Raw genomic sequence first — 52,840 nt, forward strand, 5'->3', positions numbered from 1 at the left:
GAAGCCGGCTGCACGACGCCGGCTGGCGGCCGCGCTGGACCAACGAGGAGGTCCTGGCGGAGCTGCTGGAGGAGGTCGCCGGGCGGCACACGGTGGCCGGCCGTCGGCTGGGCCGCAAGGACGCGACCGCGGCGGGCGCGGCCGGTGCGACGGTGGCCCTGCTCGGCGCGGCCGCGGTCGTACGTCGGGCACGAAAGGCCCGGCGCAGGATCTGACACCGGGTCCGTGCCGGGCTCGTGTCGGACCTGCTCCAGACCTCACTCCGGACCTGTGCCGGAGCTGCTCCCAGCACGGGTGCGGAGCAGGTCCGGCACGGATCCGTGCTGAACCCGCGCGCCGGTGAGCCTGCGGTCCGGGTGGCCGGGCGGCGAGGGTGGTGTGCGGGCGGCGTGGGGTAGCGGGCCGAGCCTCCGCACCGGACGCGGTCGGGCGCGGCGATCGACCGGACCCCCGACCGTGGTGAAGAACGCGGGCCCTGCCGTAGAGCCGGGGCGCACGGGTCCGGCTGCGGAGCCGAGCCCGTCGGCCGGGTGGAGACGGTGCTGTGAATCCGAGGCTGTCGGTCGGGCAGGGGTCGGGGTCGTGGTGCTGAGCGTGTCGGCTGGGCGGAGGCCGGGTTGTGGTGTCGAGCGTGTCGGCCGGGCCGAGACGGGGCTGTGAAACCGAGGCTGTCGGCTGGGCAGGGGGCGGGGTTGTGGTGCCGAGCGGGTCGGCCGGGTGGAGACGGGCTCTCGTGCCGAGCCTCGTCGGGCGGGCCCGGACTGACCGCGGAACCGGGGCCTGCCCGCCGCGCCGGGGAGACCGGTCCCGTCGGCTGATGGTCGGGGCGAGGCGGGGGAAGGTGAGGACCTCACGTCCGTCAGGGGCTGGGGGCGAGGCGTCGCCGGGGCGCGGGTGTTCTGGAGGAGGCTCCAAGCGGTACGCGCGCGTGCCGGGTGAAAGCCGTATTCCACGGTGTCGGCGGGGTACGGCACGATGGAGTCATGGCACCTACCTATGACCACCCCGGTGAGCGGGCCGCGCAGGATCCGATCCGGCTGCTCGCGATCCGTGACGAACCGCTCTCCCTGGACGAGGTCTTCAAGGCCGTGGGGGACGACGCCGCCGGGGGGACCGCGTTGTTCGTGGGGACCGTGCGCAATCACGACGGAGGCGCCGACGTCGACGAGCTCGGGTACTCGTGTCATCCCAGTGCCGAGGCGGAGATGCGCCGGGTCGCGGAGAAGGTGGCCGCCGCCTATCCGGTGCGGGCGCTGGCCGCCGTTCACCGGGTGGGTGACCTGCGGGTCGGGGACCTGGCGGTGATTGTCGCCGTGTCGTGCCCGCACCGGGGCGAGGCCTTCGAGGCCTGCCGCAGGCTCATCGACGACCTCAAGCACGAGGTGCCGATCTGGAAGCACCAGAGGTTCTCCGACGGCTCACAGGAGTGGGTCGGCGCCTGCTGAGACCGGCCCGGTTCCCCGGTGCCGAGGACTGACCGACTTCTCACCTGCCGTCCGGTTGCGTAACCGGGGCCCTGCCGTGAGCGTTAAGAGTGCGGATGGTTAATCTGCTGATCAGTCAGTTGCGGTCGCTCATGGGGTTGGGAGGTCGACATGGCGGCGCTTGTCTGGTTGCTGATTCCGTTGATGGCAGCGATCGGTGCCAGTCTGTGGGGAAGTTGGGCCGGGCGGAATCGCAAGGCCGCGGGAGACGGTGTCGAGCTCGCCGGGTACACACGCTTCCGTGAGGCCATGGAGCGGACCGACGTCCGGGAGAAGTCGCACTCCGACGCGGCGTGAGACGCACGGTCCGGCCCCCGTGCCCGTGCGTCCCGCCCGGGTGCGCGGCGGACGGAGTCCGGGGTCCCGCCCGCCCCCGGAACCGCGCCGAACGCCCTGGACCACCGCCGGGAAGTGGGCATTCGCGCATTTTGGGCGGGCTCCGGCCCCACCACGTACGGACGGCCCCGACGGTGCGCTTACAGCACCGTCCCGTACTGTCGTTCCATGCCACGCCGCACCGCGACGATGCTCGCTGCCACTCTGATCCTGATCGCGCTCCTGTGCGCGGGAGTGTTCATCAAAGTGCCGTACTCGGAGATGTCACCGGGTCCCACGGTGAACACGCTGGGTGACCACGACGGCGAGCCGGTGCTGCAGATCTCCGGCCGCAAGACGTACCCGACGACCGGGAACCTGAACATGACCACGGTCCGGGTCACCAGCGCCGACTACAACATGAACCTCGTCGAGGCCGTGTACGGATGGCTCGCGCACGACAGCAAGATCGTGCCGCACGACACGCTCTACCCGGACGGCAAGACCGAGCAGCAGTCGACGCAGGAGAACGCCGAGGAGTTCAGCCAGTCCCAGGAGAGCGCCAAGGTGTCCGCCCTGAAGGAGCTGGGCATCCCGGTGAAGTCCTGGGTGATCGTCTCCACCGTCGTCAAGGGTTCCCCGTCCGAAGGACGACTGCACGCCGGTGACGTCATCAAGGCCGTCGACGGTACGGCCGTGAAGGCGCCGGACGACGTCGCGAAGCTGGTCACCAAGCACAAGCCCGGCGAGAAGGTCGTCTTCAGGGTCGTGCCCGCCAAGGAGCAGGCCGACGCCGTGAAGGAGCACAAGACGGCGACCGCGACCAAGGACGTGACGATAACCACGGCCAAGTCCGACGACAGCGGCACCGACCGTGCCATCGTCGGTATCTCGGCCGGGACCGACCACACGTTCCCGTTCACCATCGACATCAAGCTCGCGGACGTCGGCGGCCCCAGCGCGGGCCTGATGTTCTCGCTCGGCATCGTGGACAAGCTCACCCCGGGGAACCTCACCGGAGGCAAGTTCGTGGCCGGCACCGGCACGATCGACGACAACGGCAAGGTCGGCCCGATCGGCGGCATCGACATGAAGACCGTCGGCGCGCGCAACAAGGGCGCCCAGTACTTCCTGACGCCCAAGGACAACTGCGCCGCCGCCGCCAAGGACACCCCCGGCGGGCTCACGCTCGTCAAGGTCAACACCATCGACGACGCGATGAAGGCCCTCAAGGACATCAGCGCGGGCCGGACCTCCGACCTGCCGAAGTGCACCACCAAGGGCTGACAGACACCGCTCGTCCGTTGCCGGGGGCGCCCCGCGAACCACGGGGCGCCCCGGCAACGTCCGCGCGCGGATCAGTCCGCGAAGGTCGCCGACAGCGCCTCCGCGAGGCCCGGCACCAGGCCCGCCCCCGTGAGCACCTCCGTCGCCGCGTCCTTCTCACGCAGCCGCAGCGCCGAGTCGCGGGTGCCGTCGCGCAGGACACCGACCGTCATGCGCACCTCCTGGCGGTCCGGGTGCGCGGCGACCCACTGGGTGAGCTTCTTGCCGCTGAGACCCTCCGGGACCGACGCCTCCGCGGACGGCGGCAGCATCAGCCGCTCCACGGTGAGCGCGCAGCCGACGACGGCGTCGGGCCAGGCGATGGTGCCGAGGAACTCGTCCAGCGGCTTGCCGGCAGGGATCTCGTCCTGCTCGATGGGGGTGAGACCGATGGTCTCCTGCTCGTTCTCCAGGCCGAGCTGAGCGGCGAGGCCGGGTTCCTGAGCCCGCAGCCGTGCGGTGTCTACGAGGGCGAAGAGGCGGGCGGGCTGGTCCCAGCCGAGGCCGGAGGCGTACTCGTCGATCTCGAGTACGGCCCGGGTGAGTGGGCTCGCTGCCATGGGAGTGTTGGACATGGTCACAATCCTGCCTCGTTCGTGACCGGAATCGGGAACCGAGTAAAGCGTGAGTAAGTTGCATAGATGAGGCTCCTCGATCACGGAGCCTTACGGACGGCCCACCGACATGGGGGCCTGACGGATCGACAGCGACTTCGAGGTGCGCACCTTGGCTTTCCAGATGCCGGACCGCGGCGGAGGCCCGACGGGGCCACGGATCACAGTGGGCCGGCCGTCCCGGCGTGTCCGGACCCTGCTCATGACCCTGGGCGTACTGGCCGTGCTGGCCATGGCTTTCGTCATGTTCGCGGGGTTCTGGACGGAATGGCTCTGGTACCGCTCGGTTCAGTACTCGTCGGTCTTCACCACCACACTGTGGACCAAGATCGGGCTCTTCTTCGTCTTCGGTCTGCTGATGGCGGCCGCGGTGGGCTTCAACATCTGGCTGGCGCACCGGCTGCGCCCGCCACTGAGCGCCATGTCGATGGAGCAGCAGAGCCTCGACAGGTACCGCATGGGCATCGCGCCCTACAAGCGGTGGCTGTTGCTCGCGGTCACCTCCCTGGTGGGGCTGATCGCCGGCGCGTCCGCCTCGGGCCAGTGGCGCACGTGGCTGATGTGGGTGAACGGAGTGCCCTTCCACCAGACGGACCCCCAGTTCCACCTCGACGTCTCCTTCTACGCCTTCGACCTGCCCTGGTACCGCTTCCTGCTCGGCTTCGGCTTCGCCGCGGCCGTGCTGTCGCTGATCGCCGCCGCGCTCACGCACTACCTGTACGGCGGCCTGCGGGTCACCAGCCCGGGAGCGCGTGCCACGGCCGCCGCCACCGGGCATCTCTCGGTGCTCCTCGGCGTGTTCGTCGCGCTGAAGGCGGTCGCCTACTGGCTCGACCGGTACGGACTCGCGGTGAAGTCCAGTGACTTCAAGGCGACCGGCAACTGGACGGGCCTGAGGTACGTCGACGCGAACGCCTATCTGCCCGCCAAGACGATCCTGTTCTGCATCGCCGTCATCTGCGCGCTGCTCTTCTTCGCGACGCTGTGGCGGCGCACCTGGCAGCTGCCCGTGATCGGCTTCGGCCTGATGGTGCTCTCGGCGATCCTCATCGGCGGGCTGTACCCGGCGATCGTCCAGAAGTTCCAGGTCGAGCCCAACGAGCAGGCCAAGGAAGCTCCGTACGTCGAGAAGAACCTCAAGGCGACCCGCGAGGCGTACGGGATCGCCGGCACCGATGTGCAGGACTACCCGGGAGCGAGCGACACCAAGGACAAGTCCAAGCTCCGTGACGACGCCGACACCGTCGCGAGCGTCCGGCTGATGGACCCGAACGTCGTGTCGCCGACCTTCCAGCAGCTCCAGCAGGTGCGGAACTACTACGGCTTCCCGTCGAACCTGGACGTCGACCGGTACAGCAAGAACGGCAAGGAACAGGACACGGTCCTCGGTCTGCGCGAGCTGAACCTCGCGGGCATCCCGAAGAACAACTGGATCAACGACCACTTCCGGTACACGCACGGATACGGCGTCGTCGCGGCCAAGGGCACCACGGCCGACAGCGAGGGCCGCCCGGTCTTCACCGAGTACAACCTGCCGTCCACGGGCGACCTGGGCGCGTACCAGCAGCAGATCTACTACGGCGAGAAGACCACCCAGTACTCGATCGTCGGCGGTCCCCAGAAGGAGATCGACTACTCCGACGACAGCGGCGAGAGGACCACCAGCTACAAGGGCAAGAGCGGGGTCAGCCTCGCCAGTCCGGTCAACCGGGCCGCGTACGCGGTGGCGTTCGGCGAGCCGCAGATCCTCTACTCGGGTGCGATCGGTGAGGGTTCGCGGATTCTCTACAACCGCACGCCCAAGGAGCGGGTCGAGGCGGTGGCCCCCTGGCTGACCATCGACGGTGACGCCTATCCGGCGGTCGTCGACGGGAAGATCCAGTGGATCGTCGACGCGTACACCACCACCAACGGCTATCCGTACGCCTCGCGCACCACGCTCGGCGACACCACGGCGGACTCGCTGACCGCGGCCAACAACCAGCGCGCGGTGGTGGCCCAGCAGAACCAGGTCAACTACATCCGCAACTCGGTGAAGGCGACCGTCGACGCGTACACCGGCGCGGTCAAGCTCTATCAGTGGGACACCGAGGACCCGGTCCTGAAGACCTGGATGAAGGCCTTCCCGGACACGGTGCAGACGAAGAAGTCGATCTCGCCGGAGCTGATGGCTCATCTGCGGTATCCGCAGGACCTGTTCAAGGTCCAGCGCGAACTGCTCACCCGCTATCACGTGAAGGACGCCCAGACGTTCCTGAGCGGCAGCGAGGTGTGGCAGGTCCCGGACGACCCGACCAACAACTCGGGCAGCGCGGTGCCGCCGTACTACCTGAGCATGAAGCTGCCGGGGGACACGTCGCAGGCGTTCTCGCTGACGACGACGATGACACCGAACGGCCGTGACAACCTGAGCGCCTTCGTCTCGGTCAACGCCGAGGCGGGGACACCCGGTTACGGCAAGATCAGCATCCTGAAACTGCCGACCGGCAGAACGGTCGACGGACCCAAGCGGGTGCAGAGCCAGTTCAACTCCGAGCCGTCCATCGCCGAGTCCATCAGACTCCTCAGAGGCGGCGACTCGGAGGTCGAGTACGGCAACCTGCTCACCGTGCCCCTCGACGGCGGACTGCTCTACGTGGAACCGGTCTACGTCCGCGGCGGCGACCTCAAGTACCCGCTGCTGCGCAAGGTGTTGGTGACCTACGGAGGCAGCACCGCGTTCGAGGACACGCTGGGCCAGGCGCTCAACAAGGTCTTCGGGGCGGAGAGTTCGACCGTGCCGCCGGACCAGAGCACCACGAACCCGCCCACGTCGAGCAACCCGACGGTCCAGGCCTCGCTCGGTGACGCGCAGAAGGCCTTCGACCAGGGTCAGGAAGCCCTCAAGAAGGGCGACTGGAAGGCGTACGGCGACGCGCAGAAGAACCTTGAGGACGCGCTGAAGCGGGCCGAGGAGGCGCAGGCCAAGGCGGACAAGGCCGGCGGCAGTCCCGGCGCCGGCAAGACAGCCGACAAGGGCGCCGGCAAGACCGCCAGTCCCGGCGCGACTCCCAGCAGCAGCCCGAGCAGCAGCCCGACCAGCGAAAAGAGCCCCGGAAGCGGCTGATCAGGAGCCCACCCCGCGCCGTGGTACGGTTGCAACACAACGGCGCGGGGTGGAGCAGCTCGGTAGCTCGCTGGGCTCATAACCCAGAGGTCGCAGGTTCAAATCCTGTCCCCGCTACTGAAGTCGAAGGCCCGGATCCAGTTCATGGATCCGGGCCTTCGACGTGTGTGACGCCACGCCGGGGTGTACCCGTTGACCTGGCGACTCGTGTGAAGTGCCGCGACATGCGAGGGCAGTTGGGCGATCTGTGTTTGACTTGTCTCTCTGTGGGCATGTCGACAAAACGCTGAAGTGACCTAACTGGCTGCGGTATACCAGGTGTACCCAGTTTGCAGGTGGTGCGACGATGGACGTTATGGGGGACAAGGCAACTCTGTTGGATACAGGGCGGTTTGCGCAGCCTGCCGACTTTGAGCAGCCTGCGGATCTCACGCAGCCTTCCGACCGGGACGAAACCGGCGAGGCTGCCGAGGAGGCGCGCCAGTGGTCGGCCGCCGAAGCCGGCGACGTCGAGGCGATGAGCGTCCTCGGAGCCATGCTGCTGCGCCGCGGTGATCTCGACGCGGCCGAGCCCCAGTTGCGCGCGGCCACCTCGGCCGGTGACCGCGCGGCCGCCAACAATCTGGGTGTCCTCCTGTACCAGCGCGGATACGCCGACGAGGCCGCCGGATGGTGGCGGATCGCCGCCGTCGCCGGCAGCGCGGCCGCCGCTCACGCCCTCGGCCGTCACCACCGCGAGCGCGGCGACGAGCCCGCCGCGGAGTACTGGCTGCGCCAGTCCGCCGAGCAGGGGCACGCCCTGGGTGCGTACGCCCTCGCCGATCTGCTGGAGCACCGCAGCGACGTGGGCGCCGAACAGTGGATGCGGGCCGCGGCGGAGCGAGGGCACCGGGAGGCCGCGTACCGGCTGGCGCGCACGCTCGACCGCAAGGCCCTGGACTCGGGCGAGGCCGTGGGCGACAACGGTGTCATCGGCGCCGCCGGGCAGGCCGCCGAGCAGTGGTACCGGCAGGCCGCCGCGCGCGGGCACCGCCGGGCCGCGCTGCATCTCGGGGCGATCCTGGAGAAACGGGGCGATCTCAAGGAGGCCGGGCGCTGGTATCTGACGTCCGCCAAGGACGGGGAGGCGCGCGCGGCGTGCGCCCTCGGCTTCCTGCTGCGCGACGCCGGGGACCCCGAGAGCGCCGCCGTCTGGTGGCTGCGCGCCGCACAGGACGGGGACGGGAACGCCGCCAACGCGCTGGGCGCGCTGCACGCCGAGCGCGGTGAGACGCAGACCGCCGAGCGGTGGTACCGGGCCGCGATGGACGCGGGTGATGTGAACGGCGCGTACAACCTCGGACTGCTCTGCGCCGAGCAGGGGCGCACCGCGCAGGCCGAGCAGTGGTACCGCAGGGCCGCCTATGCCGGTCACCGCGAGGCCGCGAACGCCCTGGCGATCCTGCTGCTCCAGGTCGGCGACGCAGCCGGAGCCGAGCCGTGGTTCTCCAAGGCCGCGGAGGCAGGGAGCGTGGACGCCGCGTTCAACCTCGGCATCCTGCACGCCGGGCGCGCCACCGACAGCGAGGACGCCGCCGCGCTGCGGTGGTACGAGCGGGCGGCCGCCGCCGGACACACGGAGGCGGCGCTCCAGGTGGGCATCGCACGGCTGCGGGAGGGCGACGAGCCGGCCGCCGAGCGGCATCTGCGGTGCGCCGCGGGAGGGGGCAGCGCCGAGGCCGCCTACCGGCTCGCCGCCGTGCTCGACGCCCGGCGGCCACCGGCGCCCGCGCACGAACTCGGGGAGCCCGCGCAGGAGAAGAGCGAGTGCGAGGAGTGGTACGAGCGGGCGGCGTCCCAGGGGCACCGGCGCGCGCAGGTGCGGGTCGGGATGCTGGCCGCGGCGCGGGGTGACGTGGTGGAGGCGGCGCGCTGGTACCGCGAGGCCGCCGAGGCCGGGTCGCGCAACGGCGCGTTCAATCTCGGGCTGCTGCTGGCCCGCGAGGGGAGCGAGCCGGAGGCGGCGCTGTGGTGGACCCGCGCGGCCGACGCGGGACACGGGCGGGCGGCGCTTCGGCTGGCGCTCGTGTACGCGCGGCGCGGGGAGCTGGCGGAGGGGCAGCGGTGGGCCGACCGGGCGGTGTCGCTGGGACCGGCGGAGGTCTCCGAACGGGCGGCGCGGCTGCGGGACGCTTTGCGGGAGGAACTGTCCGCGTGAGGTACACCCCGGCCGGGCCCGGAGTGTACCTCACGCGGACCCGGCCCGGACCCTCCCTGCCGTGGGCCCGGCCTCGGGCCGGGTGGGCCGGGGTCTGGAGCTGCTTCGGTCCGGGCGGGCCGGGTCCTGTCTCCCCCGGCGAACGGCACTGGTCGACCGGGGGCGAAGAGCGGCCGCAGGAGCGCTAGATCAAGGGATTTGCGCTGGCCACGGAGTTGACGTACTGTTCAGTTCATCGACGCGGGGTGGAGCAGCTCGGTAGCTCGCTGGGCTCATAACCCAGAGGTCGCAGGTTCAAATCCTGTCCCCGCTACTGAAGTCCGAGGGCCGGAATCCGAAAGGGTTCCGGCCCTCGGTGCGTTCCCCGGCCGACCGGCGAGCAGGTGACTGCGGACCCGTCGGCCGGGGAGTGCGAAGAGCCCCGGCGCGTCTCGCGTGCCGGGGCTCTCGGGTGCGTGCGGGTGTGTCCTGCTACGCCTGTACGGCCGCGCAGTTCGGGCAGACGCCCCGGTACGTCACCTCGACGTCCGAGACCGTGAAGCCGAAGCGCTCCGAGTCGGGAAGGTCGGTGAGCGGGTCGCCGAGCGGGTGGACGTCGCGGATCGCGCCGCACCGGGCGCAGACCAGGTGGTGGTGCGGACGGTGCGCGTTCGGGTCGTACCGCTTGGCGCGCTTGTCCGTGGCGACTTCCAGCACCTCGCCGAGCGAGACGAGCTCACCCAGCGTGTTGTAGACGGTCGCCCGGGAGATCTCGGGCAGCTTGGCCACGGCCCGGGCGTGCACCTCGTCGGCCGTCAGATGGACGTGGTCGCCGTCGAGGACCTCGGCCACGACACGTCGCTGCGCGGTCATCCGCCATCCACGTCCGCGCAGTCGTTCCAACAGGTCACTCATACAGGTCAGCGTAACAGCCGGTGAACCAGATCCCGAATGGGTGTGACTTTAGAAGTCGACTCGACTTAGATCATGTCTATCGTGTGCCGTGCGCGGGGAGTGCGACACCGGAAGGTCTGTTGTGGGCGGTGGGTGGTGGGCCGGAACCCCCGGGGGCGCACCGGGGGTTCCGGCCCGCTCGTGCGGTCAGGCCGGTACGTGCTGCCGGACGGGCGCCCAGCGGCGGATGATGTCGCGGACCGAGACGATGCCGACCGGGCCGCTGCCGTCGAGCACGATCAGGTGCCGGAAGCCGCCGTGCGACATCGCGGACGCGGCCTCCTCCAAGGTCCAGGTGGGCGCCGCGAAGACGACGTCGGTGGTGGTGTGGGTGCCGGCGGTCTCTGAGTCCGGGTTCTGGCCGAGGGCCAGGGAGTTGAGGATGTCGCGCTCGGTGAGGATGCCGAGGCCGGAGGAGTCCTCGTCGAGGACCACCGCCGCGCCGACGTGCCGCGCGGACATCAGACGGGCCGCCTGTCGGAGGGTGTGTGCCGGGCCGATGGTGAGGACCACCGTGCTCATGGCGTCGCGGACGAGCATGGGCTGGAGCCACCTCCTTGGTGAGCCGCGGCCTCCCCGGCTCCCGAGCGGAGCGCAAAGAGAAGCGGTTCACAAGTTCACAAGTGGGGGAGCTCTCAGAGTCGCAGTTAAAGAGAGGGTCAACAAGGGGGCGCGTGCGGTGAGTTCGGGGGCGCCCGGGGGTTGCTCAGCAGCCCCGGGCCGACCGGGGCTGCTCAGGAACCATGCTCAGTAACGCTGGTTGAGGTAGCCCAGCATCTCGTCGTGGAGGAGGCCGTTCGACGCGGCCGCGTTGCCGCTGTGCGGGCCGGGGCGCCCGTCGAGGCCGGTGAAGGAGCCGCCCGCCTCGGTCACGATGATCGCGTTCGCCGCCATGTCCCAGAGCGACAGCTCGGGTTCGGCGCAGATGTCCACCGAGCCCTCGGCGACCATCATGTACGGCCAGAAGTCGCCGTAACCGCGGGTGCGCCAGACCGCCTTCGTGAGGTCGAGGAAACCGTCCAGGCGGCCCTGGTCCTCCCAGCCGGACAGCGACGAGTACGCGAAGGACGCGTCGGCCATCCGCGGGACGCTGGAGACGCGCAGGCGGGTCGCGGAGGACAGGCTGCGGCCGCTGAAGGCGCCGTGGCCCTTCGCCGCCCACCAGCGACGGCCGAGCGCGGGGGCGGACACGACGCCGACGACCGGCTGGTAGCCGCCCTCGCCCACCTCCATCAGGGAGATCAGCGTGGCCCACACCGGCACACCGCGGACGTAGTTCTTGGTGCCGTCGATCGGGTCGACGACCCAGCGGCGCGGGCCCGTTCCCTCGATGCCGTACTCCTCGCCGAGGATCGCGTCGCGCGGCCTGGCCCGCTGGAGGTGGCCGCGGATGAGTTCCTCGGCGGCCTTGTCCGCCTCGCTCACCGGTGTCATGTCCGGCTTGGTCTCGACCTTCAGGTCGAGCGCCTTGAACCGGTCCATCGTCGCGGCGTCGGCGGCGTCCGCCAGGACATGGGCGAGGCGCAGGTCATCGCGATAGTCGGGCATGGGTGAACCGTATCTGCCCGTGTCGTGACGGGGCTACACAGGACGGCGCCCCACCGGTGCCGTTCCCGGGTTCGTCGGGGGGCCGTCGTGGGGGCTCGTGTCCGGCCCCGGGTGCGCGCGGGTCCGGATGTGCGCCCCTCGGGGCCGCCGCGACCCCTTGACAGTGCTTCCGTACGCGTCAAATCTGGCTGCAGAGCCGCTCGCCCCAGGGAGGCGATGATGCCCGCAGCGCGAGAATCCCTCTTGGACGCTGCCTATACGGCGCTCGCGCGCCGGGCGTGGTCCGCGGTGCGGATGGTCGACGTGGCCGCCGTGGCCGGAGTGTCACGCCAGACGCTCTACAACGAGTTCGGGAGCAAGGAGGGACTCGCGCGTGCCCTCGTACGGCGGGAGGCCGACGCCTATCTCGCCGGGATCGACCGGGCGCTGGCCGCTCACACGGACGCGCGGGAGCGGTTGGTCGCGGCCGCCGAGTGGACCGCATCGGCGGCGCGCAGCAACGCGCTGGTGCGGGCGATGCTGACCGGATGCTGGAGCGAGCGGCTGCCCTCGCCCGGGCTGTCCGCCGTACCCTCGTCGTCCGCGGTGCCCGCGCAGCGGCGGGCCGACGGACCGTTGCCCTCGCCCGCCGACTTCGTGGCGCTGGTCCGCGACCGCGCGGTCATCGCGCTCGCCCTGTCCAGGGCGGACACCCCCGAGGTCACGCGGGCCTGCGAACTGGTGGTCAGGCTCGCGCTGTCGTGGGTCGTCGCGCCGCCCGCCCGGGGCGGTGTCACGGAGCTGGTCAGGACCGCGCTGGCATCGTCCCACCGGCTCGGGGTCTGAAGGGCCCGGGCGTGTCGTCCGCAGGGCTCAAGGGCGCGGCGGCCTCAGGACTCAGGGGCGCGTGTTCAGTGCGACGAGCCCGACAGTTGGAGTCCGATGACACCGATGATGACCAGGCTGATCGAGACGATCTTGAGGATGGAGACCAGGTCGTCGAGGAAGATCATGCCGTAGATGGCGGTGCCGGCCGCGCCGATGCCGGTCCACACCGCGTAGGCCGGACCGACATCGAGCTTCCTCAGGGAGAGGGTCAGGAGACCGAAGCTGCCGAGGGCGAAGACGCAGAAGGCCACGGTGGGCCAGAGTCTGGTGAAGCCGTGCGAGAGCTTCAGGCAGACGGCGAAGCCGGTTTCGAGCAGTCCCGCCACAACGACCAGCAGCCACGCCATGTCTTGTCCTCCCACATCCGCACGTCGACTGCTTCGGCTGGCCCGATCCGGCTCGGTGCGATTATGCATTCACCGACCCGGAGAAGCCCTTACCGACGGCGGGCGCACGCAAACACGGGGAAGGTCAGTCGCCCTCGCGTCGCTCGCGCGTGGCCAGCAGCCGGCGCAGCGAGTACAGCCGCTGCGGATCCGCGTGGCCGTCGGCCACCCACTGGTCGAGCGCGCAGTCCGGTTCGTCGTGGCTGCACGCGCGGGGGCAGCCCTCGGTGCCGGGCTGGAGATCGGGGAAGGCGTTGATGACCCGGGACGGATCGACGTGGTTCAGGCCGAAGGAACGGACGCCCGGGGTGTCGACGAGCCAGCCTCCGGCGCTTCCCGCCAGCGGCAGGGCCAGCGCCGAGGTGGTCGTGTGCCGGCCGCGGCCCGTGACCGCGTTGACGTGACCGGTGGTCCGGCGCTGCTCGGGCGGCACGAGCGCGTTCACCAGGGTCGTCTTGCCGACGCCCGAGTGACCGACGAACGCCGTGATCCTGCCGTCCAGTTGCTCGCGCACCCGGTCGGCGACGGCCTCGCTCCGCAGTTCCTCGCGGCTGGTCACCACGTACGGGATGTCCAACGCGCCGTACAGCTCAAGGAACTTGTCCGGCGGGGCCAGGTCCGACTTCGTGAGCACGAGGAGCGGGGTCAGGCCGCCGTCGAAGGCCGCCACCAGACAGCGGTCGATCAGGCGGGGGCGCGGTTCGGGGTCGGCGAGGGCCGTGACGATGGCGAGCTGGTCGGCGTTGGCGACGACCACGCGCTCGTACGGATCGTCGTCGTCGGCCGTGCGGCGCAGCACCGAACCGCGCGGCTCGATGCGGACGATGCGGGCGAGGGTGTCCTTCTCGCCGGACAGGTCGCCGACGATGGCGACCCGGTCGCCCACCACGGCGGCCTTGCGGCCCAGTTCGCGGGCCTTCATCGCCATCACGACCCGGTCCTCGACCAGGCAGGTCAGCCGGCCGCGGTCGACCGTGAGGACCATGCCGGAGACGGCTTCCTCGTGTTTGGGGCGGATGTTCGTACGCGGACGGTTGCCTTTGCGGTTGGGGCGCTGGCGGATGTCGTCCTCGTCGGTGTTCTTGCCGTAACGGCGCATGATCCAGATCCGCCCGTCAGTTCCCGAGCATCCCGGTCCACAGGTCGGGGAAGTCGGGCAGGGTCTTCGCCGTCGTCGCCACGTTCTCGATCTGGACGCCCTCCACCGCCAGCCCGATGATCGCGCCGGCCGTCGCCATGCGGTGGTCGTCGTACGTGTGGAAGATGCCGCCGTGCAGCCGGCGCGGCCGGATGTGCAGGCCGTCGGCGGTCTCGGTGACGTCGCCGCCGAGTTCGTTGATCTCCTTGGTGAGCGCGGCCAGCCGGTCCGTCTCGTGCAGCCGCAGATGGGCCACGCCCCGCAGGGTGGAGGGGGAGTCGGCGAGAGCCGCGACCGCCGCGATGCCCGGGGTCAGCTCACCGACCTCGCCCAGGTCCACATCGATACCGTGGACGGCACCCGAACCGGTGAACTCAAGGCCGCGCTCGGTCAGTTCGCAGGAACCACCCATCTCGGTGAAGATCTCCCGCAGCCGGTCGCCGGGCTGGGTGGTGTGGGCCGGCCAGTCGGGGATCACGACCGTGCCACCGGTCACCAGCGCCGCCGCGAGGAACGGCTGGGCGTTCGACAGGTCGGGCTCGATGATCAGGTCGCGGCCGAGCAGGGCGCCCGGCGTCACCCGCCAGACGTTCGGCTCGCCGCCCGACTCCGGGGTGTCCACCTGGGCGCCGACGGCGCGCAGCATGTCCACGGTCATCCGGATGTGCGGCATCGACGGGAGCGTCGAGCCGGTGTGGCGGACCTCGACGCCCTGGTTGAAGCGCGGGGCGGAGAGCAGCAGGGCGGACACGAACTGCGAGGACGAGGACGCGTCGATCTCCACCGGGCCGCCGTCCAGGGCACCGCCGCCGTGCACCGTCAGCGGCAGCGCGCCGCGGGCGTCGTCGTCGATCCGGGCGCCGAGCAGGCGCAGCGCGTCGATCACGCCGTGCAGCGGACGCTCGTACGAGCGGGGGTCGCCGTCGAAACGGATGGGGCCGTCCGCGAGGGCGGCCACGGGAGGCAGGAAGCGCATGACCGTGCCGGCGTTGCCGACGTCGACCGTGGCCGGGCCGCGCAGGCCCGAGGGGATGATCCGCCAGGCCTCGCCCGAGGCGTCGGGGCCCGCCGCGACCGTCGAGCTGGAGGCGACCGTCTCCTCGATGCCCACGCCCATCGCGCGGAGCGCGCCGGCCATCAGCAGGGTGTCGCGGGAGCGCAGCGGGCGGCGCAGCCAGCCCGGCTCGGAGGCCAGCGCGGCGAGGACGAGAGCGCGGTTGGTGACCGACTTGGACCCCGGCACGTGAACCGTCGCGTCGACGGCTCCGCTTGCGTGCGGGGCTGGCCAGAGGGCGGTGTGGGCGGGGTTCACGGTCATGCGCCCCACTTTAGTGGCAGGGCGCCGGACAGCCGCGGGTCCGTCACCGCCGGTGGCACCCGGGCCGGGAAGCCGGCGCATGGTGCCCGAGGACCGGCCGGACGGTCGCGGCGCAGCTCAGCGGCCCTCCGGGCGACGTCCGCCGCTCACAGTCCCAGCAGCCAGCGCCCGCCGCCCATCAGCGAGCACAGCGACACGGCGTGGAACAGGAACAGCCACAGCCCGGCCGGTACGTGCGTCAGCCGCGAGAGCTGGTCCGCGTCCGAGTCGCCCGCGCCGCCCCGCATCCGCTTTGCCTGGAGTTCGAACGCCGGGCGGACGCCGCCGAGGAGCAGGAACCACACCACGGCGTACGCGAACGCGGCCTGCACCTGGGGTCCGGTGAGCCAGGACACCACGAGGAAGGTGCCGCCGGTGAGGATCACGGTGAGCGCGCCGTACGCGTTGCGGATCATCACCAGCATGGCTATCAGCAGGGCCGTGGCCACCCACAGCAGCAGGGTGATGCGGCCTGCGCCGAGCAGCGCGGCGCCGCCGAGGCCGAGCAGCGGCGGAGCGGTGTAGCCCGCCGCCGCCGTCAGGATCATGCCGAGGCCGGTCGGCTTGCCGCGGCTGACCGTGAGACCGCTGGTGTCGGAGTGCAGCCGGATGCCGCTGAGGCTGCGCCCGGTGAGCAGGGCGACCAGGCCGTGGCCGCCCTCGTGCGCGATGGTGATGGTGTTGCGGGAGACGCGCCAGACGCCGTGCGGGACGATCGCCGCGAGGGCCGCGACCATGGTGGCGATCACCACCCACAGGTCGGGGTCCGGCTGCGTGCCGGACACCTGGTCCCAGAGGGAGGTGAGCGAGGCCAGCGAGGAGGAGGCGGTGCTGTCCATTGTCGGCGGTGGCTCCCTTTTGTGACGCGGAATCTGGCAGTGTTGCACGTATGTGCGGACGGTATGCGGCCAGTCGTGGACCCGAGGATCTCGCAGGAGTCTTTGAGATCGAGCAGTGGGACCGGGATCCCGAGGAGACCCTGGCCCCGGACTACAACGTGGCCCCGACCAAAGAGGTCTACGTCGTCCTCGACCGCCCTGTGAAGGACGCGGACAGCCCGAGGCCGGTTCGCCAGCTCCGCAGGCTCAAGTGGGGACTCGTCCCGTCCTGGGCCAAGACCCCCGAGGGCGCCGCCAGGATGATCAACGCGCGCGCGGAGACGGTGCACGAGAAGCCCTCGTACCGCCGCGCCTTCGCCGCCCGCCGTTGCATCGTCCCCGCCGACGGCTACTACGAGTGGGTCACCGGCAGCGCCGAACGCGAACTGGAGGTCGAGGGCAGGAAGAAGCGGCCGCGCAAGCAGCCGTACTTCGTGACGCCCGCGGACGGCTCGGTCTTCGCGATGGCGGGACTGTACGAGTTCTGGCGGGACCGGACGCTGCCGGACGAGCATCCGCTGGCCTGGTGGGTGACGTGCTCGGTCATCACGACCGAGGCGGAGACGGCACCGCTGGCGGTGGCCCCCGCCGAGGGCCCGACCGTGCTGGCCGACATCCATCCCCGGATGCCCCTGATGCTCACCCCCGACCGCTGGGACCACTGGCTCGACCCGTCCCGCACGGACCCCGGCGAACTCCGTGACCTGCTCGCGCCCCCGCCGACCGGACTCATGCGCGCGTACCCCGTCTCCACCATGGTCAGCAACGTCCGCAACAACGGAGCGGAGCTGCTGAAGGAGCTGGCCGGGCCCGAGGAGGGCACACTCTTCTGACGTGACAGAGATCAGCAGCGCGAGCGAGACCATCGAGACCGACGCCGGAACGGCCCGTGTCACCTGGCACCGGGCGGCGAAGGCGCGGCTCGTCCTCGCCGTCAGCCATGGCGCGGGCGGCGGTATCGGGGCCCGGGACCTGATGGCGCTCGCCGAGGCACTGCCCCCGCACGGCGTGAGCGTCGCGCTCGTCGAACAGCCCTGGCGGGTCGCCGGGAAGAAGGTCGCCCCGGCGCCGAAGACGCTGGACGTGGGCTGGCGGGGGGTGTGGCCGGCGCTGGCGAGGCCCGGACTGCCCGTCGTCTCCGGCGGCCGGAGCGCCGGTGCCCGCGTCGCCTGCCGGACCGCGACCGAACTCGGTGCCGCCGCCGTCCTCGCGCTGAGCTTCCCGCTGCACCCGCCGGGAAAGCCGGAGAAGTCCCGCGCTCACGAGCTGCTCGGCGCGGGGGTGCCCACGCTCGTCGTCCAGGGCGGCAACGACCCGTTCGGGAAGCCCGAGGAGTTCCCGCCGGGCTCGTACGAACTGGTCGAAGTGCCCTACGGAGATCACGGCTTCGCCGTTCCGAAGCGGGCTCCGCTCGGCCAGGAGGAGGCGCTGAAGGTCGTCACCGACGGCGTCGTGCGGTGGGCCGCGTCACTCGGGTGACACGCGGGAATGCAGAGTGACGGACTTCTGTTGTGCCGAGCAGACAGCACGGAGAGTGCTGCACTGTTCGTACGAGAGGAAGTCCGCCGCATGGGTTCGATCTTCTGCCCGAGCCGCAGCAGCCGCGCTGACCTGGACTGGACGGTGCTGCACGCGGGCAAGAACGCCCCGATTCGGGCGGCGGGCGGACAAGAAGTACATCCCTCCCCGACCGAAGGTCGTCTATCCTCCGATTCCAGTGGGACCGGTCTCGGTCTCGCTACGTCGCTGGAGGAGGTGGGTCCGGTCACTGGGACCGACGCAGGGACCGAAAACGGCCAGGCGGAGCAGCCCGAGGGCCAGGGCACGAGCGAGGCGTCGGCGGAAACATCCGCCGAGCGCACCGCGCGCTTCGAGCGGGACGCGCTCGAATTCCTCGACCAGATGTACTCGGCCGCCCTGCGCATGACGCGCAACCCGGCCGACGCCGAGGACCTGGTGCAGGAGACGTACGCCAAGGCGTACGCGTCCTTCCACCAGTTCCGCGAGGGCACCAACCTCAAGGCGTGGCTGTACCGCATTCTCACCAACACCTTCATCAACTCGTACCGCAAGAAGCAGCGCGAACCCCAGCGCAGCGCGGCCGAGGAGATCGAGGACTGGCAGCTCGCGCGTGCCGAGTCGCACATGTCGACGGGACTGCGTTCCGCCGAGTCGCAGGCGCTCGACCACCTGCCCGACTCGGACGTCAAGGAAGCGCTGCAGGCGATCCCCGAGGAATTCCGCATCGCCGTCTATCTCGCGGACGTAGAAGGCTTTGCGTACAAGGAGATCGCGGACATCATGGGGACACCCATCGGAACGGTGATGTCCCGGCTGCACCGGGGGCGTCGCCAACTGCGCGGCATGCTGGAGGACTACGCCCGTGACCGCGGGCTGGTTCCCGCCGGCGCCGGAGAGTCGAACGAAGCGAAAGGCTCGGGCTCATGAGCTGCGGAGAGCCGCACGAGACGGATTGCAGTGAGGTACTCGATCATCTCTACGAGTTCCTCGATCATGAGATGCCGGACGCGGACTGCACCAAGTTCGAGGTCCACTTCGAGGAGTGCTCCCCGTGCCTGGAGAAGTACGGCCTCGAACAGGCCGTCAAGAAGCTGGTCAAGCGGTGCTGCGGCCATGACGACGTGCCCACCGATCTGCGGGCCAAGGTCATGGGCCGCATCGATCTGATCCGCTCCGGACAGGCCGTGCCCGAGCACGATGTGACCGCGACGGCCCAGGAGTCCTGACTCCCGGCCCAAGGTGCTCCCCGGCGCTCCTCAGCCCTCCGGCGCGAGGGCCGGTCTCCGGCGAAGACACTCCGTTTATCACCCGAACGTGCTAATCCGCGGGCTCGGTGCCCGCGGATTCGTTCATACCCGTCCCCGCCCCCTTCCTCCCGTCCTAGGCTCCGAGCCTGAGATCAGGGGAGGTACGGGGGAGGTACGGGGAGATGGGTTCGGTTCCGGCGTGGGCCCGTGCGTACGTGGCCTGTGTCGTCCTCATGGCTGTCGCCTGCCTCGCCCCTCTGCCGCACCTCCGCGTTCCCTGGGGGATCGTCGCGCTGCTCGCCGTGCTGTACGCGGGCTGCGAGCGCGTCACGCTGCCGCCCCGGCCGCGCGGCACCGGCGCGCCCGGCGGCGAGACCACCCAGGGGATGGGCACCTTCCTCCCTGTCCTGCTGGCCGGGGCCTTTCTGCTTCCGCCGCCCGCCGCCGCCCTCGTCGCGCTGCCCGGGGCCCTGCTCGCCCGGGTCGAACAGCGCCCGCGCGGTCCGCGCCGGATCTGGCGCGCGGCCCAGCTCGCCGTCGCCGTCTGGACCGCCTCCCGGGTGTACGGGGGACTCGGCGGCCGGGACGCGCTGGTCACCCCCGACTTCCCCTACGCGCTGGTGCCCGCCGGGGCCGCGGTGCTCACCTTCTGCGCCGTGCTCGGCGTCCTCGACGGCGGGATCCTGGCCCTGGCCGAGCGCGTGCCGCCGCGCGGTGCCTGGCACGGCCTCTTCGCGCGCTCGCTGGCACCCGTCGCCGTGCACGGTCTCGCCGGACTGATGATGGCGGTGCTGTGGCGCAGCCCGTACGGGCCCGTCGCCGCGCTCCTCGTCCTGCTGCCGATGTACGTGTCCTGCTGGGTCTTCGCCCAGTACCACCGCGAACGGGCCGCCCACCAGGCCACCATCCGCGCCCTCGTCCAGGCCGTCGACATCAAGGACGGCTACACCCGCGGGCACAGCGAGCGGGTCGGCCAGGCGTCCGTGATGATCGCCAGGGAACTGGGCATGCACGACGAGCGCGTCGAGGTGCTCCGGTTCGCCGGCATCCTGCACGACGTCGGCAAACTCGGCGTCCCCACGCGGCTGCTGCGCAAGGACGGACCGCTGACCCCCGAGGAACGGCGGATCATCGAACTGCATCCCGAGTACGGGCACGAGATGGTCCGCGGAATCGGGTTCCTCGGCGAGGCCCGCTCGGCGATCCTGCACCACCACGAGCGGCTGGACGGGAGCGGATATCCGTACGGGCTGACCGGGTCGCAGATCCCGGAGTTCGCCCGCGTGGTGGCCGTCGCCGACGCGTTCGACGCCATGACGTCGACCCGGTCCTACCGCAGGGCCCGCCCGGTGCCGGCGGCTCTGGAGGAACTGGCGCGGTGCGCCGGGGTCCAGTTCGACCCCCGGATGGTGCGGGCGCTGACGCGGGCGCTCGGCCGGCACGGCTGGCATCCCGCGGTGACCGCGGACCTGGCGCCGACGCCCTTACAGGGACTGCCGCCCGCGTATCCGTCCGGCACCGTCGGGCGGAAGGCGCCATGAGCACCGCCACCCCGCGGCGCGGAGTCCCCGCCCGTTCCGACCGTTCCGCCCGTCTCCCGTCGGCCGGGAGAGTCCCGGCCACGCTCACCGCGGTGCGCTCCGCCGCCCTGCTCGTCGCGCTCCTCGCCCTCGGCGTCACCCTCTGGGACGGAATCGACGAACGCGGTACGGCGCTGGCCTTCGGCGTTCTCATCGCCGTCGGCGAGCTCGCCCGGTGGAGCGGGGCCGAGGAGCGGGAGTCCGCGCCTCTCGGAGCGGCCGGAGCCCTGGCGTACGCGCTGCTCGGCGAGAACGCCGGGCACCGCACCGGCCACGGCGTCCTCCAGGTCGTCGCCGTCGTCGTGGCGGCGGCGCTGATCGGCTGCGTTCCGCACGTGGCACAGGGACACGGACCGACGCCGGACCACCTCGCCCGCCGCGTCCTCACCGTCGCCTTCGCCGCCGTCTGCTTCCAACCCCTCTACGACCAGGGCAGGTTGCTGGAGTGGGGCGGCCCCGCCCAGGCCCTGCTGCTTGTCGCGCTGCTGGTCCTCACCACCCTGTGCGACGCCGTGCTCGCGGCCGCGACGGCCCACGCGCGGACCCGCTGGCCGTTCGGGCCGCTGCTGCGCGACGAACTGCGGGCCACCCTCGGGATCGGTTCGGCCGTGTGCGCGACCGGGGCCGTCATGTCGCTCGCGGTCGCGGTGGTCGGACTGTGGGCGCTGCCCGTCTTCTCGCTGCCGCTGCTGCTCACCCAGCTCTCCTTCGGGCGGTACGCGGCCGTGCGGGTCACCTACCGGCAGACGATCGCCTCGCTCGCGCGCGCGACCGAGATCGCCGGGTACACACCGGCCGGGCACGCCCGGCGGGTGGCCGCCCTCAGCCGGGCCGTCGGCCGTGAGCTGGGCCTGTCCGAGCCCGACCTCACCGTCCTCGAGTACGCGGCGCTGATGCACGACATCGGGCAGCTCAGCCTGGTCGACCCGGTACCGGCCGGCGCCACCGCCGCGCTCCCGGCGGACGAGCAGCGGCGGATCGCGCTGCTCGGCGGCGCCGTCGTCCGGCAGACCGGCGTGGACGCCGAGGTCGCCGTGGTGGTGGAGCGGCAGGCGGACCCCTACCGGGACCAGCCCGTCACCGCGCGCATCGTCCGGACCGTCAACGCATACGAGGAGATGGCCCGGGAAGCAGGGGCCACAGGGCCGCTGACCGCCCTGGAGAAGCTGCGGCTGGCCACCGCCCGCGACTACCAGCCCGAGGTCGTGGAGTCGCTGGCCCGGGTCCTGTCCCGACCCGGTCTGACCCTGCCCTGGGCTGGGTAACCCATGGGTAATGAGCGGTCGTCCGAAGGTACGTGGTTGGATGCGAGGAAGAGGGTGCCAGGGGGCACGGGCCGGCCCGGGGCCGCACTGCCTTCAAGGAACTCTTCGAACGACCGGCAGGCGGGAAGCGCAAAAAACTGGCAGGCGGGAATCGTGAGGATCTTCGGCAAGGGACGACACCGGCCCTCCGCCTCATGGCGGCAGGCCACCGACCGTGCGTTCACGCTGATCGGCGACGGCCGGTACGAGGACGCGGGAGCGCTGCTCACCCGCGCCGCGGACCTGGAGCCCTGGCTGTCCGAGTCCTGGTTCAACCTGGCCCTGCTGCACAAGTTCCGGCACGACTGGGAGCAGGCGCGGGCCGCGGGTCTGCGGGCCGTCGCCCTGCTCGACCGGGAGACCGGCGCACCCGACTGGTGGAACGTCGGAATCGCCGCCACCGCCCTGCAGGACTGGCCGCTGGCCCGCCGTTCCTGGCAGGCGTACGGGCTGCGGGTGCCCGGCGGCGCCGCCGTCTCCGGTGAGCCGGCGGGCATGGACCTCGGCAGCGCGGCCGTCCGGCTGTCGCCCGAGGGCGAGGCCGAAGTGGTGTGGGGGCGCCGGCTGGACCCGGCCCGCATCGAGGTGCTGTCGATCCCGCTGCCGTCCTCCGGACGCCGCTGGGGCGAGGTCGTGCTGCACGACGGCGTTCCGCACGGTGAGCGGACCACCGCCGCCGGGCACGCCTACCCGGTCTTCGACGAGATCGAGCTGTGGGCCCCTTCGCCGGTGCCCACCTGGGTCGTCCTGCTGGAGGCGGCCACCGAGGGCGACCGGGACGCGCTGGAGCAGCTCGCCGCCGACGCCGGCTTCGCCGCGGAGGACTGGTCGTCGTCCGTACGGCTGCTGTGCCGGATGTGCTCCGAGTCCCGGATGCCGTCCGACGAGGGCGACGAGGAACACCTCGACCCGCACGACCACAGCGAGCCGGGGCACCCGGGTCCGCTCGGGCATCGCACCGACGGACAGTTGTGGGTGCCCGAGCGGGAGTGCGGGCTCGCGGCGCCCGCCTCGCTGGTGCGCGGCCTGCTCGACGGCTGGGTCGCCGACAGCCCGGACTCCCGTGACTGGCGGGATCTGGAAGAGGTCTGCTGAGCGCCCCTTTAGGCTGTAGTGGCAGAAAGTTCAAAGGTCTGAGGAAGGCGTACGTCGTCATGGCGCAGCAGGACACCGATCAGCAGCACGTGGGCGTGCTCCCCGTGGACGACGACGGGTTCGTCATCGACACCGAGGACACCGAGGAGCGTGAGGCGGCCTACCGCGAGCGCGGTGCCTCGCGGCCGATCACGGTGGTCGGGAACCCGGTGCTGCACAAGGAGTGCAAGGACGTCACCGACTTCGGCGACGAGCTGGGCCGGCTGGTCGCGGACATGTTCGCCAGCCAGCGCACCGCCGAGGGCGTGGGCCTGGCCGCCAACCAGATCGGCGTCGACCTGAAGGTCTTCGTCTACGACTGCCAGGACGACCAGGGCGACCGGCACGTGGGCGTGGTGTGCAACCCCAAGCTGGTCGACCTGCCCGCCGAACGGCGCCAGTTGGACGAGAGCAACGAGGGCTGCCTCTCCGTGCCGACCGCCTACGCGCCACTGGCCCGCCCCGACTACGCCGAGGTCACCGGGCAGGACGAGAAGGGCAACCCGGTCAGGGTGCGGGGTACGGGCTACTTCGCACGCTGCCTCCAGCACGAGACGGACCACCTGTACGGCTACCTGTACATCGACCGGCTCTCCAAGCGCGACCGCAAGGACGCGCTGCGGCAGATGGCCGAGAACGAGCCCCGCTACGAGACCGTGGCGAACGGCTGAGCCACCGCCTCGCCGGGCGCCCCCGACGCCTGTGACATAAATTGACCGGCGTGACGCGCGGTCTCTCGTGGGTCCACTCGAACGGTGCTTGGGCAGGTGATCCTCCTGACCAGGCACCGTTCGCATGTACGTCGTACGTTCGATCCCCTGTGCTCCTTCAGTGATCCAGAATCAGTCACACAAGGGGATATTCTCGGCATGGTCAGGTAGTCAGTGGGCCAAATCCGTTCCCAGAACGGTCAGTTGTGGTGCTGAATGGGAAGTGCGGGGATACGCAACGGCGCGCGCCCGGCACGGGTGGAGGGGTGTGACGTCAACAGGCGGCTGAGAGGGGTTTGTTCGTGCATGCTTTCTCATACGGCTCTTCATCGACAGCGCTCGCGGTACCACCGGCGCTCTCTCTCCCGGTGATCGAGTCCGAGTTTCCCCGTCAACTGCATCCGTATTGGCCCAAGCTCCAGGAGAACACCAGGACCTGGCTCCTCGAAAAACGGCTGATGCCCGCGGACAAGGTCGAGGAGTATGCCGACGGCTTGTGCTACACGGACCTCATGGCGGGCTACTACATTGGCGCCCCCGACGAGGTCATGCAGGCGATAGCGGACTACAGCGCGTGGTTCTTCGTCTGGGACGACCGGCACGACCGCGATGTCATCCACGGCCGGGCGGACGCCTGGCGGAGGCTCAGGTTCCGGCTGCATGCGGCACTCGACGCCCCCAGGGACCATCTGCACCACCGGGATCCCCTGGTCGCGGGCTTCGCTGACGGCATGGTGCGGCTGTACTCGTTCCTCGGCGAGAACTGGAACAAACGGTTCGCACTCCACTTCCACGCGGTGATCGAGGCGTACGACCGGGAGTTCCGGAACCGCACCTCCGGAACGGTTCCCACGGTCGCTGAATACCTTGAACTCCGTCGGCTCACTTTTGCGCACTGGATCTGGACCGACCTTCTGGAACCGAGTGCGGGGCAGGAAATCCCGGCCACCGTACGCATGCATCCGGCATTTCGGCGGGCGGCGCTGCTCAGCCAGGAATTCGCCGCCTGGTACAACGACCTCTGTTCGCTGCCCAAGGAAATAGCGGGCGACGAGGTCCACAATCTCGGAATCAGTCTTATTCACCATCAGGGGCTGACACTCGAAGAGGCCGTCACCGAAGTGAGGCGGCGGGTGGAGGAATGCATCGAGCAATTCCTCGTCGCCGAGAAGGATGTGTCACGGCTCGCCGAATTACTCGACGACGGCACGGTCCGGGGAAAAGCGACGAGCGCCGCCGTGAGGGCGTGCCTCGGAAACATGCGGAACTGGTTCAGCTCCGTGTACTGGTTCCACCACGAGTCGGGCCGGTACGCGGTCGACAGCTGGGACGACCGCTCCACACCCCCGTACGTCAACAACGAAGCGGCAGGTGAGAAATGACCGTCGAGTCCGTACGACCCGAGGTGTCCGAGGCGGGGGAGCTGTCCGTCCCGCCCCTCGCCGGAGGCGGGGTGCCCGTTCTCGGGCACGGCTGGAAACTGGTCCGCGACCCGCTGGGCTTCCTCGCCCAGCTGCGCGACCACGGCGACGTCGTCCGGCTCAGGATGGGCCCCAAGACGGTGTACGCCGTCACCACCCCCGCGCTCACCGGGGCACTGGCGGTCAACCCCGACTTCGAGATCGGCGGCCCCCTGTGGGAGTCGCTCGAAGGACTGCTGGGCAAGCAGGGTGTCGCCACCGCCAACGGGCCGCAGCACCGGCGCCAGCGGAGGACCATCCAGCCCGCGTTCCGGGCCGACATCATCCCCGAGTACGGCCCGATCATGGAGGAGGAGTCGCGGGCGTTCGCGGCGCGCTGGGAGGACGGCGGGTCCGTCGACTGCACCTCCGAGTCGTTCCGTGTCGCCGTCCGTGTCGCCGCCCGCTGTCTGCTGCGCGGCCGGTTCATGGACGAGCGCGCCGAACGTCTGAGCCTCGCGCTCGCCACCGTGTTCCGCGGCATGTACCGGCGCATGGTCATACCCGCGGGGCCGCTCTACAGGCTCCCGCTTCCCTCGATGCGCGCATTCGACCGCGCATTGGCCGATTTGCATGCGCTTGTCGACGAGATCGTCGACGAACGACGTGCATCTGGTCAAAAGCCGAACGATTTGCTGACGGCATTGCTGGAAGCGAAGAACGACGACGGCGACCCCATAGACGAACAGGAGATCCACGACCAAGTCGTCGCGATACTCACTCCCGGCAGCGAAACCATCGCGTCCACGATCATGTGGTTGCTTCAAGTGTTGACGGAACATCCGGAACAGGCGGACAAAGTGGCCGCAGAGGTCCGATCCGTCGCAGGAGACCGACCCGTGGGATTCGACGACGTCCGGAAGCTGTCGCACACGAACAATGTCGTCGTCGAAGCGATGCGTTTACGCCCCGCCGTATGGATATTGACGCGGCGCGTGGTGGCCGAAACCGAGCTGGGCGGCTATCGCATTCCGGCCGGAGCCGACATCGTCTACAGCCCCTACGCCATCCAGCGCGACCCCCGGTCGTACCAGGAGCACCTGGATTTCGATCCCGACCGCTGGCTTCCGGAACGCTCCAAGGACATCCCGAAGTACGCGATGCGCCCCTTCAGCGTGGGCAACCGCAAGTGCCCGAGTGACCACTTCTCGATGGCTCTGCTCTCCCTGATCACCGCGACCGTGGCGTCCCGGTGGCGCTTCGACCACGTGTCCGGGTCCAACGACGCGACCCGCGTCGGCATCACCCTGCGGCCCCACGAGCTGCGGCTGAAGGGCCGTCCTCGCTAGGGCTCCCGGGCGGCCGGGCGGGTGCGTGTCCGTCCGGCCGGTGTCCGGCCGGTGTCCGGCCGGTACGTCCACCGGCGCACGTTCAGGCCGCCCTCGGGCCCCTGAACGTGCGCCGCGGTCTCACGCCTTCGGCACGACCACGGTGACCGTCCACTCCTGAAGGCCGTCGCAGGACACCCGGGCCGGATCGCTCGGACACAGCGGCCGGGACGAGGTCAGCCGGACCGTTCCCGCCGAGACCGCCCGGTAGGCGGCGGACGCGTCGCCCGGCTGGAGGACGATCCCGCTGTTGGTGGCCTCCAGCCCGGTTCCGGCGGTCTTCACGGGCGCCCAGGGCCGGCGGGTCGTGCCGTCCAGGGAGACACGGATCGTCCCGCCCGGCGCCAGACAGTACGTGTGGCCGGTGTCGGCGGCGCCCAGTTCCCCCTTCGCCGTGGCGCAGTTCGGGTGGGACGGGGTGGGGGACGGCGACACGGTGCCGCTGCCGCCCGCGCCGCCTCCGCTCTGGGTACCGCAGCCCGCGAGGAGCAGGGTCAGAGCGGCGAGGGCGATGGTCCTGGTGTGAGTCGTTCGACGCATGGGGTGGCCTCCTTGCGGGTTGGACGTGCCACCGGTGGATCAGGATCCATCCCCGAGCGCGACAGTGCCCCGGCCGCCGAGGCGGGACCGGGGCACTGCCGCGGGTCGGGCCGCCGCGGCGGCCGGAGACCCTGACGCGGGTCAGCTGGTCGTCAGGGCGGTGTCGTCCACGACGAAGCTGGTCTGGAGCGAGGAGTCCTCGACGCCGCTGAACTTCAGCGTGACGGTCGAACCGGCGAAGGAGGACAGGTCGAAGGTCTTCTGGGCGTACCCGGTGGCCTTGTTGAGGTTGGAGTAGGTCGCGAGCGTGGTGGAGCCCGCGGTGACGGTGAGCTTGTCGTAGGCCGAGGTGGTGCTGGTCTCGGCCGTGTCGATGTGCAGGTAGAAGGTGAGCGAGGCCTTGCAGCCGGACGGGATGGTCACCGACTGGGAGAGCGTGTCGGTGTGGGTCGAGCCGTAGCCGTCGAGCCAGGCGTCGTACGAGCCGCCGTGCGTGGCCTCGCCGGTGTCATTGGTGATGACACCGCTCGTCTCGCTCCACACGGTGGCGCCCGACTCGAAGCCCTGGTTGCCGAGGAGCTGCGCCGAGGTGCAGGTGCCGCCGCCCGAGGTGCTGACGGTCCAGGTGAACGAGGCCGAACCGGAGGCGCCCGTGCTGTCCTTCGCCGTGACGGTGACCGCGTAGGTGCCGGCGGTGCTCGCGGTGCCGGAGATCAGCCCGGTCGAGCTGCTGATCGACAGACCGGTCGGCAGCCCGGTCGCGCTGTACGTGAGGGTCGCGCCCGCGCTGTCGCTCGCCGAGATCTGCAGGCTCGCCGAGCCGCCGGTGGCCGTGGACTGGCTGCCCGGGTTGGTGACGGTCACGGTGTTGCCGGTGCTGGTGCCCGAGGTGAAGGCGGTCGTTCCGTTGGGGGTGCCCCAGCCGGTCGGGCCGTCGTAGCCGGTGGCCGCGGTGCAGAAGTAGGACGTGGTGCAGGAGCCGTTGTTGCCGCTCGTCACGTCGTACAGGTTCGAGGTGTGGGAGTACGGGTACTTCGCCGGATAGTCGGCCGAACCCGGGGTGCCGGCCAGCGCGTACACGCCCGCGATGATGGGCGACGAGGCGCTGGTGCCGCCGTAGACCGCCCAGCCGGAGCCGCCGTAGGTGTCGTAGACGGCCACGCCGGTGGCGGGGTCGGCGACCGCGGAGACGTCGGCCTCCATGCGCTTGGTGCAGCCGGTGTCGGTCTGCCAGGACGGCTTGGCGTCGTAGGCGGAGCAGCCGGAGCCGGTGCCCTCGGTGCTGCTGGTCTTCCAGACCGACTCGGTCCAGCCGCGCGTGCTGGAGGAGGTGCTCAGCGCGGTGCCGCCGACGGCGGTCACGTACTGGGAGGTCGCCGGGTACTCGGCGCCGTAGGCGGAGTCGCCGGAGGAGACGGTGATGGCGACACCCGGGTGCTTGAAGTACGAGGTGTCCTCGCTGGTCTGCGAGGAGGACTCGGAGCCGCCCCAGCTGTTGGAGACGAACTTCGCGCCCAGCGTGACCGCTTCGTTCTCGGCGATGCCGAGGTCGGAGTCGTTCGCGGAGCTGGCCTCGACGAGGATGATGTTGCAGTTGGGGCAGACGGCGCTGACCATGTCGATGTCGAGCGCCTCCTCACCCGCCCAGCCGGTGTCGTTCGTCGGCAGTGACGTGGTCGAACCGGTCTGGCTGACCTGCTTGAAGCAGCCGCTGGCCACGGTGCAGGCGGACAGGCCGAACTGCGAGCGGTAGGTGGCCAGGTCGGAGGCGGCGTTGGGGTCGTTGTAGGCGTCGACCACGGCGACCGTCAGACCGGAACCGCCGGTCGAGGGCAGGTTGTAGGCGCTGTGCAGGTTGGCCGGGCTGAGGCCGGACACCGCGGCGGCGGCGTCGGGGGAGACCTTGGCCGCGAGCTTCTGTGCGATGTCGGTGCGGCGCTGCGCGAAGCACGACATCTGGCCGGGCTTCGTCGCCTCGGCGCACAGGTGCTTGGTCGCGACCTTCTGGCCGGCCCTGCCGGTCGCGTGGACCGCCTGGCGGGCGGGATCGGTGAGGGCCCCGGCGTTCTGGGTGGCCCGGGAGACGTGGGGGGTCGGCGCGGGCTGGGCGTCCGCGGGAGGAGCCGCGGCGAAGCCGGCGAGGCCGAGGGCCAGGGCGGGGAGGGCGGCGGTGAGGAGTCTTCGCAGTTTCCGGGCGGGTCTGGCGGAGGGTATCGGGCGCTGGGAACGCATGGGGGTGTCGCCTCCATCGGTTCGAGGCCGGTGCCGCTCGGGCCGGGGTAGGGCCGTACGCGACGCCATAGCCGGAAGTGGGGGTTTCTCGGCGCTCTGAACAGGCGGACCTGTGACGCGCGTAGCGCGACCACGGGGAGGTGGTCAGAAATGCGTCATGGGCATGCCAATTCAGTCGTCCCGATCTGCCGAGGTGCGCGGCATGAGGGGACGGCCAGAACCTAGCCGGGGTGAACGACGTGCGAACAGCCGTGCCGGAAGAACTTTGCCGCTCCATGGACGGGGATTGGCCCGGTGATTGGAGGCGCGGGGGCAGTACGTGACGAAAGCCGGGCCGCACAGGGCGGCCCGACTCTCATCACTGACGAACAATCAGAACACGTAGGACACTCAGGACACTCGGAACACTCGTAGCGCTCAGGGCACTTGGAGCACTTGGAGCACCAGCACCCTCGGAACGTTCGGACCGGTCAGAAGTCCTCGTCGAGGTCGACCGTGCCCTCGACCGCGACCTGGTACGCGGACGGCCGGCGCTCGAAGAAGTTGGTCAGCTCCTGGACACCCTGGAGCTCCATGAACGAGAAGGGGTTCTCGGAGCCGTACACCGGCGCGAAGCCCAGCCGCTGAAGGCGCTGATCGGCGACGCACTCCAGGTACTGCCGCATCGAGTCGGTGTTCATGCCCGGCAGACCCTCACCGCACAGGTCGCGCCCGAACTGCAGCTCGGCCTCGACGGCCTCGCGCAGCATGTCGGTCACCTGCTCCTGGAGCCGGTCGTCGAAGAGCTCAGGCTCCTCCTTGCGGACGGTGTCGACGACCTCGAAGGCGAAGCTCATGTGCATCGTCTCGTCGCGGAACACCCAGTTGGTGCCGGTGGCCAGGCCGTGCAGCAGACCCCGGCTGCGGAACCAGTAGACGTACGCGAAGGCCCCGTAGAAGAAGAGCCCCTCGATGCACGCGGCGAAGCAGATGAGGTTCAGCAGGAAACGGCGGCGGTCCGCCTGGGTCTCCAGCCGGTCCAGCTTCTCCACCGAGTCCATCCACTTGAAGCAGAACTGCGCCTTCTCGCGGATGGAGGGGATGCTCTCGACCGCCGCGAAGGCCGCCGTGCGGTCGTCCGGGTCGGGCAGATAGGTGTCGAGCAGCGTCAGATAGAACTGGACGTGCACGGCCTCCTCGAAGAGCTGACGGCTCAGGTAGAGCCGCGCCTCGGGGGAGTTGATGTGCTTGTACAGCGTCAGCACCAGGTTGTTCGACACGATCGAGTCGCCCGTCGCGAAGAACGCGACCAGCCGGCCGATCATGTGCTGCTCACCCGGCGTCAGCTTCGCGAGGTCGGCCACGTCCGAGTGGAGGTCGACCTCCTCGACGGTCCAGGTGTTCTTGATCGCGTCCCGGTAGCGCTCGTAGAAGTCCGGGTAGCGCATGGGACGCAGGGTCAGTTCGAAGCCCGGGTCGAGGAGGTTCTTCTCGGACGCGGCCTTCTCGGTGGTGGTGTCGCTCATTACTGGCAGGCCTCGCAGGACTCGGGGTTTTCCAGGGAGCAGGCGACGGCGTCGGGATCGGCCGCCTGCTGGACGGGGATGATCTTCTCGGGCTGCGCCTGGGCCTGGGCCGCGCGGGCGATGCGCGTCGCCGGGCGGGAACGCAGGTAGTACGTCGTCTTCAGGCCCGACTTCCAGGCGTACGAGTACATCGAGGAGAGCTTGCCGATGGTCGGCGTCTCCAGGAACAGGTTCAGCGACTGGGCCTGGTCCAGGAACGGGGTCCGGGCGGCGGCCATGTCGATCAGGCCGCGCTGCGGGATCTCCCACGCCGTGCGGTACAGGTCGCGGACGTCCTGCGGGACCCAGGTGAAGCCCTGCACCGAGCCGCTGGAATCACGCAGCGCCTCACGGGTCTGCGCGTCCCACACACCGAGCTTCTTCAGCTCGGCCACCAGGTACGAGTTGACCTGGAGGAACTCGCCGGAGAGCGTCTCGCGCTTGAACAGGTTCGACACCTGCGGCTCGATGCACTCGTAGACGCCCGCGATGGACGCGATGGTGGCGGTCGGCGCGATGGCGAGGAGCAGCGAGTTGCGCATGCCGACCGCCGCGATCCGCTGCCGCAGGGCGGCCCAGCGCTCCGGCCAGTTCAGCTCGACGTCGAAGTGGTCCGGGTGCAGCACGCCACGGGCGGTACGGGTCTTCTCCCAGGCGGGGAGCGGACCGTTGCGCTCGGCCAGGTCCGCGGAGGCCTCGTAGGACGCGAGCATGATGCGCTCGGCGATCCGCGTGGACAGCGCGCGGGCCTGCGGCGAGTCGAAGGGCAGCCGCAGCTTGAAGAAGACGTCCTGGAGACCCATCGCGCCGAGGCCCACCGGACGCCACTTGGCGTTGGAACGGCCCGCCTGCTCGGTCGGGTAGAAGTTGATGTCGACGACGCGGTCGAGGAAGGTCACCGCGGTGCGCACGGTCTCGTCGAGGCGCTCCCAGTCGATGTCGTCGCCGACCACGAACGCGCCGAGGTTGACCGAGCCCAGGTTGCAGACCGCCGTCTCGCCGTCGTCCGTGACCTCCAGGATCTCGGTGCACAGGTTCGAGGAGTGGACGGTGTGGCCGGGCTCCGCCGTCTGGTTGGCGGTGCGGTTGGCGGCGTCCTTGAAGGTCATCCAGCCGTTGCCGGTCTGCGCGAGGGTGCGCATCATGCGGCCGTACAGGTCGCGGGCCGGGATGGTCTTCTTGGCGAGGCCCGCCTCCTCGGCCTTGCGGTACGCGGCGTCGAACGCGTCGCCCCACAGGTCGACCAGCTCGGGCACGTCCGAGGGGGAGAAGAGCGACCAGACGCCGTCCTCGTTCACCCGGCGCATGAACTCGTCCGGGATCCAGTGCGCGAGGTTCAGGTTGTGCGTACGCCGGGCGTCCTCACCGGTGTTGTCGCGCAGTTCCAGGAACTCCTCGATGTCGGAGTGCCAGGTCTCCAGGTACACCGCGGCCGCGCCCTTGCGCCGGCCGCCCTGGTTCACGGCGGCGACCGAGGCGTCGAGCGTCTTGAGGAACGGGACGATCCCGTTGGAGTGCCCGTTGGTGCCGCGGATCAGCGAACCGCGCGACCGGATCCGGCTGTACGACAGTCCGATGCCGCCCGCGTGCTTCGACAGGCGTGCCACCTGGTGGTAGCGGTCGTAGATGGAGTCCAGCTCGTCCAGCGGGGAGTCCAGGAGGTAGCAGGACGACATCTGGGGGTGCCGCGTACCGGAGTTGAAGAGCGTGGGGGAGGAGGGGAGGTAGTCGAGGCGGCTCATGAGCCGGTAGAGCGCGGCGACTTCGTCCACGGAGCGGGCCGTGTCGTCCTCGGCGAGACCGGAGGCCACCCGGAGCATGAAGTGCTGGGGCGTCTCGACGACCTTGCGGGTGATCGGGTGCCGGAGCAGATAGCGGCTGTGCAGCGTGCGCAGCCCGAAGTAGCCGAAGCGGTCGTCGCCTTCGGTGTCGATGAGCGCGTCGAGGCGGGCCGTGTGCAGCCGGACGAACGCGGCCGTGCGGTCGGCGATCAGACCCTCGCGATGGCCGACGGCGACCGACTCGGAGAAGGTCGTGACGCCCTGGGAGGCGGCCTCCGCGGCGATGCTGATCGTGAGCAGGCGGGCGGCCAGCCGGGAGTAGGCGGGGTCCTCGGAGATGAGACCCGCGGCCGCCTCCGTGGCCAGTTCGCGCAGCTCGGCCTCGTCGGCGCGGGCGGACCGGCCGCGCAGCGCCGCGGCGGCGACCCGGCCGGGGTCGGCGTCGGTGAGGTCGGCGGTGAGATCGGTCAGGGTCCGCAGCAGCGCGGTTCCGGGACCGTCGGTCTCCACCCGGGCCTGCTGCGCGGTCACTGAAGCCGGATCGGCTGGCGCGATGGTCACGTGGGGATCTCCCTCGCTCGGCACGGGGCCCGGCGGGGGAGGAGCGGGGCACACGGGAGCGCTTCAGGGCAGCACGCACCGCGTCCACCGGCCCATTCCGCGAGGCCCGGACGTCGTCGGCACCCGGGCCGGACGGCCGGGGCGCGCTGTCGGCAGGTCCTCGGACTGACGCGAGTACGGGCACGCCGAAACGCGAACACGCACAAGTACACCGTTGCGGGACAGTTCCGGATTTGCACCGGATTCCCCTGCGGCGACAGCGACCATGAGCATACATCTTGTGCCGGGCTCCGGGAGTGCCCCCACATGTTGTGTCGGGTCGGTGTCCGCGAGCACTACGGAGCGTGCTGGAGTGCCAACTCGTAGGTGAGCAGCCGGATGTCGTCGAGCCCCGGAAGCGGGTTCCAGTCGCGGTCGGGGGTGCGGGTGAAGCCCAGGCGCTCGTACACGCGGTGGGCGCTGTGCATGGAGCCCTGGGTGGACAGTACGACGCGGGTACAGCCCTCCACGGCCCGTGCCCGCTCGACGCAGGCGCGCACGAGGGCTTCCCCGGCACCCCGGCCCCGTGCCTCGCGCGCGACCGCGAGCATCCGGAGCTCGGCCTCCCCGGCGCGGGCGAAGTCCGCCATGGGGCTGCCGTCCGCCACGAAGGTCACGCTGCCGAGCACCCGGGCCCCGTCGACGGCGACCAGTACATCGGCGACGGCCGCGCGCCCCGCGACGTCCCGCAGTTTCTCCAGGTACGCGTCGCTCTCCCCGAAGTCGAGCAGCTCGTCCCCGAGATAGACCCGGGCCGCGATCTCGCCGACGGTGGGGTACTCCTCGGGCCGTGCCCGCCTGATGACGATGTCCATGCGGGCGAGTGTGCCCGAGCGGCACGGCGACGGGCCGCCGGTTTTCCTCCGGCGGCCCGTCGTACGGCGCTGTCGCGTCGTTCGTTCCTGGTTCCCGATGGCTAGTGGCTCGCGTCCGCCGTGGCCGGCGGGAGCTCCGTCTCGACTCCGGGGTCTCCCGCATCGGCCGTGTAGTCCTCGGGCGAGGTCTCGTCGACACCGTCCGGGGCCTTGAACGCCCTGAGGGCGAAGGTGAGGACGACGGCCACCGCCACGTTCAGGACGAACGCCGTCAGGCCGAGGTAGCCGATCTCCCCGATGCCGGGGATCTCCTTCGAGCTGCCGCCGAAGTGCTTCTGGGTCGGCGAGGCCACCCCGTAGGCGGCGATCGTGCCGTAGAGCATGCCGACCGCCCAGCCGCTCAGCAGCGCCCAGCGGTGGAACCAGCGGGTGAACAGTCCGCCGACCAGCGACGGGAAGGTCTGCAGGATCCAGATGCCGCCCAGCAACTGGAAGTTGATCGCGACGGTCCTGTCCATGGTCAGGACGAAGACCAGCGCGCCCAATTTCACCAGGAGCGACACCAGCTTGGAGACCTGGGTCTCCTGGCGCGGGGTCGCGGCCGGGTTGATGAAGTCCTTGTAGATGTTGCGGGTGAAGAGATTCGCGGCCGCGATCGACATGATGGCCGCCGGGACGAGCGCGCCGATGCCGATCGCGGCGAAGGCCACACCGGCGAACCAGTCGGGGAACATGTTCTCGAAGAGCTGGGGGATGGCGAGCTGGCCGTTGGTGACCTTCACGCCGGCCGCGATCGCCATGAACCCGAGCAGGGCGAGCAGGCCCAGCATCAGCGAGTACAGCGGCAGGATCGTGGTGTTGCGGCGGATCACCTCCCGGCTGCGGCCGGACAGCGTCGCGGTGACCGAGTGCGGATACATGAACAGCGCCAGCGCCGAGCCGAGCGCGAGGGTGGCGTACGTCCACTGGCCCGCCTCGGCGGGGACGAGTCCCCCGGCGCCCGCGGCCGTGTACTTGGCACTCGCCGCCTTGAAGATCTCGTCGAAGCCACCCAGCTTGATCGGGATGTAGATGATGGCCACCGCGATCACGATGTAGATCAGGGTGTCCTTCACGAATGCGATCAGGGCCGGGGCCCGCAGACCCGAGGAGTAGGTGTACGCGGCCAGCACGCCGAAGGCGATGAGGAGCGGCAGGTCCTTGACGAACCAGTTGGTGCTCTCGCCGCCGCCCACGCCCATCACGTCGAGGACGGCCTGGATGCCGACCAGCTGGAGCGCGATGTACGGCATGGTGGCCAGGATGCCGGTGACGGCCACGGCGAGGGACAGGCTCTTGGAGCCGAAGCGGCCGCGCACGAAGTCCGAGGTGGTCACATAGCCGTGCTTGTGGGAGACCGACCACAGGCGGGGCAGGAACGTGAAGATGAGCGGGTAGACCAGGATCGTGTACGGCACGGCGAAGAAGCCAGCCGCGCCCGCCGCGTAGACCGCCGCGGGTACGGCGACGAAGGTGTACGCGGTATAGAGGTCGCCGCCGAGCAGGAACCAGGTCACCCAGGTGCCGAAGGACCGTCCGCCCAGGCCCCATTCGTCGAGGCTGTGCTCGTCGGCCGCTCTGCGCCAGCGCGCGGCCAGGAAGCCCATGACCGTGACGGCCAGGAAGAAGAAGACGAAGACGCCGAGGGCGACGCCGTTCACACCGTCGTTCATGCGCCGGCACCTCCCGTGGCGGAGGCAGAAGCGGAGGTGCGGCCCCGCTGGTCATGCCGCCACAGCAGGTACGCGGTCACGGTCAGCACCGTGGACAGGGGCACCCACATCAACTGGTACCAGTAGAAGAACGGGATGCCGATGAACGCCGGGCCGGTCTTCGTGTAGGAGCCGACCCACAGCATCGCCACGAAGGGCGCGAGCAGACAGAGGGCGATCACCACACGTACCGGTGTCACCACCGGTGGTTTCACTTCGGGCAGGTCTGACATAGGGCGACTCCGTCCCCTCATCGATCACCTGGGTAACGCGCAGGCAATCTAGGGGATGGTTCCGCTTTGGGGAACCCCACCTCGGACGGCGGGTGTGGAGGGTTCGTGTCGGTGCGCACGGCGCGCTCAGCAGGTGCGGAACCCCCGGAGCGCTTGCGGCGCCTGACGGTGCGTCCGGGACCGCCGGGGCGGCGGGGCGCCGCGCGCGGATCCGGGAACGGATGCCCGGTACCCGCGCGCTACCCCCGAACGGCTCAGTCCTGCGGGCGCTTGAGGCGGGCGACGAACTTGTAGCGGTCGCCCCGGTACACCGACCGCACCCATTCCACCGGCTCGCCCTGCCGGTCCAGCGAGTGGCGGGAGAGCATCAGCATGGGCAGGCCCACGTCGGTGCCGAGCAGTCCGGCCTCGCGCGGGGTCGCCAGCGAGGTCTCGATGGTCTCCTCGGCCTCGGCGAGATGGATGTCGTACACCTCGGCCAGCGCGGTGTAGAGAGAGGTGTACTTGACGAGCGACCTGCGCAGGGCGGGAAAGCGCTTGGCGGAGAGGTGGGTCGTCTCGATGGCCATCGGCTCGCCGCTCGCGAGGCGCAGCCGCTCGATGCGCAGCACCCGGCCGCCGGCCGAGATGTCGAGCAGGCCGGCGAGGGTCTCGTCCGCCGTGATGTAGCCGATGTCCAGCAGCTGCGAGGTGGGTTCGAGGCCCTGGGCGCGCATGTCCTCGGTGTACGAGGTCAGTTGGAGCGCCTGGGAGACCTTCGGCTTGGCGACGAAGGTGCCCTTGCCCTGGATGCGTTCGAGACGGCCCTCGACGACCAGCTCCTGAAGGGCCTGCCGCACCGTGGTGCGCGAGGTGTCGAACTCGGCGGCGAGGGTCCGCTCCGGCGGTACCGGCGTACCGGGCGGCAGTGTCTCCGTCATGTCGAGCAGGTGCTTCTTGAGGCGGTAGTACTTGGGCACGCGCGCGGTACGGATGGGCGCCCCACCCTCGTTCTCCGCACTGCTGACGTCGGTGCTCATGCTCTGCCTTCCCGGCTCCGGATGCCGAAGCGACCGACATGTCGACGGCCACGGCTCACATCGTGGCACGGCTTTCCGCGCGAGTGTCCCCCGCACGCTCCGTGATCCCCTCTATATACCGTCGGCGTACCTGTTGGTCTAGTCCATCGTGCGCAGACGGTGGTACCGGCGGCGGCGGAGACGGTCGCCCGGACGGCCCGGTGATGGTTCGTCCGCAGGCCAGGGATGGTTCCCTCCGCAGGCGGTGAACGGGCCTGCTATTTATGCCGCTTACCTACTTAAAGGTCCTTGCATATGTAGGTCCCATAACGGACGACTGGACGGGCTTACGCACCCTTGACACCCCCCTAGGTCTAGGCCAAGCTCCCCGTACTGGTCTACACCATTGGTCCAGTCCCGGCCCCACGGGCGGTACACGGCGTATGTCACCGCGGGGAGCAGGGGGGTTTGTGGCATCCCTGAGGAGGGTGGCGTGAAGCGCAAGCTGGTAGCCGCGATCGGTATCGCGGGCATGATGTTCTCCATCGCGGCGTGCGGGAACGACAAGGGGTCCGGGGGGTCGGACAAGGGTGCGGACGCCAAGGAGCTGACGGTCTGGCTCACGGTCGACGCGCAGAACAACTGGCCGGAGCTGGTCAAGGCGGCCGACACGGCGATCCAGGCGAAGCACCCGGGCGTCAAGATCAACCACGAGTACTACGGCTGGCCGGACAAGAACACCAAGCTCGACGCGGTCCTCGCCACCGACAAGGCGCCGGACGTGGTCGAGATGGGCAACACCGAGATGCTCGGCTACATGGTCAAGGGTGCCTTCGCTCCCCTCGACACGTCGAAGTTCGAGAACGCGGACGCCTGGCTGGACGGCCTCAAGGCCTCCGTCACCTACGACGGCAAGACCTACGGCGTGCCGTACTACGCCGGTGGCCGCGTCGGCAACTGGCGCAAGGACGTCGCCGCCTCGGTCGGCGTGAAGACCCCGCCGAAGACGTACCAGGAGCTCACCTCCGCTCTGGACAAGATCCAGAAGAAGGAGGGCAGCAAGTTCAGCGCCTGGTACCAGCCCACCCGCGACTGGTACGCGGCCATGTCCTTCGTCTACGACGCCGGCGGCTCCATCGCCAAGCAGGAGGGCGGCCAGTGGAAGGGCAACCTCTCCTCGCCCGAGTCGCAGAAGGGCCTCACCGAGTTCAAGAACGTCGTCGACAAGTACATGCACGGCGACAAGACCAAGGACGAGTCCGACCGTTACATCGTCTACGGCCAGGGCAAGTCCGGCATGATCTTCGGTGCCGCCTGGGAGGGCGCGACCGCCGAGGACCCGAAGAGCGACAAGACCGGCAAGCTCAAGGGCAACCTCGAGAACTTCGTGATGCCCGGCCCGTCCGGCAAGAACCTCCCGGTCTTCCTGGGCGGCTCCGACCTCGCCGTCCCGGTGAAGTCGAAGGCGCAGGCGCTGGCCGCCGAGTGGATCAACGCGTTCACCGGCGCCAAGGGCCAGAAGGGCCTGATGGGCAAGGGCAACCTGCCCAACAACAAGACCGACCTCGCCACCCTGAAGAACGACCCGGCGACGGTCGTCCCGGCCACCGCGGCCGAGTCCAACTGGTTCGTGCCGATGGCGCCGGGCTGGGGCCAGGTCGAGAAGGCCCAGGTCCTGCAGACCATGCTGCAGAACATCGGCACCGGCAAAAAGTCGGTGGCGGACGCCGCGAAGGAAGCGGACGCCGCGATCGACAAGGTCATCAACGTCAAGTGACCTGAGAGCAGGGCCCCGTCGGTCCTCCGTCACGGAGGGGCGGGGCCCTGTCTCCCGTACGGCCCGGCCCGGGGTCCGCCCCCGCGGTGCCCGGCCGTGCGGGACTTCGCCTTCGTACGACCTGAGGGACCGCTGAGGAGCGCGCGATGAGTGCCGCAGACACGACCACCCCCGCCAAGGTGCCGCCACCGCGGCAGGCACCGCCACCGGCCGTCGCCGAGGCGCCACGCGCCAAGCGGACCGCGGGCACAGCGGCGGCCCCCTGGGTCCTGCTCGCCCCGTGTCTGCTGATCCTCGCGCTGGTCCTCGGCTATCCGCTGGTACGCCTGGTCACGCTCTCCTTCCAGAAGTTCGGGCAGTCCCAGCTCTGGGGCTTCCAGCCGGCCGAGTCGGTCGGCTTCGACAACTTCTCCAAGGTGTTCTCGGACAGCGAGTTCTGGGCGGTGGTCGTCCGGACCGTCCTCTTCGCCGGCGGGGCCGTCGTCTTCACGATGGTCGTCGGCATGCTCATCGCGCTGCTCCTCCAGCGGGTCTCCGGCTGGGTGAAGACACTCATCAACATCGCGCTGGTGGCGAGCTGGGGCATGCCCATCATCGTGGCCACCACGGTCTTCAAGTGGCTCTTCGACTCCGACTACGGCGTCTTCAACGCGCTGCTCAGCAAGCTTCCCGGCGTCGACATGATCGGCCACAACTGGTTCGCGAGCGGTACCCAGGGCCTGAGCGTGATCATGCTCCTGGTCGTGTGGGGCGCGGTGCCGTTCGTCGTCATCACCCTCAGCGCGGGACTCACCCAGGTGCCCGCCGAGCTGGAGGAGGCCGCACGGCTCGACGGCGCGGGCGCCTGGGGCGTCTTCCGCCACGTCACGCTGCCGATCCTCAAGCCGATCATCGTGATGCTCACGACCCTCTCCGTCATCTGGGACATGGGTGTCTTCCCGCAGGTCTTCGTCATGCGGGGCGGCCACCCGGAGGCGGAGTTCCAGCTCCTCACCACGTACTCGTACGACCGCGCCTTCGTCGTCAACGACTACGCGCAGGGGTCGGCGATCGCCGTGCTGACCGTGCTGCTCCTGCTGGGCGTGGTGGCCGTGTACATGCGTCAGATGCTGCAGATCGGAGAGGTCGAATGAGTGCCGTCGCCACGTCCGGGCGTACGTCCGCCACGGGGCGGAAGTCCTCCGGGCCCCGCAAGTCCAAGCTCGGCTGGAACGTCCTCGGTCTGCTCGTCTTCGTCGTCGCGGGCTTCCCCGTCTACTGGATGCTCAACACGGCCATCAAGCCGGCCAAGGACGCCATCGACCCCGATCCGAGCCTGTTCCCCACGGGGTTCACGCTCGACAACTTCCGCCGCGCGCTGAACATCGCCGACTTCTGGGGCCCGGTCGGCCGCAGTCTGATCGTGTCGCTCTCGGTCGTCGTGATCGGCATCGTGGTGGGGATGCTGGCCGCGCTGGCCATCTCCCGCTTCGCCTTCCGCGGCCGCAAGGCCGTGATCGTCGGCATCCTCGCGGTCCAGATGGTCCCGCTGGTCGCCATGATCATCCCGATCTTCCTGCTGCTGAACGACCTCGGGCAGTACGACAAGCTCTCCGGTCTGATCATCACGTATCTGACCTTCATCCTCCCCTTCACGGTGTGGACGCTGCGCGGCTTCATCGTCAACATCCCGAAGGAGCTGGAGGAGGCGGCGATGGTCGACGGATGCAGCCGCACGGGCGCCTTCATCCGCGTGGTCTTCCCGCTGCTGGCCCCCGGCATGGTCGCGACCTCCGTCTACGCCTTCATCCAGGCGTGGAACGAATACCTCTACGCCCTCATGCTGCTGAGCCAGCAGAATCAGACCGCCACCGTCTGGCTCGGCAACTTCACCACCAAGCACGGCACCGAGTACGCCCCGATGATGGCCGGATCCACCATGATGGCCGTGCCGATCGTCGTCCTGTTCCTCCTCGTCCAGCGCAAGATGGCCGCGGGTCTGACCGCGGGCGCCGTGAAGGGATAACGCCTCCCGATGACGACATTCGCCAGTGGTACCACTGCGTCCCATCCAAAGGACGGCCTGACGCGCGACGCCCTGACCGTGCTCCAGCCCGGCTTCACCGGGACCACGGCTCCGGACTGGCTGCTGCGCCGTCTCGGTGAAGGGCTCGCCTCCGTCGGCCTGTTCGGCCGCAACATCGCCTCGCCCGATCAACTGGCAGCTCTGACCGCCCAGTTGCGCGTCGAACGTAACGATGTCCTCGTCGCCATCGACGAGGAGGGCGGCGACGTCACCCGCCTGGAGGTGCGCACCGGGTCGTCCTTCCCGGGCAACCACGCGCTGGGCGCCGTCGACGACGTGGCGCTCACCGAGGCCGTCGCCCTCGAACTCGGCCGCCGGCTGGCCGCGTGCGGAGTGAACCTCAACTGGGCGCCGTCCGCCGACGTGAACTCCAACCCGGCCAACCCGGTCATCGGCGTACGGTCCTTCGGCGCCGACACCGACCTGGTGGCCCGGCACACGGCCGCGTACGTCACCGGCCTCCAGGCCGCCGGCGTCGCCGCCTGCACGAAGCACTTCCCGGGCCACGGGGACACCGCGGTGGACTCCCACCACGCCCTGCCCCGCATCGACGCGGACCTGTCGGTCCTCCAGTCCCGCGAACTCGTCCCCTTCCGGGCCGCGATCGCCGCGGGCAGCCGTGCCGTGATGAGCGCGCACATCCTCGTCCCGGCCCTGGACCCGGACCGCCCGGCCACCCTCTCCCGCCGCATCCTCACCGGTCTGCTGCGCGAGGAACTCGGCTACGACGGTCTGATCGTCACCGACGGCATGGAGATGCAGGCCATCGCGGCGACGTACGGCATCGAGCGGGGCAGCGTGCTGGCCATCGCGGCCGGCGCGGACGCCATCTGCGTCGGCGGCGGACTGGCGGACGACGACACCGTGCGCCGCCTGCGCGACGCACTGGTCTCCGCCGTCCGCACCGGTGAACTCCCCGAGGAACGCCTCGCGGACGCGGCGAACCGGGTGCGGGCACTGGCCGCGTGGACAGCCGCGGCCTCCGCGATCCCGAAGGCATCCCCGGCCGCCTCCGCCTCGGCCGTCGTCTCCCGCACGAATGGCTTGAACGGCTCGAACGCTTCGAACATCTCGGGCGGTACGGACGGTACGAGCGGTACGGGTGGCGTGAACGGTACGGGCGGTACGGCTGGTACGGACGGGGCGAGCGGTACCGGCGCTACGCGCGGTGCGGCGGATACGGACAGCCCGGCCGGTACAAGCGGCTCGCACAGCCCGGCCGGTACGAGCGGCTCGGAGGGCTCGAACCGTTCAAGCCGTACGGGCGGCACGAGCGCGACGGGCGGTACGGGCCGTACGGGCACGGGCGGAGCGTCCGACGTCGGTCTGATCGCCGCCCGGCGCGCGCTCACCGTGACCCGCTCGGCGTCGTACGCCCCGCTCACCGAGGCTCCCTACGTCGCCGCGCTCACCCCGGTCGCGAACATCGCGGTCGGTGACGAGACCCCCTGGGGCGTGGCGGCGGAGCTGGCCCGGCTGCTTCCCGGCACCGAGACCGGCAGTTTCAACGGCGAGGACGCGGGCTCCGCGGCACTCGCCGCCGCGGGCGCGCGGCCCCTCGTCGCGGTCGTCCGCGACGAACACCGTCACCCCTGGATGGCGACCGCCCTCGACACCCTGCTCGCCTCCCGCCCCGACACCGTCGTGGTCGAGATGGGCGTCCCCCAGTCGGCACCCCGGGGTGCCCTGCACATCGCCACCCACGGCGCGGCACGGGTGTGCGGCCAGGCGGCGGCGGAGGTCATCGCGGGGGAGTAGCCGACCGGCCCCCGGGCCGCACAGCACAGGTGCCGGGCTCCCTCGGGAGGCCCGGCACCTGCGTGTTCCGTTCGGCCCGCGCGGTGGCCGCGTCCTAGATGCCCTGCCAGTCCGGCTTGGCGGCGAACGTGTGCCGGAAGTAGTCCGCGAGCTTCAGCTTGGACGCGGCGGCGTCGTCGACGACCACCGTCGCGTGCGGGTGCAATTGCAGCGCCGACGCCGGGCAGACCGCCGCGACCGGCCCCTCGACGGTCGCCGCCACGGCGTCCGCCTTGCCCTCGCCGGTCGCGAGCAGCACCAGGTGCCGCGCCTCCAGGATCGTGCCGATGCCCTGGGTGATGACGTGGTGCGGTACCTGCTCGATGTCGCCGTCGAAGAACCGCGCGTTGTCCACCCGGGTCTGCTCGGTCAGCGTCTTGATCCGGGTCCGGGAGGCGAGCGAGGAGCACGGCTCGTTGAACCCGATGTGCCCGTCCGTCCCGATCCCCAGCAACTGGAGGTCGACCCCGCCGGCCGCCGCCAGCGCCTTGTCGTACGCCTCGCACGCGGCCTGGACGTCCGCCGCGGTGCCGTCGGGCCCCATGAACGCGTCCATGCCGAGGCCCAGCGGCTCCAGCACCTCGCGGCGCAGCACGGAACGGTAGGACTCCGGGTGCTCGGCGGGCAGCCCCACGTACTCGTCGAGCTGCGCGATGCGCGCACCCGAGGCGTCCACGGCACCGGAACCCGCTCGGGCCGCCAGCGCCGCGTAGATGGGCAGCGGCGTCGAGCCGGTGGCCACGCCGAGCAGCGCGTCGGGCTTGCGCCTGAGCAGTTCCGCCATGGCCTCGGCGATCAGCTCGCCGCCCGCCTTGGCGTCCGGGACGATGACAACTTCCACGCTGGGCCTGCCGATCTGGAGAGGGGACTCAGGAACGCAACCGAATCCGAAGGGGGACACATGTGGTATAGACCAATCTAGCAGAGCGTCACCCTTCCGTCGCCCCGGATCGGGGCGCGTCCCGGTGCGACATACCGAACCGGCCAGGCCCCTGCCGGACTCGCCCGGCCGCGCTCGCGCTCGCGCCCTCGCCGGCCCTCCCGGCCGCGGCCCGGACCCGCCCGGCTCGCTCGTCCGGCGACTCCGCCCGTTCATGAACCGAAGCGGGATAGTCTGACGGGCGCTCCTGGTGTTGGATAAGCGGACAGCGAAGAACATCCGCGGTCGCGCGGGCTGCGGACTCATGGACGCGGACGCATGGTCTAGTCCACAATGCTTTGAGAAACTGAACAAGCCTCCGTCTTCCCCGCACAGGAGGACGGACCGAGGATCCGGCGCTCTCTGCCCTGACTGCTCCGGCTCCTCTCTTCGGCCGACCGGGACCGCACACCCCGCGGCCGTTGTTGCTCCGGGCTGCGGTGCCGGGAGGGTTGAGGGTCCCTCCCAGGCGCCGCGGCCCGCGGGTGTTTCCGGGCCCTGTGGCGCCCCTGGGAGCCCCGCGAGGGTGGCCGATTTCCGGACCTGTCGGATCCTCCGGGTACGCTCGCACTCGTGCCCTCCATGAACGACCTCGTACGCCAGCACACCGCTCTCGGTGACTCCGATCTCGAGTGGCTGCATCTGCTGGTCTCGGAGTGGCAGCTGCTCTCCGACCTCTCCTTCGCCGACCTCGTCCTGTGGGTTCCCACGCGCGACGGCACCCGCTACGTCTCGGTCGCCCAGATGCGCCCCAACACCGGGCCCACCTCGTACCAGGACGACATGGTCGGTCACCTGGTCCCGCGCGGCCGCCGCCCTCTGCTGGACGCGGCGCTCGACGAGGGCCGGATCGTGCGCGAGGGCGATCCCGAATGGCGCGAGGAGGTGCCGGTCCGGGTCGAGTCCATTCCCGTACGACGGGAGGGCCGCGTCCTCGGCGTCATCGCCCGCAACACCAACCTGCTCACCGTGCGCACCCCGAGCCGCCTCGAACTGACGTATCTGCAGAGCGCCTCCGACCTCGCGCAGATGATCGCGGCGGGCACCTTCCCGTTCCCCGACCAGCAGGTCGACATGGACGCCTCGCCGAGGGTCGGCGACGGACTCATCCGCCTCGACGCGGACGGTGTCGTCCAGTACGCCTCACCGAACGCGCTCTCCGCCTACCACCGCCTCGGCCTGGCCGCCGACCTGGTGGGCTGCAACCTCGGCTCCACGACCGCCGAACTCGCCCCGTCCCGGGGCCCGGTGGACGAGGCGCTGTCCAAGGTCGCCAGCGGCTGGGCGCCCCGCGAGTTCGAGATCGAGAGCGCCGAGGGCGTGATCCAGCTGCGGGCGATCCCGCTCAAGCCCAAGGGCACCCGGGTCGGTTCCCTGGTCCTGCTCCGCGATGTCACCGAACTGCGCCGCCGCGAGCGCGAATTGATCACCAAGGACGCCACCATCCGGGAGATCCATCACCGGGTGAAGAACAACCTCCAGACGGTGGCGGCCCTGCTGCGGCTGCAGGCCCGCCGTATCGAGTCCGACCGCGGGCGGGAAGCCCTGGAGGAGGCCGTGCGCCGGGTCGGGTCCATCGCGATCGTGCACGAGACGCTCTCCCAGAACCTGGACGAGCGGGTGGAGTTCGACGAGATCGCCGACCGGGTGCTCGCCATGGTCGCCGAGATCTCCCCCGGCAAGGTCACCGGCCGGCGCACCGGACGCTTCGGCATCCTGGACGCCGAGGTCGCGACCCCGCTCTCGATGGTCCTCACCGAGATCCTGCAGAACGCGCTGGAGCACGGCTTCCGCGAGGGCGACCGGGGCACCGTCGAGGTCTCCGCGGTGCGCGGCGGCACCTCCAAGGACGCCCGGCTGCTGGTCACCGTGACGGACGACGGGGTCGGACTGCCCGAGGGCTTCGACCCGCACCGCTCGGGCAACCTCGGCCTGCAGATCGTACGGACGCTGGTGGAGGGCGAGTTGGGCGGCACCTTCGACATGGTGGCCGCTCCGGAGCGCGGCACCCAGGTGCTGCTGGACATTCCGGTGATCGTCCCCAAGTAGCCGGCCCGCACACGATGGGCGTACGGCTCGCACAAGTGGCCTATGGGCAGGGGCGGTCGGCGCTCACGGGAGAGTGTCACTCACTGTGACGGATCCCGGACGCGAACAGCAATGAGCCCCGGACCACCAGGTGGTCCGGGGCTGAAAGCTCGTTGCATCAAGCGCATCGGGGTACTGCGCGCTGCGGCTCGGGGGCGGGAGTTGCGTACTCGCTGTACGCGCCGCCAAGCTCAGGCTCGTGCGGGGTGGAACGTCAGGCGGTGGCCTGACGAGCTCGGTTGCGGGCGGCACGGCGCTTCATTGCGCGGCGCTCGTCCTCGCTGAGGCCACCCCAGACGCCGGAGTCCTGGCCGGACTCGAGCGCCCACTGCAGACACTGCTCCATGACGGGGCAGCGGCGGCAGACGGCCTTGGCTTCCTCGATCTGCAGCAGCGCAGGACCGGTGTTGCCGATGGGGAAGAAGAGCTCGGGGTCTTCCTCGCGGCAAACGGCGTTGTGACGCCAGTCCATGGCTGCTACCTCTCCTTGGTATTACATGCACGTTGCTTGTGAATGTGAACGCTTTCACGAATCCCTCAACAAGTGAAGGGCCGACAACCAGACGGACTGGTGTGGTCCTTTGATGTGAGGAGGGGTTCCGGTGCTCTGGGGGCCGATGGTGCGGGCCGTCCCGAGCGCCACGTAGAGACTCGCAAACCTCAGCGGCGGATACAACCCCTTCTGAAAAGTTTTTTTTGATTCCTCGGTGTCGGCTGAGTCACAGCCGTACTTCCATGGGGTGGACCCTGGTCTAAACGTTCGAGTGAAAGGATTTTGGCCCCTTCCGCTCACACAATCACACGCAGTGCACGGCGTACGCCTGTGAACGTCACGCTTGTACGCAGTCCCAGATGGTCGCCGTCCATCTGAAGGGGTAGTGGAACCTTGGAATGCAAGGTGAAGTCCGTCAGGTCATGCAGAGTGACGGCGTGCTTGCCCTGGGGTCCACGCTCGGGGGACGAAGTGAGCAACTGAGTGGCATACCGGGCAGCCGAGGCCGTCGACATGCGGCTGAGGGCGAGTACGTCGAGTCCGGTATCGAACGAGGCCTTAGGCGTCGCGTACACCGGACGATTGCCGAGAAACGTCCACGGCGAGGTGTTGCAGATGATGGACAGGACCAGATCGGTGACCGGGTCCGCGCCGGGACGCTCCAGGGTGATCATTCCGTGCCGGCGATGAGGTTCGTCCCAAAACTGGCGTGCCACTTGGCGGAGATACAGCGCATGGGTGGAGCGTCGGCCGAGCTCGCGCTGCTGCTCGACCCGGCCCACCACGCCCGCGTCGAAGCCGAGACCGGCGCAGAAGGTGAACCAGCGGGAGGGCACGGACTCGTCCTCGGTGCCGGGAGTCCCCGCGGCGAGGCCGAGACCGACGGTGCGCTCGCGCTCCTCGCGCAGCGCGTCCAGCAGGGCGCCGGTCGCCTCCACGGCGTCGTTCGGCAGGCCGAGGGCGCGGGCGAAGACATTGGTGGAGCCGCCGGGGACCACGGCGAGGCGGGGAAGACGCTGCGGGTCGGGGCCCCGGTACAGGAGACCGTTCACGACCTCGTTGACCGTGCCGTCCCCGCCGAGGGCCACGACCAGGTCTATGTCGTCGCTGTCCGAAGCCTGCCGGCCGAGGTCCCGGGCGTGCCCGCGGTACTCGGTGGTGACCACCTCGAGCTTCATCTCACTGGCCAACGCGTGGATCAGGACGTCACGCGTACGCGCACTGGTGGTGGTTGCCGCCGGATTGACCACAAGAAGTGCACGCATGCGATGCAGCGTACCTACTGGGTGGTACTCGTCCCAGACCGAGGTAGGGATCCAGTAAGAGTCCCGGGAGGTGCCGGGGGTGCGGCGACGGACCGGTGCGAGCCCCGGAACCGGGCGGTGACCGGCCCCGGGACGCTGGGCGGTCCGGGGTCGACGGCTACTCTTCGGGGGTGAGCCGTGAGCAGAATCCCACTCCCGAAGCCCCCCTCTCCGAACCCCGCCCCGGACGGCTGACCGCCGCGGCGGCGCTGGCCGCGCTGGAAGGCGCCGCCCTGGTGGCGGGCGGCGTGTGCATCCTCGTGCTCGGTCTCACGGGCGACTCCGGCAGCCGCCGGCAGGGCGTGACCGGCGGTGTGACGCTGATCGTGCTGGCCCTGCTGCCGCTCCTGGCCGCGCGCGGTCTGCTGCTGCGCCGGAGCTGGAGCCGGGGCCCGGCCCTCGTCACCCAGATCCTGGCGCTGCCTGTCGCCTACACCCTGCTCCAGGCCGACAGCGTCGCGATCCCCGCCGGCATCGCCCTCGCGGTCGTCGCGGTGGCGGCCCTGGTGCTGCTGGTGAATCCGGCAACGACGCGGGCCCTCGGAATCCGAGGGCCCGGCGGCGACGTACAGAACGAGAAGTAGGCGGGTCTCACTCCTCGACGAGGAGCTTCTCCCGGAGCTGGGCCAGGGTGCGGGCCAGCAGCCGCGAGACGTGCATCTGTGAGATGCCGACCTCCTGCGCGATCTGCGACTGCGTCATGTTGCCGAAGAAGCGCAGGAGCAGGATCCGCTTCTCCCGCGGCGGCAGGTCCTCAAGGAGCGGCTTGAGCGACTCCCGGTACTCGACGCCCTCCAGCGCCTCGTCCTCGGCGCCCAGGGTGTCCGCGACGGCCGGGGACTCGTCGTCCGTGTCGGGGACGTCCAGGGACAGCGTGGAGTACGCGTTGGCGGACTCCAGGCCCTCCAGGACCTCCTCCTCCGAGATGGCCAGCTTCTCGGCCAGCTCGTGGACCGTCGGGGAGCGGCCGTGCAGCTGGGAGAGCTCGGCCGTCGCCGTGGTCAGCGCCAGCCGCAGTTCCTGGAGGCGGCGCGGGACGCGCACCGCCCATCCCTTGTCGCGGAAGTGCCGCTTGATCTCGCCGACCACCGTCGGGGTCGCGTACGTCGAGAACTCGACGCCGCGCTCCGGGTCGAAGCGGTCGACCGACTTGATCAGCCCGATCGTCGCGACCTGGGTGAGGTCGTCCAGCGGCTCGCCGCGGTTGCGGAAGCGGCGCGCGAGGTGCTCGACGAGCGGCAGATGCATGCGGACGAGCTGGTTGCGCAGCTCCGCGTACTCGGCGCTGCCGTCCTGCAGCTTGCGCAGCTCGATGAACATCGCCCGCGCCCCGCTGCGGTCCTGCGGGTCGTGCCGGATGTGCTGGGCGCTCGGCCCGTGCTGGATGTGCTGGGCGCTCGGCCCGTGCTGCGCGCCCTGCACGTTCTGCTCCGCGTTTCGCTCGTGCTCGCTCATAGTCCCGCCCGTCACCATTCCCCGAGCTCGCGGCTCTTCCCCCGTGTCCTCGGCTGCGCTCGAACCGGGGGGGCCTCCCCGGACGGGGAAGACCACCGGCTGCGCCGCTGCTGCCGAGGAGACGCCGATCTCCGGATGCGGCCGGGCCTGTTCGGGGATGCCGTCGACGCCGTCCGCCGTGTGCCGCGACCCGTCCGGGCCGTCGGCGCGCTCCGCGGGAGGCTCCCGTGTGCCGCGCTCTTCGTCCCGCACCGGCCCGTCCCCGTTCCTCACGCCGGCCCGGGTCCCGCGCCGCGCTGTTTGTAGAGGCTGATCGAAACGGTCTTGTCCTCGGCGACGGTGGAGTCGACCTTGCCCGCGAGCGCCGACAGCACGGTCCACGCGAAGGTGTCACGTGACGGAGCGTGACCGTCGGTGGTCGGGGCGGAGACCGTGACCTCCAGTGAGTCGTCGATCAGCCGGAAGACACAGCTGAGCACCGAACCGGGGACGGCCTGCTGCAGCAGGATCGCGCAGGCCTCGTCCACCGCGATGCGCAGATCCTCGATCTCGTCGAGGGTGAAGTCCAAACGGGCCGCCAGCCCGGCCGTGGCCGTGCGCAGTACCGACAGGTAGGCACCCGCGGCCGGCAGCCGGACTTCCACGAAGTCCTTCGTCGCGGGCTCGCCTGCGATCTGGGACACCCTCACCTCCATGGTGGTACAAGCTCATTCGAGCTCTTTCGGGGGCCGAGGGTCGCCCCCCGGGGTAACGCGCTACGTCGTTCAGCGGTGACGCTACCGCGCTCCAGACTTTCCTGTCCTGGGGACCCCGCCCCTTGCTGTCACTCATAGTAAGCACATGAGTACGGACAGTGGCTAGAGGTCTGCGGCCCCAAATAGGAAGAGCGCGCGCCGGGTTGACGTACCCAGACGTCAGACGGTCGAACCGTCCGGATCGTGAGTCACGCGCGTACGTGATCCACGGCTCGGACGTGTCCGTGATCCACGGCTCAGACGAGTACGTGGTCCACGAAACACCAACGCCAGTTCTCCCCCTGCTCGAACGTGCGCATGATCGGATGTCCGGTGTCCTTGTGGTGCCCCGAGGCGTGCCGCAGCGGTGAGGAGTCACAACAGGCGAGATGCCCGCACTCGAGACACAGCCGAAGCTGCACCGGGTGGGTACCGGCGGCCACGCACTCCAGGCAGGTCTCGCTCCCGGGGTCGGGTTCGGGCTGCGGCAGCGCGTCGGCGTGCGTGCACTGTTTCATGATGGCCAGGTTACGTCGGGCGTGCGGTGTGCCGCGCGGAAAACGAGGGTGGGCGGAAGACGATGGATGTGCTGCCACTGCTGTTGCTGGTCGCGGGGAGCGCGGCGGTGGCCGGGGCCGCCCGCCGTACCCCGGTCCCGGCACCTCTGCTGATCGTCGCCGTGGCCCTGATGGTCTCGTACGTCCCCGGGGTGCCCGCGTACGAACTCGACCCCGACATCGTGCTCCCGCTGGTGCTGCCCCCGCTGCTGTACACGGCGGCCACCGACAGCTCCTACCTCGACCTGAGGGCCCACTTGAGGCCCGTCGCGCTGCTGTCGGTCGGGTACGTCCTCTTCGCGACCCTCGTGGTCGGCTGGGCCGCCTATCTGCTCGTACCGGGCCTGCCGCTGCCCGCGGCGCTGGTGCTCGGCGCCGTGGTGGCGCCGCCGGACGCGGTGGCCGCGACGGCGGTGGCGCGCCGGGTGGGACTGCCCTCACGGATCACCACGATCCTGCAGGGCGAGTCCCTGGTGAACGACGCGACCGCGATCACCGCCTACAAGGTGGCGCTCGCCGCGGCGGTCGGAGAGGGCGCGACCTGGGCGGGCGGCGTCCGCGAGTTCCTGCTCGCGGCGGTCGGCGGGGTGGTCGTCGGGCTCGTCCTGATGATCCCCATCCACTGGCTGCGCACCCACATGAACGAAGCGCTCCTGCAGAACACCCTCTCCCTGCTGATCCCCTTCGTCGCCTACGGCATCGCCGAGCAGGTGAACGCCTCCGGAGTGCTCGCGGTCGTCGTCGTCGCGCTCTACCTCGGACACCGTTCCTGGGAGGTGGATTTCGCGACCCGGCTCCAGGAGGAGGCCGTGTGGAAGATGGTCGCGTTCGTCCTGGAGTCCGCGGTGTTCGCGCTGATCGGACTCCAACTGCCGGTCGTCCTGGAGGGACTCGGTGCCCACGAGGGCACGAGCGCCGCCTGGTACGCCCTCGCCCTCTTCCTCGTCGTCGTCGCGACCCGTTTCGTGTGGGTGTACCCCGCCACCTTCCTGCCCCGCATCGTGTCGGCGCGCATCCGCGAACGCGAGGACAACCCCACCTGGAAAGGGCCGTTCATCATCGGCTGGGCCGGCATGCGCGGAGTCGTCTCGCTCGCTGTCGCCTTCTCCATCCCGCTCACCGTGCACGGCGGCGGCGCCTTCCCCGACCGCAACATGATCCTCTTCCTGACCTTCACCACCGTCATCGGCACCCTGGTCGTGCAGGGCCTGACCCTGCCCCCGCTGATCCGGCTGCTGAAACTGCCCGGGCGCGACACACAGGCCGAGACGCTCGCCGAGGCCAACGCCCAGGCGCAGGCCTCCCGCGCCGCCGAGGAGCGTCTCGACGAACTCCTCGCCGACGAGCGCAACGCCCTGCCCCCGCCGCTCGCCGAGCGGCTGCGCACGGTCATGGAGCGGCGCCGCAACGCCGTCTGGGAGCGGCTCGGCGCGGTCAACCCGGTCACCGGCGAGACCGCGGACGACACCTACCGCCGCCTCTCCCGCGAGATGATCGGCACCGAGCGCGATGTCTTCGTCAAGCTGCGCGACCACCGCTACATCGACGACGAGATGCTGCGCACGCTGCTGCGCCGGCTGGACCTGGAGGAGGCGGCGGCCTACCGGGAGGCGGCCTGAGGCCCGGCCTGCGCGGCGGGGAACGGCGCTCCGGTGATCACCGCCGCCAGCGTCGTGCCGCGCGGGAACGCGCCCTCCTCGGCGAGGGCGACAAGTCCGTAGAGCATCTTGGCGACATAGAGACGTTCGATCGGCAGCCCGTGACGCTGCTCGAAGTCCTCGGCGAAGGCGTCGAGTTCGGGAGTCGTGCGGGCGTAGCCGCCGAAGTGGAAACGCTCGTCCAGGGACCAGGTTCCGCGCCGGGCGCCGAACGCGGCCGTCTGGAGGGCCGTCGTCTCCGCGTCGAGGAAGCCGCCCCGCAGGACCGGGATGCCCAGAGCGCGCTGACCTGGGGCGAGGCCGGCGGCCATCCCGGCGAGGGTGCCGCCGGTGCCGCAGGCGAGGGCGGCCACGTCGATGCCGTCGTGGCCGCGCAGTTCCTCGCCGAGGGCCCGGCAGCCGCGTACGGCGAGGGCGTTGCTGCCGCCCTCGGGCACCACGTACGCGTCCTCGGTACCCGTCGCACGCAGGATCCCGGCCAGCGTCCCCGGCTCCGACGCACGTCGGTACGTCGATCTGTCGACGAAGTGAAGACGCATGCCGTCGGCGGCGCAGCGGGCCAGCGAGGGGTTCAGGGGGCGGTCGGCCAGTTCCTGGCCGCGGACCACGCCGACAGTGGACAGGCCCAGGAGGCGGCCGGCGGCGGCGGTGGCCCGCAGATGGTTCGAGTACGCCCCGCCGAAGGTGACCAGGGGGCGGCCCGCCGCGGCTTCGAGGTTCGGCGTCAGCTTGCGCCACTTGTTGCCGATCAGCTCCGGATGGATCAGATCGTCCCGCTTCAGTACCAGCCGCACCCCGCGCCGCTCGAACCGCCCGTCCACGGCTTCCCACAGCGGCGACGGGACGCAGGGCCGCAGACCGAGCGAGAGACGCGGGCCCCTCGGCCCGACCGGGGTCAGCGGGTCGGCGGGGTCGGCGGGGTCGGCCTGATTTTCCGGGGTGGCCGCGTCGGCCGGGTTGGCGACATCGACCGGGTTGTCCGGGGTGGCTGACCTGGGCCGGTCGGCGGGATCGGCCGGGTTGTCCGGGGTGGCTGACCTGGGCCGGTCGGCGGGATCGGCCGGGT

The 52,840-nt window shown here is 70.3% G+C and carries 47 protein-coding genes, 2 tRNA genes and 1 riboswitch (1 of these 50 running past the window's edge); of the genes, 26 read left to right on the forward strand and 23 right to left on the reverse strand.

Annotated features, from left to right (window positions below):
- The 4 genes from ACIQRL_RS20380 to ACIQRL_RS20395 form a co-directional block, all read left to right on the forward strand.
- On the forward strand, positions 1-215 hold the 3' portion of the coding sequence (locus ACIQRL_RS20380; protein WP_401333085.1) for an SDR family oxidoreductase. 901 nt of this gene lie to the left of the window's left edge; only the last 215 of its 1,116 coding nucleotides appear in the window; its start codon lies beyond the left edge, outside the window; it ends in the stop codon at positions 213-215.
- Between the two features lie 768 nt (positions 216-983).
- Entirely contained in the window at positions 984-1,445 is a 462-nt protein-coding gene (locus tag ACIQRL_RS20385) for a molybdenum cofactor biosynthesis protein MoaE (protein ID WP_401333087.1), read from the forward strand.
- A 150-nt stretch (positions 1,446-1,595) separates the two neighbouring features.
- Positions 1,596-1,781, forward strand: a complete 186-nt coding sequence (locus ACIQRL_RS20390; RefSeq protein ID WP_401333089.1) for a hypothetical protein — start codon at positions 1,596-1,598, stop codon at positions 1,779-1,781.
- Between the two features lie 207 nt (positions 1,782-1,988).
- On the forward strand, positions 1,989-3,086 hold the full coding sequence (locus ACIQRL_RS20395; protein WP_401333090.1) for a PDZ domain-containing protein: 1,098 nt from the start codon (positions 1,989-1,991) through the stop codon (positions 3,084-3,086).
- 71 nt (positions 3,087-3,157) lie between these two features.
- Here the strand turns inward: ACIQRL_RS20395 and ACIQRL_RS20400 are convergent, their stop codons facing one another.
- Positions 3,158-3,700 carry a PPA1309 family protein gene (locus ACIQRL_RS20400; RefSeq protein WP_401333092.1) on the reverse strand — a complete coding sequence of 181 codons (543 nt, stop codon included), beginning with the start codon at positions 3,698-3,700 and terminating at the stop codon, positions 3,158-3,160.
- Between the two features lie 163 nt (positions 3,701-3,863).
- Between ACIQRL_RS20400 and ACIQRL_RS20405 the strand changes: the two genes are divergently transcribed.
- The 4 genes from ACIQRL_RS20405 (at position 3,864) to ACIQRL_RS20420 (ending at position 9,355) form a co-directional block, all read left to right on the forward strand.
- On the forward strand, positions 3,864-6,845 hold the full coding sequence (locus ACIQRL_RS20405; RefSeq protein WP_401333394.1) for a UPF0182 family protein: 2,982 nt from the start codon (positions 3,864-3,866) through the stop codon (positions 6,843-6,845).
- A gap of 43 nt (positions 6,846-6,888) precedes the next feature.
- Positions 6,889-6,962, forward strand: a tRNA-Met gene (locus ACIQRL_RS20410).
- Positions 6,963-7,191: 229 nt separating this feature from the next.
- Positions 7,192-9,042, forward strand: a complete 1,851-nt coding sequence (locus ACIQRL_RS20415) for a sel1 repeat family protein (protein WP_401333094.1) — start codon at positions 7,192-7,194, stop codon at positions 9,040-9,042.
- A gap of 239 nt (positions 9,043-9,281) precedes the next feature.
- Positions 9,282-9,355, forward strand: a tRNA-Met gene (locus ACIQRL_RS20420).
- Between the two features lie 158 nt (positions 9,356-9,513).
- Here the strand turns inward: ACIQRL_RS20420 and ACIQRL_RS20425 are convergent.
- The 3 genes from ACIQRL_RS20425 to hisN all read right to left on the reverse strand — a co-directional run bounded on the left by ACIQRL_RS20425 (position 9,514) and on the right by hisN (position 11,523).
- The gene (locus tag ACIQRL_RS20425; RefSeq protein WP_365875823.1) at positions 9,514-9,936 is read right to left on the reverse strand and encodes a Fur family transcriptional regulator; all 423 of its coding nucleotides are present in this window, start codon (positions 9,934-9,936) and stop codon (positions 9,514-9,516) included.
- A 186-nt stretch (positions 9,937-10,122) separates the two neighbouring features.
- Positions 10,123-10,515, reverse strand: coding sequence for a cyclic nucleotide-binding/CBS domain-containing protein (locus ACIQRL_RS20430; protein ID WP_401333096.1), 393 nt, complete (start codon positions 10,513-10,515; stop codon positions 10,123-10,125).
- 207 nt (positions 10,516-10,722) lie between these two features.
- Positions 10,723-11,523, reverse strand: coding sequence for a histidinol-phosphatase (gene hisN / locus ACIQRL_RS20435; protein WP_401333099.1), 801 nt, complete (start codon positions 11,521-11,523; stop codon positions 10,723-10,725).
- Between the two features lie 216 nt (positions 11,524-11,739).
- Here hisN and ACIQRL_RS20440 point away from each other — a divergent pair, with 216 nt between their 5' ends.
- Positions 11,740-12,348: a TetR/AcrR family transcriptional regulator gene (locus tag ACIQRL_RS20440; RefSeq protein ID WP_401333101.1), complete on the forward strand. Its 609-nt coding sequence runs from the start codon at positions 11,740-11,742 to the stop codon at positions 12,346-12,348.
- Between the two features lie 65 nt (positions 12,349-12,413).
- Here the strand turns inward: ACIQRL_RS20440 and ACIQRL_RS20445 are convergent, their stop codons facing one another.
- The 4 genes from ACIQRL_RS20445 to ACIQRL_RS20460 all read right to left on the reverse strand — a co-directional run bounded on the left by ACIQRL_RS20445 (position 12,414) and on the right by ACIQRL_RS20460 (position 16,110).
- Positions 12,414-12,737, reverse strand: a complete 324-nt coding sequence (locus tag ACIQRL_RS20445) for a DMT family transporter (protein WP_401333104.1) — start codon at positions 12,735-12,737, stop codon at positions 12,414-12,416.
- 124 nt (positions 12,738-12,861) lie between these two features.
- Positions 12,862-13,875: a ribosome small subunit-dependent GTPase A gene (rsgA, locus tag ACIQRL_RS20450; protein WP_261707996.1), complete on the reverse strand. Its 1,014-nt coding sequence runs from the start codon at positions 13,873-13,875 to the stop codon at positions 12,862-12,864.
- Between the two features lie 16 nt (positions 13,876-13,891).
- Positions 13,892-15,232 (reverse strand): 3-phosphoshikimate 1-carboxyvinyltransferase, encoded by a 1,341-nt coding sequence (gene aroA / locus ACIQRL_RS20455; RefSeq protein ID WP_365733867.1) that lies wholly within the window; start codon positions 15,230-15,232, stop codon positions 13,892-13,894.
- A 146-nt stretch (positions 15,233-15,378) separates the two neighbouring features.
- Entirely contained in the window at positions 15,379-16,110 is a 732-nt protein-coding gene (locus ACIQRL_RS20460) for a M50 family metallopeptidase (RefSeq protein ID WP_401333107.1), read from the reverse strand.
- A gap of 50 nt (positions 16,111-16,160) precedes the next feature.
- Here ACIQRL_RS20460 and ACIQRL_RS20465 point away from each other — a divergent pair, with 50 nt between their 5' ends.
- The 10 genes from ACIQRL_RS20465 to ACIQRL_RS20510 all read left to right on the forward strand — a co-directional run bounded on the left by ACIQRL_RS20465 (position 16,161) and on the right by ACIQRL_RS20510 (position 26,394).
- Positions 16,161-16,982, forward strand: a complete 822-nt coding sequence (locus tag ACIQRL_RS20465; RefSeq protein ID WP_401333109.1) for an SOS response-associated peptidase — start codon at positions 16,161-16,163, stop codon at positions 16,980-16,982.
- A gap of 1 nt (position 16,983) precedes the next feature.
- Positions 16,984-17,628 carry an alpha/beta family hydrolase gene (locus tag ACIQRL_RS20470; protein ID WP_401333111.1) on the forward strand — a complete coding sequence of 215 codons (645 nt, stop codon included), beginning with the start codon at positions 16,984-16,986 and terminating at the stop codon, positions 17,626-17,628.
- A 276-nt stretch (positions 17,629-17,904) separates the two neighbouring features.
- Positions 17,905-18,597 carry an RNA polymerase sigma factor SigR gene (gene sigR, locus ACIQRL_RS20475; protein WP_401333114.1) on the forward strand — a complete coding sequence of 231 codons (693 nt, stop codon included), beginning with the start codon at positions 17,905-17,907 and terminating at the stop codon, positions 18,595-18,597.
- Positions 18,594-18,896 (forward strand): mycothiol system anti-sigma-R factor, encoded by a 303-nt coding sequence (gene rsrA, locus ACIQRL_RS20480; protein WP_328448430.1) that lies wholly within the window; start codon positions 18,594-18,596, stop codon positions 18,894-18,896. Before sigR ends, rsrA begins: the two co-directional genes overlap by 4 nt.
- A 203-nt stretch (positions 18,897-19,099) precedes the next feature.
- On the forward strand, positions 19,100-20,458 hold the full coding sequence (locus tag ACIQRL_RS20485; RefSeq protein WP_401333118.1) for an HD-GYP domain-containing protein: 1,359 nt from the start codon (positions 19,100-19,102) through the stop codon (positions 20,456-20,458).
- Positions 20,455-21,762, forward strand: coding sequence for an HD-GYP domain-containing protein (locus ACIQRL_RS20490; protein ID WP_401333120.1), 1,308 nt, complete (start codon positions 20,455-20,457; stop codon positions 21,760-21,762). The genes ACIQRL_RS20485 and ACIQRL_RS20490 overlap by 4 nt, the downstream gene beginning before the upstream one ends.
- A gap of 153 nt (positions 21,763-21,915) precedes the next feature.
- Complete coding sequence (locus ACIQRL_RS20495) at positions 21,916-22,896, forward strand: tetratricopeptide repeat protein (protein WP_401333123.1); 981 nt, start codon at positions 21,916-21,918, stop codon at positions 22,894-22,896.
- A gap of 59 nt (positions 22,897-22,955) precedes the next feature.
- Positions 22,956-23,606, forward strand: a complete 651-nt coding sequence (gene def / locus ACIQRL_RS20500) for a peptide deformylase (RefSeq protein ID WP_401333125.1) — start codon at positions 22,956-22,958, stop codon at positions 23,604-23,606.
- A 341-nt stretch (positions 23,607-23,947) separates the two neighbouring features.
- Positions 23,948-25,027: an epi-isozizaene synthase gene (cyc1, locus tag ACIQRL_RS20505; RefSeq protein ID WP_401333396.1), complete on the forward strand. Its 1,080-nt coding sequence runs from the start codon at positions 23,948-23,950 to the stop codon at positions 25,025-25,027.
- A complete protein-coding gene (locus tag ACIQRL_RS20510; protein WP_401333127.1) occupies positions 25,024-26,394 on the forward strand; it encodes a cytochrome P450 in 1,371 nt (456 codons plus the stop codon). The genes cyc1 and ACIQRL_RS20510 overlap by 4 nt, the downstream gene beginning before the upstream one ends.
- 120 nt (positions 26,395-26,514) lie before the next feature.
- On the opposite strand, the gene ACIQRL_RS20515 is transcribed toward ACIQRL_RS20510, so the two are convergent.
- The 8 genes from ACIQRL_RS20515 to ACIQRL_RS20550 form a co-directional block, all read right to left on the reverse strand.
- Positions 26,515-26,973, reverse strand: coding sequence for a hypothetical protein (locus ACIQRL_RS20515; protein WP_401333130.1), 459 nt, complete (start codon positions 26,971-26,973; stop codon positions 26,515-26,517).
- A 141-nt stretch (positions 26,974-27,114) separates the two neighbouring features.
- Complete coding sequence (locus tag ACIQRL_RS20520; protein ID WP_401333132.1) at positions 27,115-29,205, reverse strand: putative Ig domain-containing protein; 2,091 nt, start codon at positions 29,203-29,205, stop codon at positions 27,115-27,117.
- 470 nt (positions 29,206-29,675) lie between these two features.
- Positions 29,676-30,710, reverse strand: a complete 1,035-nt coding sequence (locus tag ACIQRL_RS20525) for a ribonucleotide-diphosphate reductase subunit beta (protein ID WP_401333135.1) — start codon at positions 30,708-30,710, stop codon at positions 29,676-29,678.
- Positions 30,710-33,091 carry a ribonucleoside-diphosphate reductase subunit alpha gene (locus ACIQRL_RS20530; protein ID WP_401333137.1) on the reverse strand — a complete coding sequence of 794 codons (2,382 nt, stop codon included), beginning with the start codon at positions 33,089-33,091 and terminating at the stop codon, positions 30,710-30,712. Before ACIQRL_RS20530 ends, ACIQRL_RS20525 begins: the two co-directional genes overlap by 1 nt.
- 133 nt (positions 33,092-33,224) lie before the next feature.
- Positions 33,225-33,374, reverse strand: a riboswitch (cobalamin riboswitch).
- Between the two features lie 52 nt (positions 33,375-33,426).
- The gene (locus ACIQRL_RS20535; RefSeq protein WP_401333140.1) at positions 33,427-33,945 is read right to left on the reverse strand and encodes a GNAT family N-acetyltransferase; all 519 of its coding nucleotides are present in this window, start codon (positions 33,943-33,945) and stop codon (positions 33,427-33,429) included.
- A gap of 101 nt (positions 33,946-34,046) precedes the next feature.
- Positions 34,047-35,657, reverse strand: a complete 1,611-nt coding sequence (mctP, locus tag ACIQRL_RS20540) for a monocarboxylate uptake permease MctP (RefSeq protein WP_401333142.1) — start codon at positions 35,655-35,657, stop codon at positions 34,047-34,049.
- Entirely contained in the window at positions 35,654-35,929 is a 276-nt protein-coding gene (locus ACIQRL_RS20545; RefSeq protein WP_401333145.1) for a DUF3311 domain-containing protein, read from the reverse strand. The genes mctP and ACIQRL_RS20545 overlap by 4 nt, the downstream gene beginning before the upstream one ends.
- 254 nt (positions 35,930-36,183) lie before the next feature.
- Positions 36,184-36,948 (reverse strand): GntR family transcriptional regulator, encoded by a 765-nt coding sequence (locus tag ACIQRL_RS20550; protein ID WP_401333147.1) that lies wholly within the window; start codon positions 36,946-36,948, stop codon positions 36,184-36,186.
- Between the two features lie 472 nt (positions 36,949-37,420).
- On the opposite strand from ACIQRL_RS20550, the gene ACIQRL_RS20555 reads away from it, so the two are divergent.
- The 4 genes from ACIQRL_RS20555 (at position 37,421) to ACIQRL_RS20570 (ending at position 42,527) form a co-directional block, all read left to right on the forward strand.
- Positions 37,421-38,704 carry an extracellular solute-binding protein gene (locus tag ACIQRL_RS20555; RefSeq protein WP_401333150.1) on the forward strand — a complete coding sequence of 428 codons (1,284 nt, stop codon included), beginning with the start codon at positions 37,421-37,423 and terminating at the stop codon, positions 38,702-38,704.
- Positions 38,705-38,850: 146 nt separating this feature from the next.
- Positions 38,851-39,837 carry a carbohydrate ABC transporter permease gene (locus ACIQRL_RS20560; protein WP_401333151.1) on the forward strand — a complete coding sequence of 329 codons (987 nt, stop codon included), beginning with the start codon at positions 38,851-38,853 and terminating at the stop codon, positions 39,835-39,837.
- Positions 39,834-40,709 (forward strand): carbohydrate ABC transporter permease, encoded by an 876-nt coding sequence (locus ACIQRL_RS20565; protein ID WP_401333153.1) that lies wholly within the window; start codon positions 39,834-39,836, stop codon positions 40,707-40,709. The genes ACIQRL_RS20560 and ACIQRL_RS20565 overlap by 4 nt, the downstream gene beginning before the upstream one ends.
- A 9-nt stretch (positions 40,710-40,718) precedes the next feature.
- On the forward strand, positions 40,719-42,527 hold the full coding sequence (locus ACIQRL_RS20570) for a glycoside hydrolase family 3 protein (RefSeq protein WP_401333156.1): 1,809 nt from the start codon (positions 40,719-40,721) through the stop codon (positions 42,525-42,527).
- A 94-nt stretch (positions 42,528-42,621) separates the two neighbouring features.
- On the opposite strand, the gene nagB is transcribed toward ACIQRL_RS20570, so the two are convergent.
- The gene (gene nagB, locus ACIQRL_RS20575) at positions 42,622-43,407 is read right to left on the reverse strand and encodes a glucosamine-6-phosphate deaminase (RefSeq protein ID WP_401333157.1); all 786 of its coding nucleotides are present in this window, start codon (positions 43,405-43,407) and stop codon (positions 42,622-42,624) included.
- Positions 43,408-44,067: 660 nt separating this feature from the next.
- Here nagB and ACIQRL_RS20580 point away from each other — a divergent pair.
- A complete protein-coding gene (locus ACIQRL_RS20580) occupies positions 44,068-45,534 on the forward strand; it encodes a PAS domain-containing sensor histidine kinase (protein WP_401333399.1) in 1,467 nt (488 codons plus the stop codon).
- A 253-nt stretch (positions 45,535-45,787) separates the two neighbouring features.
- Here the strand turns inward: ACIQRL_RS20580 and ACIQRL_RS20585 are convergent, their stop codons facing one another.
- Positions 45,788-46,045 carry a WhiB family transcriptional regulator gene (locus ACIQRL_RS20585; RefSeq protein ID WP_006380970.1) on the reverse strand — a complete coding sequence of 86 codons (258 nt, stop codon included), beginning with the start codon at positions 46,043-46,045 and terminating at the stop codon, positions 45,788-45,790.
- Positions 46,046-46,362: 317 nt separating this feature from the next.
- Positions 46,363-47,331 (reverse strand): diacylglycerol/lipid kinase family protein, encoded by a 969-nt coding sequence (locus ACIQRL_RS20590; protein ID WP_401333159.1) that lies wholly within the window; start codon positions 47,329-47,331, stop codon positions 46,363-46,365.
- A gap of 170 nt (positions 47,332-47,501) precedes the next feature.
- Between ACIQRL_RS20590 and ACIQRL_RS20595 the strand changes: the two genes are divergently transcribed.
- Positions 47,502-47,954 (forward strand): hypothetical protein, encoded by a 453-nt coding sequence (locus tag ACIQRL_RS20595; RefSeq protein ID WP_401333162.1) that lies wholly within the window; start codon positions 47,502-47,504, stop codon positions 47,952-47,954.
- Between the two features lie 7 nt (positions 47,955-47,961).
- Here ACIQRL_RS20595 and ACIQRL_RS20600 read toward each other — a convergent pair whose 3' ends face one another.
- The 3 genes from ACIQRL_RS20600 to ACIQRL_RS20610 all read right to left on the reverse strand — a co-directional run bounded on the left by ACIQRL_RS20600 (position 47,962) and on the right by ACIQRL_RS20610 (position 50,077).
- The gene (locus tag ACIQRL_RS20600; protein ID WP_401333164.1) at positions 47,962-49,077 is read right to left on the reverse strand and encodes an RNA polymerase sigma factor SigF; all 1,116 of its coding nucleotides are present in this window, start codon (positions 49,075-49,077) and stop codon (positions 47,962-47,964) included.
- A gap of 17 nt (positions 49,078-49,094) precedes the next feature.
- On the reverse strand, positions 49,095-49,508 hold the full coding sequence (locus ACIQRL_RS20605) for an anti-sigma regulatory factor (RefSeq protein WP_054228129.1): 414 nt from the start codon (positions 49,506-49,508) through the stop codon (positions 49,095-49,097).
- Positions 49,509-49,816: 308 nt separating this feature from the next.
- Entirely contained in the window at positions 49,817-50,077 is a 261-nt protein-coding gene (locus tag ACIQRL_RS20610) for a UBP-type zinc finger domain-containing protein (RefSeq protein WP_401333167.1), read from the reverse strand.
- Between the two features lie 62 nt (positions 50,078-50,139).
- Here ACIQRL_RS20610 and ACIQRL_RS20615 point away from each other — a divergent pair, with 62 nt between their 5' ends.
- Positions 50,140-51,735, forward strand: coding sequence for a Na+/H+ antiporter (locus tag ACIQRL_RS20615; protein WP_401333170.1), 1,596 nt, complete (start codon positions 50,140-50,142; stop codon positions 51,733-51,735).
- Here ACIQRL_RS20615 and ACIQRL_RS20620 read toward each other — a convergent pair.
- Positions 51,717-52,673, reverse strand: coding sequence for a 1-aminocyclopropane-1-carboxylate deaminase/D-cysteine desulfhydrase (locus ACIQRL_RS20620; protein ID WP_401333402.1), 957 nt, complete (start codon positions 52,671-52,673; stop codon positions 51,717-51,719). The genes ACIQRL_RS20615 and ACIQRL_RS20620 overlap by 19 nt on opposite strands.
- Positions 52,674-52,840: the final 167 nt, after the last annotated feature.

Source organism: Streptomyces sp. NPDC091209 (genome assembly GCF_044757755.1).
Classification (GTDB): domain Bacteria; phylum Actinomycetota; class Actinomycetes; order Streptomycetales; family Streptomycetaceae; genus Streptomyces.

Bases quoted from the DNA above. Each gene is read 5' to 3' on its own strand.
- ACIQRL_RS20385 (WP_401333087.1), top strand. From the start codon at position 984: ATGGCACCTACCTATGACCACCCCGGTGAGCGGGCCGCGCAGGATCCG.
- ACIQRL_RS20390 (WP_401333089.1), top strand. From the start codon at position 1,596: ATGGCGGCGCTTGTCTGGTTGCTGATTCCGTTGATGGCAGCGATCGGT.
- ACIQRL_RS20395 (WP_401333090.1), top strand. From the start codon at position 1,989: ATGCCACGCCGCACCGCGACGATGCTCGCTGCCACTCTGATCCTGATC.
- ACIQRL_RS20400 (WP_401333092.1), bottom strand. From the start codon at position 3,700: ATGTCCAACACTCCCATGGCAGCGAGCCCACTCACCCGGGCCGTACTC.
- ACIQRL_RS20405 (WP_401333394.1), top strand. From the start codon at position 3,864: ATGCCGGACCGCGGCGGAGGCCCGACGGGGCCACGGATCACAGTGGGC.
- ACIQRL_RS20415 (WP_401333094.1), top strand. From the start codon at position 7,192: ATGGACGTTATGGGGGACAAGGCAACTCTGTTGGATACAGGGCGGTTT.
- ACIQRL_RS20425 (WP_365875823.1), bottom strand. From the start codon at position 9,936: ATGAGTGACCTGTTGGAACGACTGCGCGGACGTGGATGGCGGATGACC.
- ACIQRL_RS20430 (WP_401333096.1), bottom strand. From the start codon at position 10,515: ATGCTCGTCCGCGACGCCATGAGCACGGTGGTCCTCACCATCGGCCCG.
- hisN (WP_401333099.1), bottom strand. From the start codon at position 11,523: ATGCCCGACTATCGCGATGACCTGCGCCTCGCCCATGTCCTGGCGGAC.
- ACIQRL_RS20440 (WP_401333101.1), top strand. From the start codon at position 11,740: ATGATGCCCGCAGCGCGAGAATCCCTCTTGGACGCTGCCTATACGGCG.
- ACIQRL_RS20445 (WP_401333104.1), bottom strand. From the start codon at position 12,737: ATGGCGTGGCTGCTGGTCGTTGTGGCGGGACTGCTCGAAACCGGCTTC.
- rsgA (WP_261707996.1), bottom strand. From the start codon at position 13,875: ATGCGCCGTTACGGCAAGAACACCGACGAGGACGACATCCGCCAGCGC.
- aroA (WP_365733867.1), bottom strand. From the start codon at position 15,232: ATGACCGTGAACCCCGCCCACACCGCCCTCTGGCCAGCCCCGCACGCA.
- ACIQRL_RS20460 (WP_401333107.1), bottom strand. From the start codon at position 16,110: ATGGACAGCACCGCCTCCTCCTCGCTGGCCTCGCTCACCTCCCTCTGG.
- ACIQRL_RS20465 (WP_401333109.1), top strand. From the start codon at position 16,161: ATGTGCGGACGGTATGCGGCCAGTCGTGGACCCGAGGATCTCGCAGGA.
- rsrA (WP_328448430.1), top strand. From the start codon at position 18,594: ATGAGCTGCGGAGAGCCGCACGAGACGGATTGCAGTGAGGTACTCGAT.
- ACIQRL_RS20485 (WP_401333118.1), top strand. From the start codon at position 19,100: ATGGGTTCGGTTCCGGCGTGGGCCCGTGCGTACGTGGCCTGTGTCGTC.
- ACIQRL_RS20490 (WP_401333120.1), top strand. From the start codon at position 20,455: ATGAGCACCGCCACCCCGCGGCGCGGAGTCCCCGCCCGTTCCGACCGT.
- def (WP_401333125.1), top strand. From the start codon at position 22,956: ATGGCGCAGCAGGACACCGATCAGCAGCACGTGGGCGTGCTCCCCGTG.
- ACIQRL_RS20510 (WP_401333127.1), top strand. From the start codon at position 25,024: ATGACCGTCGAGTCCGTACGACCCGAGGTGTCCGAGGCGGGGGAGCTG.
- ACIQRL_RS20515 (WP_401333130.1), bottom strand. From the start codon at position 26,973: ATGCGTCGAACGACTCACACCAGGACCATCGCCCTCGCCGCTCTGACC.
- ACIQRL_RS20520 (WP_401333132.1), bottom strand. From the start codon at position 29,205: ATGCGTTCCCAGCGCCCGATACCCTCCGCCAGACCCGCCCGGAAACTG.
- ACIQRL_RS20525 (WP_401333135.1), bottom strand. From the start codon at position 30,710: ATGAGCGACACCACCACCGAGAAGGCCGCGTCCGAGAAGAACCTCCTC.
- ACIQRL_RS20535 (WP_401333140.1), bottom strand. From the start codon at position 33,945: ATGGACATCGTCATCAGGCGGGCACGGCCCGAGGAGTACCCCACCGTC.
- mctP (WP_401333142.1), bottom strand. From the start codon at position 35,657: ATGAACGACGGTGTGAACGGCGTCGCCCTCGGCGTCTTCGTCTTCTTC.
- ACIQRL_RS20545 (WP_401333145.1), bottom strand. From the start codon at position 35,929: ATGTCAGACCTGCCCGAAGTGAAACCACCGGTGGTGACACCGGTACGT.
- ACIQRL_RS20550 (WP_401333147.1), bottom strand. From the start codon at position 36,948: ATGAGCACCGACGTCAGCAGTGCGGAGAACGAGGGTGGGGCGCCCATC.
- ACIQRL_RS20560 (WP_401333151.1), top strand. From the start codon at position 38,851: ATGAGTGCCGCAGACACGACCACCCCCGCCAAGGTGCCGCCACCGCGG.
- ACIQRL_RS20565 (WP_401333153.1), top strand. From the start codon at position 39,834: ATGAGTGCCGTCGCCACGTCCGGGCGTACGTCCGCCACGGGGCGGAAG.
- ACIQRL_RS20570 (WP_401333156.1), top strand. From the start codon at position 40,719: ATGACGACATTCGCCAGTGGTACCACTGCGTCCCATCCAAAGGACGGC.
- ACIQRL_RS20580 (WP_401333399.1), top strand. From the start codon at position 44,068: ATGAACGACCTCGTACGCCAGCACACCGCTCTCGGTGACTCCGATCTC.
- ACIQRL_RS20585 (WP_006380970.1), bottom strand. From the start codon at position 46,045: ATGGACTGGCGTCACAACGCCGTTTGCCGCGAGGAAGACCCCGAGCTC.
- ACIQRL_RS20590 (WP_401333159.1), bottom strand. From the start codon at position 47,331: ATGCGTGCACTTCTTGTGGTCAATCCGGCGGCAACCACCACCAGTGCG.
- ACIQRL_RS20610 (WP_401333167.1), bottom strand. From the start codon at position 50,077: ATGAAACAGTGCACGCACGCCGACGCGCTGCCGCAGCCCGAACCCGAC.
- ACIQRL_RS20615 (WP_401333170.1), top strand. From the start codon at position 50,140: ATGGATGTGCTGCCACTGCTGTTGCTGGTCGCGGGGAGCGCGGCGGTG.